This is a genomic window from Mesorhizobium sp. WSM4836 (assembly GCF_055811815.1).
Genome location: NZ_JBVVQF010000010.1, coordinates 123,245 through 177,153, shown reverse-complemented (window position 1 = coordinate 177,153; position 53,909 = coordinate 123,245). Strand labels below are relative to the sequence as shown.

General features: G+C 63.3%; 60 protein-coding genes and 2 pseudogenes (2 of these 62 running past the window's edge). 29 read left to right on the top strand and 33 right to left on the bottom strand.

Going from position 1 to position 53,909, the window contains the following annotated elements; genetic code table 11:
* The 4 genes in view from AC0L2P_RS14725 to AC0L2P_RS14710 are tightly spaced (at most 29 nt apart) and all read left to right on the top strand, a layout consistent with a single transcriptional unit that may run on beyond the window.
* Positions 1-89, top strand: the 3' end of a protein-coding gene (locus AC0L2P_RS14725) for a DUF4153 domain-containing protein (RefSeq protein ID WP_473502000.1). Its footprint begins 1,456 nt before the window's first position; the window shows 89 of its 1,545 coding nt (coding positions 1,457-1,545); its start codon lies off the left edge, out of view; its stop codon occupies positions 87-89.
* 4 nt (positions 90-93) lie between these two features.
* Positions 94-786, top strand: a complete 693-nt coding sequence (locus AC0L2P_RS14720) for a response regulator (protein WP_473501998.1) — start codon at positions 94-96, stop codon at positions 784-786.
* Complete coding sequence (locus tag AC0L2P_RS14715; RefSeq protein ID WP_473501996.1) at positions 749-2,359, top strand: ATP-binding protein; 1,611 nt, start codon at positions 749-751, stop codon at positions 2,357-2,359. Before AC0L2P_RS14720 ends, AC0L2P_RS14715 begins: the two co-directional genes overlap by 38 nt.
* Positions 2,360-2,388: 29 nt before the next feature.
* Positions 2,389-3,555, top strand: a complete 1,167-nt coding sequence (locus AC0L2P_RS14710; RefSeq protein WP_473501994.1) for an NAD(P)/FAD-dependent oxidoreductase — start codon at positions 2,389-2,391, stop codon at positions 3,553-3,555.
* Positions 3,556-3,577: 22 nt separating this feature from the next.
* On the opposite strand, the pseudogene AC0L2P_RS14705 reads toward AC0L2P_RS14710, so the two are convergent.
* Together AC0L2P_RS14705 and AC0L2P_RS14700 are read right to left on the bottom strand one after the other, a co-directional pair.
* A pseudogene (locus AC0L2P_RS14705) lies at positions 3,578-4,279 on the bottom strand (DUF72 domain-containing protein); the annotation flags it as partial.
* 127 nt (positions 4,280-4,406) lie between these two features.
* Positions 4,407-4,832, bottom strand: coding sequence for a GNAT family N-acetyltransferase (locus tag AC0L2P_RS14700; RefSeq protein ID WP_473501992.1), 426 nt, complete (start codon positions 4,830-4,832; stop codon positions 4,407-4,409).
* Between the two features lie 167 nt (positions 4,833-4,999).
* Here AC0L2P_RS14700 and leuD point away from each other — a divergent pair, with 167 nt between their 5' ends.
* The 5 genes from leuD (at position 5,000) to leuB (ending at position 9,097) form a co-directional block, all read left to right on the top strand.
* Positions 5,000-5,605, top strand: coding sequence for a 3-isopropylmalate dehydratase small subunit (gene leuD, locus AC0L2P_RS14695; RefSeq protein WP_473501991.1), 606 nt, complete (start codon positions 5,000-5,002; stop codon positions 5,603-5,605).
* Between the two features lie 56 nt (positions 5,606-5,661).
* Positions 5,662-6,573 carry a hypothetical protein gene (locus AC0L2P_RS14690; RefSeq protein WP_473501989.1) on the top strand — a complete coding sequence of 304 codons (912 nt, stop codon included), beginning with the start codon at positions 5,662-5,664 and terminating at the stop codon, positions 6,571-6,573.
* A 307-nt stretch (positions 6,574-6,880) separates the two neighbouring features.
* Complete coding sequence (locus AC0L2P_RS14685; protein WP_473501987.1) at positions 6,881-7,264, top strand: RidA family protein; 384 nt, start codon at positions 6,881-6,883, stop codon at positions 7,262-7,264.
* A 51-nt stretch (positions 7,265-7,315) separates the two neighbouring features.
* The gene (locus AC0L2P_RS14680; protein WP_473502033.1) at positions 7,316-7,666 is read left to right on the top strand and encodes a VOC family protein; all 351 of its coding nucleotides are present in this window, start codon (positions 7,316-7,318) and stop codon (positions 7,664-7,666) included.
* A 327-nt stretch (positions 7,667-7,993) separates the two neighbouring features.
* Positions 7,994-9,097 (top strand): 3-isopropylmalate dehydrogenase, encoded by a 1,104-nt coding sequence (gene leuB, locus AC0L2P_RS14675; protein WP_473501985.1) that lies wholly within the window; start codon positions 7,994-7,996, stop codon positions 9,095-9,097.
* A 58-nt stretch (positions 9,098-9,155) separates the two neighbouring features.
* Here leuB and AC0L2P_RS14670 read toward each other — a convergent pair whose 3' ends face one another.
* Both AC0L2P_RS14670 and AC0L2P_RS14665 read right to left on the bottom strand, forming a co-directional pair.
* A complete protein-coding gene (locus tag AC0L2P_RS14670) occupies positions 9,156-9,869 on the bottom strand; it encodes a DUF805 domain-containing protein (protein WP_473501984.1) in 714 nt (237 codons plus the stop codon).
* Positions 9,870-9,956: 87 nt separating this feature from the next.
* Positions 9,957-11,792 (bottom strand): DEAD/DEAH box helicase, encoded by a 1,836-nt coding sequence (locus AC0L2P_RS14665; protein WP_473501982.1) that lies wholly within the window; start codon positions 11,790-11,792, stop codon positions 9,957-9,959.
* A gap of 354 nt (positions 11,793-12,146) precedes the next feature.
* Between AC0L2P_RS14665 and AC0L2P_RS14660 the strand changes: the two genes are divergently transcribed.
* Both AC0L2P_RS14660 and AC0L2P_RS14655 read left to right on the top strand, forming a co-directional pair.
* Complete coding sequence (locus AC0L2P_RS14660) at positions 12,147-12,278, top strand: hypothetical protein (protein WP_473501980.1); 132 nt, start codon at positions 12,147-12,149, stop codon at positions 12,276-12,278.
* 105 nt (positions 12,279-12,383) lie between these two features.
* Entirely contained in the window at positions 12,384-13,418 is a 1,035-nt protein-coding gene (locus AC0L2P_RS14655; protein WP_473501978.1) for an aspartate-semialdehyde dehydrogenase, read from the top strand.
* Positions 13,419-13,636: 218 nt separating this feature from the next.
* On the opposite strand, the gene AC0L2P_RS14650 is transcribed toward AC0L2P_RS14655, so the two are convergent.
* Complete coding sequence (locus AC0L2P_RS14650; RefSeq protein WP_473501976.1) at positions 13,637-14,047, bottom strand: ACT domain-containing protein; 411 nt, start codon at positions 14,045-14,047, stop codon at positions 13,637-13,639.
* A gap of 259 nt (positions 14,048-14,306) precedes the next feature.
* Here AC0L2P_RS14650 and AC0L2P_RS14645 point away from each other — a divergent pair, with 259 nt between their 5' ends.
* The 4 genes from AC0L2P_RS14645 to AC0L2P_RS14630 all read left to right on the top strand — a co-directional run bounded on the left by AC0L2P_RS14645 (position 14,307) and on the right by AC0L2P_RS14630 (position 16,166).
* Entirely contained in the window at positions 14,307-14,654 is a 348-nt protein-coding gene (locus AC0L2P_RS14645) for an ArsR/SmtB family transcription factor (protein WP_473501974.1), read from the top strand.
* Between the two features lie 55 nt (positions 14,655-14,709).
* Entirely contained in the window at positions 14,710-15,201 is a 492-nt protein-coding gene (locus tag AC0L2P_RS14640; protein WP_473501973.1) for an SRPBCC domain-containing protein, read from the top strand.
* Positions 15,202-15,346: 145 nt separating this feature from the next.
* Positions 15,347-15,757 carry a DoxX family protein gene (locus AC0L2P_RS14635; RefSeq protein ID WP_473501971.1) on the top strand — a complete coding sequence of 137 codons (411 nt, stop codon included), beginning with the start codon at positions 15,347-15,349 and terminating at the stop codon, positions 15,755-15,757.
* Between the two features lie 145 nt (positions 15,758-15,902).
* A complete protein-coding gene (locus AC0L2P_RS14630; protein WP_352466510.1) occupies positions 15,903-16,166 on the top strand; it encodes a YMGG-like glycine zipper-containing protein in 264 nt (87 codons plus the stop codon).
* Positions 16,167-16,238: 72 nt separating this feature from the next.
* On the opposite strand, the gene rpsP is transcribed toward AC0L2P_RS14630, so the two are convergent.
* The 7 genes from rpsP to AC0L2P_RS14595 all read right to left on the bottom strand — a co-directional run bounded on the left by rpsP (position 16,239) and on the right by AC0L2P_RS14595 (position 23,253).
* Positions 16,239-16,640: a 30S ribosomal protein S16 gene (gene rpsP / locus AC0L2P_RS14625; protein ID WP_254817891.1), complete on the bottom strand. Its 402-nt coding sequence runs from the start codon at positions 16,638-16,640 to the stop codon at positions 16,239-16,241.
* A gap of 50 nt (positions 16,641-16,690) precedes the next feature.
* Positions 16,691-17,017 carry a chorismate mutase gene (locus tag AC0L2P_RS14620; protein ID WP_254817890.1) on the bottom strand — a complete coding sequence of 109 codons (327 nt, stop codon included), beginning with the start codon at positions 17,015-17,017 and terminating at the stop codon, positions 16,691-16,693.
* Positions 17,018-17,024: 7 nt separating this feature from the next.
* Positions 17,025-18,638 carry a signal recognition particle protein gene (ffh, locus tag AC0L2P_RS14615; RefSeq protein ID WP_473501969.1) on the bottom strand — a complete coding sequence of 538 codons (1,614 nt, stop codon included), beginning with the start codon at positions 18,636-18,638 and terminating at the stop codon, positions 17,025-17,027.
* Positions 18,639-19,048: 410 nt separating this feature from the next.
* A complete protein-coding gene (locus tag AC0L2P_RS14610; protein ID WP_473501968.1) occupies positions 19,049-20,011 on the bottom strand; it encodes a lysostaphin resistance A-like protein in 963 nt (320 codons plus the stop codon).
* Between the two features lie 143 nt (positions 20,012-20,154).
* Positions 20,155-20,757 (bottom strand): DUF1236 domain-containing protein, encoded by a 603-nt coding sequence (locus AC0L2P_RS14605; RefSeq protein WP_473501967.1) that lies wholly within the window; start codon positions 20,755-20,757, stop codon positions 20,155-20,157.
* A gap of 63 nt (positions 20,758-20,820) precedes the next feature.
* On the bottom strand, positions 20,821-21,915 hold the full coding sequence (locus tag AC0L2P_RS14600; protein WP_473501966.1) for a zinc-binding metallopeptidase family protein: 1,095 nt from the start codon (positions 21,913-21,915) through the stop codon (positions 20,821-20,823).
* A gap of 90 nt (positions 21,916-22,005) precedes the next feature.
* Positions 22,006-23,253: a flavin monoamine oxidase family protein gene (locus AC0L2P_RS14595; RefSeq protein WP_473501965.1), complete on the bottom strand. Its 1,248-nt coding sequence runs from the start codon at positions 23,251-23,253 to the stop codon at positions 22,006-22,008.
* 185 nt (positions 23,254-23,438) lie between these two features.
* Here AC0L2P_RS14595 and AC0L2P_RS14590 point away from each other — a divergent pair, with 185 nt between their 5' ends.
* Positions 23,439-24,239: a lytic murein transglycosylase gene (locus AC0L2P_RS14590; protein WP_473502032.1), complete on the top strand. Its 801-nt coding sequence runs from the start codon at positions 23,439-23,441 to the stop codon at positions 24,237-24,239.
* Between the two features lie 360 nt (positions 24,240-24,599).
* Here AC0L2P_RS14590 and AC0L2P_RS14585 read toward each other — a convergent pair whose 3' ends face one another.
* Positions 24,600-24,887: a GIY-YIG nuclease family protein gene (locus tag AC0L2P_RS14585; protein WP_473502031.1), complete on the bottom strand. Its 288-nt coding sequence runs from the start codon at positions 24,885-24,887 to the stop codon at positions 24,600-24,602.
* Positions 24,888-25,106: 219 nt separating this feature from the next.
* Entirely contained in the window at positions 25,107-26,330 is a 1,224-nt protein-coding gene (locus tag AC0L2P_RS14580; RefSeq protein WP_473501964.1) for an argininosuccinate synthase, read from the bottom strand.
* Positions 26,331-26,498: 168 nt separating this feature from the next.
* Here AC0L2P_RS14580 and AC0L2P_RS14575 point away from each other — a divergent pair, with 168 nt between their 5' ends.
* Positions 26,499-27,140, top strand: coding sequence for a LysE family translocator (locus tag AC0L2P_RS14575; RefSeq protein WP_473501962.1), 642 nt, complete (start codon positions 26,499-26,501; stop codon positions 27,138-27,140).
* Between the two features lie 78 nt (positions 27,141-27,218).
* Here the strand turns inward: AC0L2P_RS14575 and AC0L2P_RS14570 are convergent, their stop codons facing one another.
* The 3 genes from AC0L2P_RS14570 to AC0L2P_RS14560 all read right to left on the bottom strand — a co-directional run bounded on the left by AC0L2P_RS14570 (position 27,219) and on the right by AC0L2P_RS14560 (position 29,745).
* On the bottom strand, positions 27,219-27,671 hold the full coding sequence (locus AC0L2P_RS14570; RefSeq protein ID WP_473501961.1) for a hypothetical protein: 453 nt from the start codon (positions 27,669-27,671) through the stop codon (positions 27,219-27,221).
* Positions 27,668-28,900: a dual-specificity RNA methyltransferase RlmN gene (gene rlmN, locus AC0L2P_RS14565; RefSeq protein ID WP_473501960.1), complete on the bottom strand. Its 1,233-nt coding sequence runs from the start codon at positions 28,898-28,900 to the stop codon at positions 27,668-27,670. Before rlmN ends, AC0L2P_RS14570 begins: the two co-directional genes overlap by 4 nt.
* Positions 28,901-29,238: 338 nt before the next feature.
* Positions 29,239-29,745: an invasion associated locus B family protein gene (locus AC0L2P_RS14560; protein WP_023721899.1), complete on the bottom strand. Its 507-nt coding sequence runs from the start codon at positions 29,743-29,745 to the stop codon at positions 29,239-29,241.
* Between the two features lie 342 nt (positions 29,746-30,087).
* Here AC0L2P_RS14560 and AC0L2P_RS14555 point away from each other — a divergent pair, with 342 nt between their 5' ends.
* Positions 30,088-30,513, top strand: coding sequence for a hypothetical protein (locus tag AC0L2P_RS14555; RefSeq protein ID WP_473501959.1), 426 nt, complete (start codon positions 30,088-30,090; stop codon positions 30,511-30,513).
* Positions 30,514-30,558: 45 nt separating this feature from the next.
* Here the strand turns inward: AC0L2P_RS14555 and AC0L2P_RS14550 are convergent, their stop codons facing one another.
* The 4 genes from AC0L2P_RS14550 to AC0L2P_RS14535 all read right to left on the bottom strand — a co-directional run bounded on the left by AC0L2P_RS14550 (position 30,559) and on the right by AC0L2P_RS14535 (position 32,696).
* Positions 30,559-30,921: a YkvA family protein gene (locus AC0L2P_RS14550; protein WP_473501957.1), complete on the bottom strand. Its 363-nt coding sequence runs from the start codon at positions 30,919-30,921 to the stop codon at positions 30,559-30,561.
* A 93-nt stretch (positions 30,922-31,014) separates the two neighbouring features.
* Positions 31,015-31,311, bottom strand: a complete 297-nt coding sequence (locus tag AC0L2P_RS14545; RefSeq protein WP_352466497.1) for a 4a-hydroxytetrahydrobiopterin dehydratase — start codon at positions 31,309-31,311, stop codon at positions 31,015-31,017.
* 6 nt (positions 31,312-31,317) lie between these two features.
* Positions 31,318-31,914, bottom strand: a complete 597-nt coding sequence (gene thpR, locus AC0L2P_RS14540; RefSeq protein WP_473501956.1) for an RNA 2',3'-cyclic phosphodiesterase — start codon at positions 31,912-31,914, stop codon at positions 31,318-31,320.
* A 137-nt stretch (positions 31,915-32,051) separates the two neighbouring features.
* On the bottom strand, positions 32,052-32,696 hold the full coding sequence (locus AC0L2P_RS14535; RefSeq protein WP_473501955.1) for an arylesterase: 645 nt from the start codon (positions 32,694-32,696) through the stop codon (positions 32,052-32,054).
* Positions 32,697-32,795: 99 nt separating this feature from the next.
* Here AC0L2P_RS14535 and AC0L2P_RS14530 point away from each other — a divergent pair, with 99 nt between their 5' ends.
* The 4 genes from AC0L2P_RS14530 to AC0L2P_RS14515 all read left to right on the top strand — a co-directional run bounded on the left by AC0L2P_RS14530 (position 32,796) and on the right by AC0L2P_RS14515 (position 37,739).
* Complete coding sequence (locus tag AC0L2P_RS14530) at positions 32,796-33,506, top strand: ABC transporter ATP-binding protein (protein ID WP_473501954.1); 711 nt, start codon at positions 32,796-32,798, stop codon at positions 33,504-33,506.
* Positions 33,506-36,055 (top strand): ABC transporter permease, encoded by a 2,550-nt coding sequence (locus tag AC0L2P_RS14525; protein WP_473501953.1) that lies wholly within the window; start codon positions 33,506-33,508, stop codon positions 36,053-36,055. Before AC0L2P_RS14530 ends, AC0L2P_RS14525 begins: the two co-directional genes overlap by 1 nt.
* 221 nt (positions 36,056-36,276) lie before the next feature.
* Positions 36,277-37,056, top strand: a complete 780-nt coding sequence (locus AC0L2P_RS14520) for a Bax inhibitor-1/YccA family protein (RefSeq protein WP_473501951.1) — start codon at positions 36,277-36,279, stop codon at positions 37,054-37,056.
* Between the two features lie 113 nt (positions 37,057-37,169).
* The gene (locus AC0L2P_RS14515; protein WP_473501950.1) at positions 37,170-37,739 is read left to right on the top strand and encodes a GNAT family N-acetyltransferase; all 570 of its coding nucleotides are present in this window, start codon (positions 37,170-37,172) and stop codon (positions 37,737-37,739) included.
* 4 nt (positions 37,740-37,743) lie between these two features.
* Here AC0L2P_RS14515 and AC0L2P_RS14510 read toward each other — a convergent pair whose 3' ends face one another.
* Positions 37,744-38,130 (bottom strand): DUF2794 domain-containing protein, encoded by a 387-nt coding sequence (locus AC0L2P_RS14510; RefSeq protein WP_031212724.1) that lies wholly within the window; start codon positions 38,128-38,130, stop codon positions 37,744-37,746.
* Between the two features lie 487 nt (positions 38,131-38,617).
* Positions 38,618-39,367, bottom strand: coding sequence for a DUF1223 domain-containing protein (locus AC0L2P_RS14505; RefSeq protein WP_473501949.1), 750 nt, complete (start codon positions 39,365-39,367; stop codon positions 38,618-38,620).
* A gap of 175 nt (positions 39,368-39,542) precedes the next feature.
* Here AC0L2P_RS14505 and AC0L2P_RS14500 point away from each other — a divergent pair, with 175 nt between their 5' ends.
* Positions 39,543-40,214 carry a ceramidase domain-containing protein gene (locus tag AC0L2P_RS14500; RefSeq protein ID WP_473501947.1) on the top strand — a complete coding sequence of 224 codons (672 nt, stop codon included), beginning with the start codon at positions 39,543-39,545 and terminating at the stop codon, positions 40,212-40,214.
* Between the two features lie 68 nt (positions 40,215-40,282).
* On the opposite strand, the gene acnA is transcribed toward AC0L2P_RS14500, so the two are convergent.
* The gene (gene acnA / locus AC0L2P_RS14495; protein ID WP_473501945.1) at positions 40,283-42,973 is read right to left on the bottom strand and encodes an aconitate hydratase AcnA; all 2,691 of its coding nucleotides are present in this window, start codon (positions 42,971-42,973) and stop codon (positions 40,283-40,285) included.
* Between the two features lie 282 nt (positions 42,974-43,255).
* Between acnA and ccmA the strand changes: the two genes are divergently transcribed.
* The 4 genes from ccmA (at position 43,256) to AC0L2P_RS14475 (ending at position 45,597) form a co-directional block, all read left to right on the top strand.
* A complete protein-coding gene (gene ccmA, locus AC0L2P_RS14490) occupies positions 43,256-43,864 on the top strand; it encodes a heme ABC exporter ATP-binding protein CcmA (protein ID WP_473501944.1) in 609 nt (202 codons plus the stop codon).
* Positions 43,865-44,075: 211 nt separating this feature from the next.
* The gene (ccmB, locus tag AC0L2P_RS14485; RefSeq protein WP_473501943.1) at positions 44,076-44,741 is read left to right on the top strand and encodes a heme exporter protein CcmB; all 666 of its coding nucleotides are present in this window, start codon (positions 44,076-44,078) and stop codon (positions 44,739-44,741) included.
* Between the two features lie 116 nt (positions 44,742-44,857).
* A complete protein-coding gene (gene ccmD / locus AC0L2P_RS14480) occupies positions 44,858-45,025 on the top strand; it encodes a heme exporter protein CcmD (protein WP_473501942.1) in 168 nt (55 codons plus the stop codon).
* The gene (locus tag AC0L2P_RS14475) at positions 45,022-45,597 is read left to right on the top strand and encodes a DsbE family thiol:disulfide interchange protein (protein ID WP_473501941.1); all 576 of its coding nucleotides are present in this window, start codon (positions 45,022-45,024) and stop codon (positions 45,595-45,597) included. The genes ccmD and AC0L2P_RS14475 overlap by 4 nt, the downstream gene beginning before the upstream one ends.
* A gap of 34 nt (positions 45,598-45,631) precedes the next feature.
* Here the strand turns inward: AC0L2P_RS14475 and AC0L2P_RS14470 are convergent, their stop codons facing one another.
* Positions 45,632-45,799: a hypothetical protein gene (locus AC0L2P_RS14470; RefSeq protein WP_023721879.1), complete on the bottom strand. Its 168-nt coding sequence runs from the start codon at positions 45,797-45,799 to the stop codon at positions 45,632-45,634.
* A gap of 263 nt (positions 45,800-46,062) precedes the next feature.
* Here AC0L2P_RS14470 and AC0L2P_RS14465 point away from each other — a divergent pair, with 263 nt between their 5' ends.
* Both AC0L2P_RS14465 and AC0L2P_RS14460 read left to right on the top strand, forming a co-directional pair.
* The gene (locus AC0L2P_RS14465; RefSeq protein WP_473501940.1) at positions 46,063-46,980 is read left to right on the top strand and encodes an SMP-30/gluconolactonase/LRE family protein; all 918 of its coding nucleotides are present in this window, start codon (positions 46,063-46,065) and stop codon (positions 46,978-46,980) included.
* Between the two features lie 32 nt (positions 46,981-47,012).
* A complete protein-coding gene (locus tag AC0L2P_RS14460) occupies positions 47,013-47,222 on the top strand; it encodes a tautomerase family protein (RefSeq protein ID WP_473501939.1) in 210 nt (69 codons plus the stop codon).
* A gap of 263 nt (positions 47,223-47,485) precedes the next feature.
* Here the strand turns inward: AC0L2P_RS14460 and AC0L2P_RS14455 are convergent, their stop codons facing one another.
* The 8 genes and pseudogenes from AC0L2P_RS14455 to AC0L2P_RS14420 form a co-directional block, all read right to left on the bottom strand.
* A complete protein-coding gene (locus AC0L2P_RS14455; protein WP_473501938.1) occupies positions 47,486-48,019 on the bottom strand; it encodes an NADPH-dependent FMN reductase in 534 nt (177 codons plus the stop codon).
* Between the two features lie 13 nt (positions 48,020-48,032).
* The gene (locus AC0L2P_RS14450; RefSeq protein WP_473501936.1) at positions 48,033-48,653 is read right to left on the bottom strand and encodes a pyridoxamine 5'-phosphate oxidase family protein; all 621 of its coding nucleotides are present in this window, start codon (positions 48,651-48,653) and stop codon (positions 48,033-48,035) included.
* A 78-nt stretch (positions 48,654-48,731) separates the two neighbouring features.
* Positions 48,732-49,406 (bottom strand): septation protein A, encoded by a 675-nt coding sequence (locus AC0L2P_RS14445; protein WP_473502030.1) that lies wholly within the window; start codon positions 49,404-49,406, stop codon positions 48,732-48,734.
* A gap of 61 nt (positions 49,407-49,467) precedes the next feature.
* Positions 49,468-51,219 (bottom strand): signal recognition particle-docking protein FtsY, encoded by a 1,752-nt coding sequence (gene ftsY, locus AC0L2P_RS14440; protein WP_473501935.1) that lies wholly within the window; start codon positions 51,217-51,219, stop codon positions 49,468-49,470.
* 11 nt (positions 51,220-51,230) lie between these two features.
* Complete coding sequence (gene mtaB, locus AC0L2P_RS14435) at positions 51,231-52,532, bottom strand: tRNA (N(6)-L-threonylcarbamoyladenosine(37)-C(2))-methylthiotransferase MtaB (protein ID WP_473501933.1); 1,302 nt, start codon at positions 52,530-52,532, stop codon at positions 51,231-51,233.
* Positions 52,532-53,416: a diaminopimelate epimerase gene (gene dapF, locus AC0L2P_RS14430; RefSeq protein ID WP_473501932.1), complete on the bottom strand. Its 885-nt coding sequence runs from the start codon at positions 53,414-53,416 to the stop codon at positions 52,532-52,534. The genes mtaB and dapF overlap by 1 nt, the downstream gene beginning before the upstream one ends.
* 218 nt (positions 53,417-53,634) lie before the next feature.
* Entirely contained in the window at positions 53,635-53,796 is a 162-nt protein-coding gene (locus tag AC0L2P_RS14425) for a DUF1328 family protein (RefSeq protein WP_031195454.1), read from the bottom strand.
* A gap of 70 nt (positions 53,797-53,866) precedes the next feature.
* Positions 53,867-53,909, bottom strand: a pseudogene (locus AC0L2P_RS14420) (MBL fold metallo-hydrolase); it runs 964 nt beyond the window's last position.

Below are 53,909 nucleotides of genomic sequence, written 5' to 3'. Positions count from 1 at the left end.
TTCGCAATTGGCGGCTCGATCGCACCCTCGACAGGCGTGCCCCGTTCGTGGTTCCTCCGATGTCCGAACCCTTCTTGCCGGGCCGCTGATTTGATGCCGCACCACATACTGGTCGCCGACGACGATCCGCACATTCGCGAAATCATCTGCTTCGCGCTCGAAAAGGCCGGCATGAAAACGCTGGCGGTGCCGGACGGCGCGGCTGCCTTGCAGGCGATAGAGCGCCGTGCTCCCGATCTTGTCGTGCTCGATATCGGCATGCCGGAAATGGACGGGCTGGAAGTGTGCCGGCGGCTGCGCCACACATCCGACGTGCCGGTGCTGTTCCTGTCCGCGCTGGATGAAGAGATCGACCGCATCCTCGGCCTGGAAATGGGCGGCGACGATTATGTCACCAAGCCGTTCAGCCCGCGCGAGCTGGTCGCCCGCGTCAACGTTATTCTGCGCCGCGCCCGGCCCACGCCGGAACCGCCCGACGACCGGCAATTCTCGCATGGCAGACTGTTGATGGTTTCGGCAAGCCATACGGCCAGTTTCGACGGCAAGCCGCTGGCGCTGACCTCGATCGAATTCGCGATCCTGAAAGGGTTTCTGGCGCGGCCGGCGCATGTGCTCGGCCGCGACATGGTGATGGCCAATGCCTATGCCGCCAACATCCATGTCGCAGACCGCACCGTCGACAGCCATATCCGCAACATCCGCGCCAAGCTGGCGGCGGTCGGCTGCCTCGATGCAATCGAGACCGTGCATGGCGTCGGCTTCCGGCTGGGTAAATGCGGCGCGTGACCGCCCAAAAATGGTGGACATGAAATGGCGGCCACGGCTTGCCACGGTCGTCATTGCCATCCTGATCATGGTGATGGCGCTGCCGCTGGCCGGCCTGTTCTTCTTCCGGCTCTACGAGAACCAGCTGATCCGCCAGGCCGAAGCCGAGCTGATCGCACAAGGTGCCGCCCTTGCCGCGATCTATGCCCAAGAGGTCCGTGAGGCCGGCCTTGCCCCTGAAAAGCTCGGCACGCCCATGCCTCCGCCCAGCACAAGGGATCGGGCTTCTGCCTACCAGCCGATCGAACCGCGCCTCGATCTTGCGTCCGACAGGATCCTGCCGACCCGGCCCACGGCCACCGCAGGCAGCGTCGATCCTGCCTTCGCGGTGATCGGCGCGCGGCTGTCGGGCATTCTTGCCGAGACGCAGAAGACCACGCTTGCCGGTTTCCGGCTGCTCGATCCCAGGGGCGTGGTCATCGCCGGCCGTGAGGAGGCCGGCCTGTCGCTCGCGGCTATCGAAGAAGTTCGCGCAGCACTTGCCGGCCGCTACGCCAGCGCGCTCAGGCTGCGGGTTCCCGACCAGCCGTCGCCGCCGCTCTATTCGGTCAGCCGCGGCACCAAGGTTCGCGTCTTCGTCGCCATGCCGGTTGCCGTCTCCGGCAAGGTCGCCGGCGTGGTCTACCTGTCGCGGACGCCGAACAACATCGTCAAGCATCTCTATGGCGAGCGCGGCAAGGTGGCGCTGGCGGCAATCGCCATTCTAGGCGGCACGCTGCTGATCGGTCTGGTCTTCCTGCGCACAGTCAGCCGGCCGATCTATGCGCTGATGGAACGCACGAAACGCATTGCCGCCGGCGACCGCGCGGCGATCAGGCCGCTCGATCACCACGGCACGCGCGAAATGGCGGCGCTCTCCGCCGCCTTCCTCGACATGGCCGAAAAGCTCCACGCACGCTCCGACGGCATCCAGACCTTTGCCACCCATGTCTCGCACGAGCTCAAATCGCCGCTGACTGCGATCCAGGGTGCGGCCGAACTGTTACGCGATTCGGGCAGCGCGATGGACGAGACCGAGCGGTGGCGTTTCTCGGACAATATCGTCACCGACGCCGGGCGGCTCAATCTGCTGGTGCGCCGCCTGCTTGACCTGGCGCGCGCCGAAAATCTCGAGCCCAGCGGTGAAAGCACTTCGCTTGGTGATGCGCTGGCGCTTCTCCCGGCCGACGACAGGCTGGCGGTGCGCCTCGAGGCGGGCGCCGACATCCGCCTGCGCATATCGGCCGAAAACGCCGCGATCGTGCTGGCCAATCTCATCGACAATTCGGCGCGGCACGGCGCGACGCTGGTATCGATCACGGCAGCAAGCGCGGACGGCAAGGCCAGCATCGTGGTGGACGATGACGGCGCCGGCATTTCGCCCAGCAACCGAGGCCGCATCTTCGAGCCGTTCTTCACCACGCGCCGCGATTCCGGCGGCACCGGCATGGGCCTCGGCATCGTGCTGGCCCTCCTGAAAGCGCATGATGGCACGATCCGGCTGGTTGACTCGGCGAGCGGCACGCGCTTCGAGATCATCCTGCCGGCGGCGTGACTGGCGGTTCAGATCGGAAGGGCGAAAAGGTGCATTACGACATCGTCATCATCGGCGGAGCCATCGTCGGCTCCTCGGTCGCCTATTATCTGCGCGAGGAAGGATTTTCCGGCTCGATCGCGCTTGTCGAGCGCGACCCGCAATTTTCCCACGCCGCGACGACGCTGTCCTGCGCCTCCATTCGCCAGCAATTCTCGATCCCTGAAAACATCCGGCTGTCGCAGTTCACGCTGAGACTGTTTCGGCGGCTCGCGGAAGAGTTTGGCGCGGGCGCCGATATCGGCTTTCGCGAAGGCGGCTATCTCATCCTTGCCGGCGAAAACGGACTGCCGATTCTGCGGGCCAACCACGAGGCGCAGATGGCCGAGGGCGCCGACATCGTGCTCGAGGATGCCGAGACGCTCGTCCGCCGTTTTCCGTGGCTGTCGGCCGAGGGTATCTCTGCCGGGGCCTACGGCCGCAGTGGCGAGGGCTGGTTCGACGCGCATGCAATGCTGATGCTGTTCCGCAAGGCGCTGCGGACGAAGGATATCGACTTCATCACAGCGTCGGTTACCGCTATTGAGCGGCAGGGCGAGCGCGTCACCGGTGTGACCCTCGGTAATGGCGAGCGGCTCGAGGCTGGCGTCGTCGTCAATGCCGCCGGGCCGAATGCCGGCAAGGTGGCTGAAATGGCCAGGCTGGCGCTGCCGGTGGAGCCGCGCAAGCGCAATGTCTTTGTCTTCGAGGCGCGCGAGAAATATGACGACATGCCGCTGCTGGTCGACCCGAGCGGCATCTATGTCCGGCCGGAAGGCTCGGTCTACATCACCGGTGGCGCCGAGCCGGAAGAGGGCGAAGGACCAGCCGATCCCGCCGACTTCGATCCGGACTGGCCGCTGTTCGAAGAGGTGATCTGGCCGGTGCTGGCGACCCGCATTCCGGCCTTCGAGGCGATCAAGCCGACGCGCGCTTGGGTCGGCCACTACGACTACAACACGCTCGACCAGAACGCGGTGATCGGTCCGCATCCCGAGGTCGGCAATTTCTTCTTCGCTAACGGCTTTTCCGGCCACGGCCTGCAGCAGGCTCCGGCGGTCGGCAAGGCGCTGTCCGAACTGATCGTGCATGGCGCCTATCGCACGGTGGATTGCTCGGCATTCGGGTACAGCCGGGTTGCAGAGGGGCGGGCGTTTCGGGAGCTGAATGTGATTTAAGGATGGCGTTGACGGCAAGCGCGTCGCCGAGCGCATGGCCCCCAGCCGTGTTGTCGAAAACGCACCAGACCTCCGCGCCCGTTGCGCTCGCTGCATCCAGCCGCTGCCGAATCTCGGCCAAGATGTCGGAATCATAATCCGAAAAGTAAATGCGCGGTGCGCCGTGCAGGCGAAAATAGGCGAGGCCCCGCCATCCGGCCGGCATGACTGCGGCCGGGACGGGTGCAGGGTCGGCTGCGACGCGCGCCACACGAAAGCCGGCCAAAAGAGCATCGGCATCCGGTTCGAACCAACTGGCATGACGTGGTTCGCACGCTAATTTCAGGTCGGTGTGCTTTTGCAACAGATCGAAGAATTCATTGGCGATATGCGGGTCAAAGGGCAGGCTCGGCGGCAACTGCACCAGCAGCGCTGCAAGTTTGTGACCGAGGCCACCAGCCTGTTGCAGGAATGTTTCGACGAGGTCTCCGCAGCCGGCGAGCCGACGCTCGTGCGTCATCGCCTTGGGGACTTTCACGCAGAAGCGAAAATCGTCCGGCACCGAACCTGCCCAACGTTCGTAGGTTTCGCGGCGATGCGGCTTATAGAAAGACGAATTGATTTCAACGACGTCGAGACGAGCGGCATAGCGCTCGAGGTGCGAGCCGGAATCCGGAAAAAGATCCTTGTAACGCGACGGGACGCTCCATCCGGCGGTGCCTATGAAGCATCGATGTTCTTCCATCCTGGAGATGTGGACAGGTCGACGCGCGGGTCAAGGGAGACCGCGACCATGCACTGCTTATGTGGGGCTGAAACCAGTCCCCGCCCCTGCCTCCCGTGTGCTCGGTTGCCGCTTGGCCGGCAGAGAATCAGCGCTTGCGGCCGAACCAGAACGCGTCGGACACACGCTCCATGCCGATACGCTCATAGAAACCGACCGCGTCGGGCATGGAGATCAGGCTGATGGCGACGGAAGGCCCGAGTTGCCGCCGCGCTTCATCGAGAAGGCCCTTGCCGATGCCCAGCCCTTGCGCCGCTTTGCAAACGGCGAGCTCGGAAACGTAACAGACCCACGAGAAATCGGTGACACCGCGGGCAACGCCGACCAGCGGCTTGTCTTCTGTGTCGAGACGCGCGGTGAGCACCAAATTGGCTCCCGACAACATCGCTTTCAATCGGGTGTCGTTATCGACGGGGCGGTTGGCGCCGAGGCCGGATTCCACCAGCACGCGGCGGAACTCGGCGGTGCCGAGGCCCGGTTCGCTGGCGTAGAGGACCTTTGATCGCGTTGTCATGTCGATAAAAGTGCACCATGGGCCGGTGGTTTTGAAGCTGTTTTGTGCCGATCTTGTGTTTCGATCGACGACGGAAGTCCAGAAACAGCCGCCTTTTATTTGCCCGCGGCTTTGTGTAAACCGGGCGCCAGCAATCCCCCGCAACGAGAAGAAGACGGGCAAGACCCATGGAAAAATTCACCAAGCTCACCGGTGTCGCCGCGCCGATGCCGATCGTCAATGTCGACACCGACATGATCATCCCCAAGGATTATCTCAAGACGATCAAGCGCACCGGGCTCGGCACCGGCTTGTTCGCCGAAATGCGCTACAAGGACGACGGCTCGGAAAACCCGGATTTCGTGCTCAACAAGCCGGCCTACCGCAAGGCGCAGATCCTGGTCGCCGGCGACAATTTTGGCTGCGGCTCGAGCCGGGAACATGCACCGTGGGCGCTGCTCGATTTCGGCATCCGCTGCGTCATCTCGACCTCGTTTGCGGACATTTTCTACAACAACTGCTTCAAGAACGGCATCCTGCCGATCACCGTCAGCCCGGAAGACCTGGAGAAGCTGATGGACGATGCCTCGCGCGGTTCCAACGCGACGCTGTCGGTCGATCTCGAAGCCAACGAAATTCGCGGGCCGGACGGGGGCGTGGTCAAGTTCGACCTCGACGAGTTCAAGCGCCACTGTCTCTTGAACGGCCTCGACGATATCGGCCTGACCATGGAGAAGGCCGGCGCCATCGCTTTGTTCGAGAAGAAGAACGCCGCTGAGCGCCCCTGGGCATAGGCTCTAAAGCTGCGCCGATGGTCGGCCTCTATGCCAAGTGTCCGGGAAGGGATGTGATGACACGCTTGCTTGTTGCTGCTGCCTGCGGACTGCCGCTGATGCTGCTGCCCCCGGTGAGCGTCTATGCCCAGACGCAGACGCCCGCCACGGAAGCGCCGGCGACAGATCAAGGCGCCGGCGACACAGTCGCTGCCGACAATGACAAACAGGCGCCGATCCCGTTCGAGGGCGGCCAGCTGACCATCACCCAGGAGGAAGAGTACGGGGAACGGGTGCTCGCCTTCGACGGCAAGGAACTGGCGCGCAATTACGACGTCTTCTTCGACAAGATCGTCGAGGTCGGCGGCATCAAGGTGGCGCTGGTCGATGTCGGCGACGGCGGCAACCAATGCGGCCCGGCCAAGGTGATCGTGTGGAAGCCGGAAGGCGGCACGATCCAGACGACCACGGTCGAGCAGGATGAATGCGGCGCGCCGCCGGCCGCAACCTCCGACAGCACCATCTATTTCGTGCCCTATCTTTTGCCGGGTGATTCCAAGCCGGCGTTGCAATGGTCGCCGACGGACGGGCTGACGACGTCCGGTAATCTGACCTACATGCCGGAGCCGGGCACCGACTGGAAGGACGTCGATCCGTCGAAATACGACAACATCATCGACGCCTTCCACAATGAAGCGGTCTACAAATTAGCCGAGACGCTGCTTGGCAACGGCATGCCCGACATGGCGACAAGCCTGCTGGTCGGCGGCGGCACGGAGAAAACCGCGTCGGGTGCCTTCTTTGCCAGCGGCTGCGTGCCGCATGATTGCGGCGGCAATGACGGCTTCATGGCGGTCGACCCGGTCAACCACAAGCTCTATTTCGCGCGCCGCGGCGACAAGCCCGAACCGGACGCCTGGCCGGCGGTGAATAGCTGGCCGGCCGAGATCAGGGAAGCGCTGGACAAGGCGCTGGGATCGCCGAATTAGGGTTTTCGCACGGCGCGGTGACATCACGCCTTCCCCGCTGAATCAAACCATATCTGCCGCGATCCGTCCCACCCCCCTCTGCCCTGCCGGGCATCTCCCCCGCAAGGGGGGAGATTGGCAGCTTCGTCGTTCCGCCTACCTTGCGACGGTGATGATTGGCGAAACCGTCGCGACCGCCGATCTCCCTCCTTGCGGGGGAGATGCCCGGCAGGCCAGAGGGAGGTGCTGTCCCGCCGATATTAACTGCTTTGGCCCATGGCTCAGCCCGCCCTTCCGTTGCAAAATGGCGAGAGATTTCGGAGGACCCATGCGAAAACTGATTTCCACCGGCTCGCCCTTCGAGAAGACCGCCGGCTATTCGCGCGCCGTGGTGCAGGGCGACTGGTGTTTCGTGTCCGGAACGACCGGCTACGATTATGCGACCATGTCGATGCCGGAGAGCGTAGAGGCACAAACGCGCAACTGCCTGGCGACGATCGCCAAGGCGCTCGCGGATGGCGGTTTCGAAATGGCCGATGTGGTGCGGGCACATTACTACATTACCGATGCGGCTTTCGTGGATGTGGTCTTCCCGATCCTCGGCGAGACATTTGGCGAGATCAGGCCGGCAGCCACGATGATCGTGTGCCAGCTCAACAAGCCGGAGATGAAGATCGAGATCGAGGTGACGGCGCTGCGGCGCACAGCCTGATGCCTGTCACGGTTGCGACAACGACACGGTTGGAACGAGGATCGGCCCATGGTGAAGGTCAGACGCATCGTCGCAAACTTAGACACGCAGGATATCGCGGCAGCAAAACCCTTCTATCAGGATGTGCTCGGCCTCGATCTCCAGATGGATATGGGCTGGATCGCTACCTATGGCTCGCAAGAGACGATGTCCGTGCAGGTCAGTTTCATGGCCGAAGGGGGATCAGGAACGCCGGTGCCGGACATCTCTATTGAGGTCGACGACGTCGATGCCGCGCTTGAAAGCATGAGGACGGCCGGCTTTGCCATCGAATACGGTCCGGCGGACGAACCCTGGGGCGTGCGGCGCTTCTTCGTACGCGACCCGTTCGGCAGGCTGGTCAATATCCTTTCGCATTTGTGACGATATTCGCCGGGCGTGAGGCATGGATTCTGATGACATGTCGGCGGGACAGCGCCCCCCTCTGCCCTGCCGGGCATCTCCCCCACAAGGGTGGAGATTGGCAGTTTCGCCGTCTCGCCGGTCTTCAACCTTGGAAATTAGCGAAGGCCGAGATGACGGCCAATCTCCCCACCCGTGGGGGAGATGTCCGGCAGGACAAAGGGGGCGCGAAGGATCGCCGCACTGCGGCCACTGTTCGTATTGCCGCGTTCTTCCGTTCCTCCTTGCGCGCCGGCCGCTTGGCGTTTAGCAAGGCCGCGGCTCACGACACAATCAGGACGGTCCCCCATGGCTTCGAAAAATCTTCTCCTGCTTGCCGGCGACGGCATCGGCCCGGAGGCGATGGCCGAGGTGAAGAAGCTGATTTCCGCCATGAACGACAGGCTCGGCAGCGATTTCGTCACCGATGAGGGGCTGGTCGGCGGCTGCGCCTATGATGCGCATGGCGCGGCGATTTCCGATGCCGACATGGCCAAGGCAATGGCGGCGGACGCGGTGCTGTTCGGCGCCGTCGGCGGGCCGAAATGGGATGCCGTGCCTTACGAAGTGCGCCCGGAGGCGGGTCTGCTGCGGCTGCGCAAGGACATGGAACTGTTCGCCAATCTTCGACCCGCCATTTGCTATCCGGCCCTGGCGGCGTCCTCCTCGCTCAAGCAGGAGGTGGTCGAGGGTCTCGATATTCTCATCGTGCGCGAGCTCACCGGCGGCGTCTATTTCGGCGAGCCGAAGCAGATCATCGATCTCGGCAACGGCCAGAAGCGCGGCATCGACACCCAGGTCTACGATACGTTCGAGATCGAGCGCATTTCGGGCGTTGCCTTCGAATTGGCGCGCACGCGCCAGAACCATGTCACCTCGATGGAAAAGCGCAATGTGATGAAGTCGGGTGTGCTGTGGAACGAGGTCGTCACGCAAACCCACAAGGCGCGCTATGCCGACGTCAAGCTCGACCATATGCTGGCCGATGCCGGCGGCATGCAGCTGGTGCGCTGGCCGAAGCAGTTCGATGTCATCGTCACCGACAATCTGTTCGGCGACATGCTGTCCGACATCGCCGCCATGCTGACCGGCTCGATCGGCATGCTGCCGTCGGCGTCGCTCGGCGCGCCGGATGTTAAGACAAAAAAGCGCAAGGCGCTCTACGAGCCGGTGCACGGCTCGGCGCCCGACATCGCCGGCAAGGGCATCGCCAATCCGATCGCCATGATCGCCTCCTTCGCCATGTGCATGCGCTATTCCTTCGGCATGGTGTCGGAAGCCGACCGGCTGGAAGGCGCGATCGCCGCCGTGCTCGATCAAGGCTTGCGCACCAGGGATATTCATTCGCCGGGGATGACCGAGGTCGGCGCTGCTGAGATGGGCGAGGCGATCGTCGCCAAATTTTTGGGCTGAGCCTGTAGCGGTCGACACCCGCTGGGCGACGACCGCTGATGCCGCGGCACTCCCGCGGTTAGATTTGGACACCCGCCGGCACCGGACCCCATTGGTTTTCTCGCGACTGGGTCGGGATCAGCGCAAAGATCAGGATGATCAGGCCGCCGAAGGTCGGGATCAGGAAAAGCAGGAAAAGCCAGCCGGTCAGGCCGATATCGTGCAGGCGACGCACATTGAGCCCGAACCACGGCAGGGCTGTCGCCAGCAGGAAGAGGCCGGAGAGGCCGACCGTCACTGCCGGCAATTCACTGTTGTCGAGATTGCCCATGGCGTCGTCGATGAAGATGCCGAGTCCAATCGCCACGATCAGCGCGATCGTCCAGAACAGGCAATAGCCCCAATATTCCTTGCGGCGGGCACGGCCCGCGAAGTTGAAGTAATTCTCGGTCAGGCCCAGCCAGAAATAGTTCCACAGGCCAGCGGATTCGGCCGGACCGTGTTCAGCGGAACGGCCGAAATGTTGCGGCTGACCTGCCGCGGACGCATTGCCGGCCTGAGATGGCGCGGCGGTTGCAGTGGAGGCGTCGGCGGGCGCACTGGCAGGTTGGGCGCGGATCGCAAAAACATCGCGTGCCCGTCCGCCGGCCGGCTGGAATTCGACGGTCGTGCCTGCGGCAACCGATGCTTCGCGGCGCAAATCTTCGCGCGCCAAAGTGTAGCGGTTGCCCTCGGCTCCGGTGATGAAGCCGAAACCCTGGTCTTCGTCGTAATGAAGAACTTCGCCGCGCATGTCCTGCCCACCCCCATTGCCCTGCCCAGACTGTGCAAAGTTCAGGCAGACTGCAAGGGGCGTGCGGAAATGGAGAGTGCGGGCTATTTACCCCGGCCGCTTCTTCGATTTCTTGTGTTTCGGCGATCCGCTAGCCTCGAACTTCGCCTTGGCCGGTTTCCCGGCCCAGGGCTTTGCCTCGAATGCCGGGCGCTGGTCGGCCGGTGCGCGCTTCTCAAATTTGGGCGCGTTTTGATCGAAGGTGCGCTTGCCGCGGTGCGGCTTCTTGTCGGGCCGTGGTTCCTGGTAGCCGGCCCGCGACAGATCCGGCGTGCCGTCCAGCCGCTTGACCACAATGTTGCCCTGCAGCTTGCGGTCGGGGCCGATCGCGGCGAGGAAGCGCTCGGCCCAGTCCGCCGCGATCTGCACGAAGGTTTCTTCCGGCTGCATCTTGATGGCGCCGATCTGGCGCTTGGAAATGCCGCCTGTCCGGCACAGCATCGGGATCAGCCAGCGCGGCTCGGCATTCTGCCGGCGTCCGACCGACAGCGAGAACCAGACACTGTCGCCGAAATCGTCGCGGCGGCCAGGCTGCTCGTCCCGGCGCGCAAATTTTTCGCCCGACGGCGTGAACGGCACCACGTCCAGAAGATCCTCCGGCGCCGAGCGGCTGGAGCGGCACATCCGTACGAAGGCGGCGGCGACCTGTTCGGGTCCGTGCTGATCGAGAAGCGCCTGGACGAAGCCGCGCTCCTCATCCTTCATAGGCTCGCTAAAAACTGGGTCGGCAAGAATACGCTCGTCGTCGCGCCGTATCACGTCGTCGGCCGAGGGCGGGCTCGCCCAGGTCGCTGCAAGGCCGGCACTTTGCAGCAGCCGCTCGGTGCGCCTGCGGGCATTATTGGGCACGATCAGCGCGCTGACGCCCTTGCGTCCCGCCCGTCCTGTTCGCCCGCTTCGGTGCAGGAGCGTCTCCGGGTTGGTCGGCAAGTCGGCATGGATCACCAGCTCGAGATTGGGCAGGTCGATGCCGCGTGCCGCGACGTCAGTGGCGATGCAGACCTTGGCGCGGCCGTCGCGCATCGCCTGCAGCGCATGGCTGCGCTCGTTCTGGCTAAGCTCGCCCGACAGCGCCACGACGGAAAAGTTGCGGTTATTGAAGCGCGCCGTCAAATGGTTGACGGCGGCGCGCGTGTTGCAGAACACCAGCGCGTTCTTCGCCTCGTAAAAGCGCAGCACGTTGATGATGGCGTTTTCGCGGTCCGCCTGGGCGACGCCCAGCGCCCGGTATTCGATGTCGAGATGTTGTTTCTCCTCTCCACCAGCCGAGATACGCACGGCATCGCGCTGGTAGCCCTTGGCCAGAGTGGCGATGGAGCGCGGCACGGTGGCGGAAAACATCAGCGTGCGGCGCTCGGCGGGTGCCGCGTCGAGGATGAATTCCAGGTCCTCGCGAAAGCCGAGATCGAGCATCTCGTCGGCCTCGTCGAGCACGACTGCCTTGAGCGCCGACATGTCGAGCGAGTTGCGGGTGATGTGGTCGCGCAGGCGGCCGGGCGTGCCGACGACGATATGGGCACCACGCTCCAGCGCGCGCCGCTCGGTGCGCATGTCCATGCCGCCGACGCACGACGCTATCGCTGCCCCGGTCAGCTCATAGAGCCATTCCAGCTCGCGCGTCACCTGCAGGGCCAGCTCCCGCGTCGGCGCGACGGCCAGCGCCAGGGGTGCCGCCGCGTGGGAAAAGCGCTCCGCGCCATCGAGGAGGGTCGGCGCCAACGCCAGGCCGAAGGCGACGGTCTTGCCGGAGCCGGTCTGGGCCGAAACCAAGGCATCGGCCTGGCCAAGCTCGAGAACGGCCTGTTGCACCGGCGTCAGCTCGACATAACCGCGTTTTTCCAGCGCCTTTGCCAGCGCGGGAACAATAGCTTCGAAATTGGACATTTCGCTCTTTCGGAATTCAGGGTTCTGCGCTCATCATGGAGCACGAGCCGGTGCCGGCATCACGCCAGCCAAACGATCTTGGCCGTTCGTACTTCCTGCCGCTGTCATTGTACAGGGCAAGCGGCATCGCCTTTCCCTTCTCCCCTTGTTGTGGAGAAGGGTGGATTGGCGCGCAGTGCCAAGACGGTTGAGGGGTGTTGGACGGAATGCGGCGGTGCCAAGCTGGAACACCCCTCATCCGTCGCCTTCGGCGACACCTTCTTCCATAATAAAGGGCGAAGGAAAGACGCAGCGTTGCGCGATTGACTCTCCAGGCAAAGCGCGTAAAAGCCAGCACCGAACAGGACAGCTTCGATGCGCGGCCTTCCTATGGCGCTTTATGAACTCGACTTCCCCGGCCATGGCAGCATGGTTTCCGGCGAGGCGAAGCGCGCGTTCCTGCGTTCGACCAAAACCACGGCTAAAACGACCACCAAAACGGTCTGATTCCCTTGGCCTAACCACCCTCTCCCGGGTCCGGCCCGGGGCTGAAACCCGCATCGGCCGGCGGGTTTTCTCCAGAAACCGAGCGGAGAGGGACAGGAGATTTCGATGAGTTTCAAGGTTGCGATCGTCGGCGCCACGGGCAATGTGGGCCGGGAAATGCTCAACATACTGGAAGAGCGCGGCTTTCCGGTGAGCGAGGTGGTGGCGCTGGCCTCGCGGCGCAGTCAGGGCACGGAAGTGTCGTTCGGCGACCGCACGCTGAAGGTCAGGGCGCTCGACCAATATGATTTTTCCGACACCGACATCTGCATCATGTCGGCCGGCGGCAATGTCTCCAAGGAATGGTCGCCGAAGATCGGCAAGCATGGCTGCGTCGTCATCGATAATTCGTCGGCCTTCCGCTACGACCAGGACGTGCCGCTGATCGTCCCGGAAGTGAACCCGGATGCCATTTCGCTGTTCACGCGCAAGAACATCATTGCCAACCCGAACTGCTCGACGGCGCAGCTGGTCGTGGCGCTGAAGCCGCTGCATGACGCCGCCACCATCAAGCGCGTCGTCGTCGCCACCTACCAGTCGGTCTCCGGCGCCGGCAAGGAAGGCATGGACGAATTGTTCACGCAGACGCGCGCAGTGTTCGTCGCCGACCAGGTCGACGTCAAGAAGTTCACCAAGCGTATCGCCTTCAACGTCATCCCGCATATCGACGTCTTCCTCGACGACGGCTTCACCAAGGAAGAGTGGAAGATGGTGGCCGAGACCAAGAAAATGCTCGACCCCAAGATCAAGCTGACGGCGACCTGCGTGCGCGTGCCGGTGTTCATCGGCCATTCGGAAGCGGTCAACATCGAATTCGAAAAGCCGATCACCGCCGATGAAGCGCGTGAGATCCTGCGCGAGGCCCCGGGCTGCCAGGTTATCGACAAGCGCGAGGACGGCGGCTACATCACGCCGCTGGAATCGGCCGGCGAGGACGCCACCTTCATCTCGCGCATCCGCGAGGATTCGACCATCGACAACGGCCTGTCGATGTGGATCGTCTCCGACAATCTGCGCAAGGGCGCGGCACTCAACGCAGTTCAGATCGCGGAGCTGCTGGTCGAGCGCGGGCTGATCCAGCCGAAGAAGAAGGCGGCATAGTTTTCGCTCACGGCCGTATCGCCGCTACGCGGCTGGCCTCCGCGGGGGCGCCGGACGACCGGCGGCCCGCAGTCGCGGGCTCGGCCTTCGGCCGTTGGCGGCACTTGTCGATCAGCTGGCGACGCTGAAGCTGCCAATCTCCCCCCTTGTGGGGAGATCGGATGTCGCCACCGCTTTCGCCAATCGCCGGCGCCCCAGGGAGCGGGTTCGGCGAAGCATCATGCCTGGCGGCTGTCCTCTGCCAACTTCACCAATATCGCCATCGCCTCCTCGGCCCGCTCTGCCGGCACGAACAGATGATCGTGGTAGAAGGCCGAGACCGGGTTGACCCCCATGCCGGCCGCCGCCAGCCGCGTCGCGATGGCGACGAGGAAGCCGACCGCTTCCGGCGATGAATGGATGTCGAGCGTGATCATCCGGCAGCGGAACGTGCCTGTGAGGCCGACTGCCTTCGCCTGGTCTTCCGGCACGATCAGCGTCAGGCCTTCCCGCTCGCGGAAGGTCATGACCGGATCGAGACCGTCCGGGACGGCTGCCCCCGGCGCCTGTGTGGCGAAGACAAACACGCCGGGGAGTAGCTGCGGCGTCATCGACGTCAGCAATTTCCTGAGATCGGTTTCGCCGGTCATGGTGTCTTCTCACTCTCAAAGCTGCGGCAACTGCCACACCCTGTCATTAGGCCGGCTGGCATCGCGCCGGAAGCCCCCACTCCGACGACATGGGGATGTGGTTGGTTGTCGAATCTACCGGCAAGTGTTCCAGCATGGCGATCCTGCTTGCGGGCCGAGGGAGCGCTGCCGGCCTATTCGATCCCTGGACATGCCGCTTGACTCGGTCGTCGGCGCCTCGTATAGAACCAAAAGGTTACATAACTACTCGGTTCTATAAATGACGACCGATAGCCTCAGCCTAACCCTCGCGGCGCTTGCCGACCCAACGCGGCGTGCCATCCTGGCGCGTTTGTCGCTCGGCGAGGCCTCGGTGACGGAACTGGCCGAGCCGTTTGCCATGAGCTTTCCAGCGGTGTCGAAGCATCTCAAGGTGCTCGAGCGCGCTGGCCTCGTGGCGCGCGGCCGCGACGCACAGTTTCGGCCGCGCCGCCTGCGGCCGGAGCCATTGCGTGAGATCGACGAGTGGTTGGAGTCGTATCGGGCGCTGTGGGACGGTCGCTTCGACCGGCTTGAAACCTATCTGCAAGCCTTGCAGGCACGTGATCCGGGCCGAGATCGAAACTGAAGCCGGCTAACCACCATGCTGCCCATGTGCGGCAAGGCAATCCAGAGAGGGGAAAATGATAGATCAGACCATCGACATACCATCCGACGACCCGGTGATCGTCATCACCCGGACCTTCGATGCGCCGCGCACGCTGATGTTCAAGCTGTTCACCGATCCATACCATCTGGTGCGGTTTTGGGGACCGGAAGGGTCGAGCTATCCGGTCTGCGAAATGGATGTTCGGCCTGGCGGGCAGTGGCGTCTGACCATGCGCTTTGCCGACGGCAGCGAGTATCCGACCAATAGCGTCTATCTGGAGATCGCTCCACCGGAGCGGATCGTCTATCGCGACGCGCCGCTCGACCGCGGCCAATGGCAGGATACCCTGCCGCCGCCGAACATGGTCACGACCATCCTGTTCGAGGATGCCGGCGGCAAGACGCGTATCGTCGCCAACATCCGCGCCAACTCGGTCGCCGCCCGCGACATGGCGGTGAAGATGGGCTCCGGCCACATGGTCATGGCGAGCTACGCGCGGCTGGATGCCTATCTCAGAACGCTTTGAGCGAGAGCGCCGTTTGGCGCGGCGGGCTGAACCGCGCGTCTCGGTAGAAAGGATTCCGGAACGTGTCGGACCGTCGACTCGTGCCGCGTCCTTGGTTCGAGCATGAAAGACGGCCAGCGTTCGATAATTGTCAGGAGGAACGTCAATGAGCATTTCTCAACCCGCGCCGGTCTCGAACGGCGCCCTGTGGACCGGTCGCGCGCTCAGCGCCATCATCGTGCTGTTCATGATCTTCGACGGTGCCATCAAATTGCCACCGCTCGACATCGTCACCCAGACGATGGTGCCGCTCGGCTGGCCGGCGGATCCCAATGTCGCGCGCATGCTTGGCATTATCGGGCTGATTTCGACCGCACTCTACGCGCTGCCGCGCACCTCGGTGCTCGGCGCCATCCTGCTCACCGCCTACATGGGCGGCGCCATTGCCACAAAGGTGCGGGTAGATAGCCCGCTGTTCTGGCACACGCTGTTCGGCGTCTATCTCGGTGTTATGCTGTGGGGCGGGCTCTATCTGCGCGACGCACGAGTGCGCGCGCTGATCCCGTTCAGCCAATAGCAGCGACTTCGAAAGCCGTTCGATGGTGGCCACGCCGCCAGAGCGGGCGCGGTCCGCAGCCGATCTTCTTCTTTGGATCAAATCGCCTGGTTGCGAGTTAGGGGGTGCAGCGGCGAGGACGGCACCCTGTTGGAGAGGAACGACAATGAAAAAGGTGATGATCTTGATGGCCCTGCTGGTGCCGCTCGGTGCCTGTTCCCGTACTGAGCAAGGCGCGGCAGTTGGTGGCCTGGGCGGTGCGGCGGTCGGCGCTGCGGTGGCCGGCAACCCGACCCAGGGCGCGGTGATCGGCGGTGCGGCCGGCGCCTTGGCCGGTGCGCTGATCGGCCGTGCCAGCGAAAGCGGCCAATGCCGTTATCGCGATCGCAACGGTCGTGTCTACGTTGCGAGCTGCCCGGAAGGCTATTGATCGGCCCCCATCATATGGATGCAATAGCAAAACGGCGGGCAAGTCCCGCCGTTTCGTGGTTATGGAGATGATTTATTCGGCGCTGGCGGCTTCCGCCTCGGCCGGCGCGGCTGCAGCGGCGGCAACGGCCGCGGCGGCATCTTCCTGCGCCTTCTTCAGCAAGGCCGCGCGCTCTTGCGCCTTCTTGCCGGGCTCGGCCTTCTTCGGGTTGGACCGGGCTTCGCGCTTGGCTATACCGGCTTCATCGAGGAAGCGCAGCACGCGGTCGGTCGGCTGGGCGCCATGCGACAGCCAATGCTTGACGCGCTCGGCGTCGACCTTGACACGTTCGCCGTCCTTGGGCAGCAGCGGATTCCATGAGCCGAGCGACTCGATGAAACGACCGTCGCGCGGCGAACGCGCGTCGGCGACGACGACATGGTAATAGGGACGCTTCTTCGAGCCCGCACGGGCCAGTCGGATTTTCAGTGGCATTTCTTTTCTCCTAAAAGCTCTGATTTGGTTGATCGGTCGGTGGCTGGTCCTCAGCCGGTTTTCGTCACGCCGTTGGATGCGGCGATCTGCTCGTGATGGCGGATCACTTCGCGGACGACGAAGTTCAGGAATTTCTCCGCGAAATCCGGGTCGAGATGGGCGTCCTTCGCCAATTGGCGAAGACGGGCGATCTGCTCCTGCTCGCGCGCCGGGTCGGCAGGCGGCAGGCCATGTTCCGCCTTCAGCACGCCGACTGCTTTGGTGCAGCGGAAGCGCTCGGCCAGCATGTGGATCAGCGCAGCGTCGATATTGTCGATCGAGGCGCGATAATTGGCCAGCGCCGCACGCGCGTCCGCCATGTCCTTCTCTTCGTTCATGGCGCCCTCACTTCTTCTTGCCGAGGCCAGGCAGCCCGCCACCGCCCGGCAGGCCGGGAAGTTTCATGCCGCCCGGCAGCCCAGGCAGGCCACCGCCACCGGGAAGACCACCGGGCAGGCCCTTCATGCCGCCGAGCCCGGCCGCCCGCGCCTGCTTCTGCAAGGCTTCGAGCTGCTTGGGGTCCATCTTGGAGAGATCCGGCATGCCGCCGCCCATCACGCCGCCTCCGGGACCGCCTGGGCCGCCAGGCATCATGCCGCCGAGCCCCATCTTGGAGGCGAGGCCGCCCATCATGCCGCGCATCAGGCCGCCGCCTTTGCCCTTGCCGCCCATCGCCTTCATCATATCGGCCATGCCGCGATGCATCTTCAACAGCTTGTTGATTTCGGCCGCGTCGGTACCCGAGCCGGCGGCGATGCGCTTCTTGCGGGAGTGTTTTAGAATATCGGGGTTGGCGCGCTCGGCCTTGGTCATCGACGAGATGATGGCGAGCTGGCGGCCGAACATCTTGTCGTCGAGACCGGCGGCGGCCATCTGGTCCTTCATCTTGCCCATGCCGGGCATCATCCCCATGATGCCGCCCATGCCGCCCATTTTCGACATTTGCTGAAGCTGGCCGGCGAGGTCGTTCAGGTCGAACTTGCCCGACTGCATCTTCTTGGCCATCGCCGCCGCCTGTTCGGCGTCGATGTTCTCGGCCGCCTTTTCGACGAGGCTGACGATGTCGCCCATGCCGAGGATGCGGTCGGCGATGCGCTTGGGGTGGAATTCCTCCAACGCGTCCATTTTTTCGCCGGTGCCGATCAGCTTGATCGGCTTACCGGTGACGGCGCGCATCGAGAGCGCCGCACCACCGCGACCGTCGCCGTCCATGCGAGTCAGCACAAGGCCGGTGATGCCGACGCGCTCATCGAAGCTTTTTGCCAGATTGACGGCGTCCTGGCCGGTCAGCGAATCGGCGACCAGCAGGATCTCGTGCGGCGACGACATTTTCTTGATGTCGGCCATCTCGACCATCAGCGGCTCGTCGATATGGGTGCGGCCGGCAGTGTCGAGGATGACGACGTCATGGCCACCGAGCTTGGCCGCCTGCACGGCGCGGCGGGCGATATCGACCGGCGTCTGGCCGGCGACGATCGGCAATGTGGCGACCTTGACCTGCTCGCCGAGCTGGCGGAGCTGCTCTTGCGCGGCGGGACGCCGCGTGTCGAGCGAGGCCATCAAGACTTTCTTGTTTTGACGGTCGGTGAGGCGCCTGGCGATCTTGGCCGAGGTCGTCGTCTTGCCGGAACCCTGCAAGCCGACCATCATGATGACGACCGGAGCCGGTGCATTGAGGTCGATGGCGACGCCTTCGGCGCCGAGCATCTCGACCAGCTCGTCATGGACGATCTTGACGACCATCTGGCCGGGCTTGATCGACTTGACCACGGCGGCGCCGACGGCCTTCTCACGCACCTTGTCGGTGAAGGAACGCACCACTTCCAGCGCCACGTCGGCCTCGAGCAACGCTCGGCGCACCTCGCGCAGCGCCGCCGAGACATCAGCCTCCGACAAGGCGCCGCGACCGGTGAGGCCGTTCAGGATGGAACCAAGGCGCTCTTGCAGGGACTCAAACATTGGTCAACCCACCGCGCGACAGCGTCTTGGATTCATTTTGATTCCTGCCGGGCCGATGACCCTCCACGCCCCTTGTACGTTCCTGTAGCGATTCAAACATTCTTTTTCCTTTTCCCTGGCACCCGGATGATGCCCGAGAGGTAATGCGTTCGCGCCAACCGTCCAAGCAAAAGCCGGTCCGGGCAAAGCCCAAAGCCAAAAAGCACCCGGGGGCGCACAGCGCTGCCGGGTGTTGGCCTCCGGGATCGATTTACAGCACTTCACCTCAAAGAGGTTTCGGCGTCCCGGTCGGTTTGCTCGGAGGAATACTCGTCGCGGAATTCGCGGCGTGTAGACAGGAAATCGGCCGCAGAGTCAAGCTTTGGTCAAGCTTTGCGCCAAATATGCTCAGGACGACCAGGCAAGGCATATCAGCGCACGCTGCCCGCGCGGGCCATATCCGGCTCGACCTTCAGCGGTGAGCGCGGATGCAAAAGCAGCAGAACGGTCAACAGGCTGCTGACGATGCCGATTGCGGCGATGAGGACGGCGTCCAAAGTCGTCCAGCCGACGGCTTCGAGCGGCTTGGCGTTGAACAGGGCGAAGGAATTATAGCTTTGTTGGTGCGAAATCAGCAGGAAACCGGTCAGATTATTGCCGAGATGGGTGCCGAACCCGGCACCGAGATTGCCGGTTGCATAGACCAGAAGCGTCAGCAACAGCGCAAAGGCGGCGATCGAGGCCAGCACGCAGGCATTGATCGCGGCGCTCGAGCCTGGGCTCCAGTGCAGCGAGGTGAACAGCAATCCTGGCAGCAGCGCCCAGATGAATGGGCTCTGGAAACGGCTTGCCAGACCTCTTAGCAGGTAACCGCGAAACAGCATCTCCTCCGACGAGGTCTGCAGAAAAGTCAGGGCGGCGATCGGGATCAGGAACAAAAGCCACGACGACAGGCCGATTGCGCCGCGCACGATGTCCGGCTGCAAACCATAAAGCAGGATCTCGGAAAGCAGCGAGGTGACCAGCACCGCGGCCAGCCCTTTCAGGAACCCCGACCATGAAATGCGCCGGCTGACGCCGATCAGGGCCGTCAGCTTCTCGCGATGGATCCAGCGCATGGCAGCCCAAAGGCCGAGCCAGATTCCGGCAAATGAAGCCAGCGCCGCGAGGATGCCCGTGGGAGAGGCCATGAAATCCTGCACTACCCCTGGCGGGGCGGTGCCTGACGACGCTTGCCACACGGCAAAGGCATAGGTGCCGCCGAACAGCACGGCGGCAGTGGTTCCGAGCCAGAACAGGACGACGACCACCGTTCCAAGCACAAGGCGCGGCAAAGTGGTCTTCTCGTTGGCGGTGTGCCGGTACTGTTGGAAGGCGACTGGGTCGATCGTCACGCGGGCTCGCTGGCTGGTGATTCGGCTCGCAAGGTCTAGAACATCGGCCCCAATGTGGAAACCGGTATTGCAGCGGCAATACCGGTTTGTGGCCATGTCGGCAGTGCGGCCGCCCTTACAGGGCGACCGCCCTGTTTGTATCGTCAGCGCTCGACGTACATGATGCGCCGGGTGCCTGGATCGACCAGTGCCGGCTGGCCGTTCACATAGACGTAGCGGTAATCATAGTCGGGAATCTCGCGCAGCTCGACAGTGTCAGGCAACGTCGCGCCCGTCACCACCTCGCCCTCGAGATAGACCGGATCGAGCCGATGCGTACGGACATAGGTACGGATCTCGGCCGGCGGTCTGCGGATAGGCTCGATCGCCTCGCCGGCAACGATCGCTCCGGTATAGCTGCCGGAATATTCGACGCTATCGGAGGGCGGCGTCACGACGGCAATGTCGGCGCTGGCCGGACGCTGCGTCAGGACCATGCGACTGCCGCCGAAATCGGCCGTCACATAGTCGGAATAGACCCAGCCTTGGCCGTTGGCCTCGGCGATGGTGCACCATTTGCTGTTGGCGATGCAGCCGTCAAGCGTCGCCGACTGGCCGGCGGCGAGCACGCCAATCACCGGATATTGCGGGCCGGGGCCGGCGCGTACATTGAGATCGGTGATAGCCGAGACGGCGGTGTCGGCCAAAGCAGAGCCCGACATCGCTATGAGCGCTCCGGCCACCGCCGGAAACAATATGCGTTTCATGGTCTTCTCTCCGTTTCACAGTCCCTTGGGACGGAAAACGAAGCAAAGCCGCATGCGTTCCGGCTAAAAGGCTTCGGCCGGCTCACGATTTGTTCCAGTAGTTTTCGGCAGGTCGGTCAAAAGCTCGTGAACAAAAGCAAGTTTTTGCGCCGCCACGTCCGAGATGACGAAGGGATAGAGATCGGGCAGGCCCATGCAGCGGTTGATCGAGTTGGACGCCTCCGACAGCACCAGCCAGCGGTCGAGGACCCTTTCGAAGGGCTCCGGCCTGGCGGCGGGTTCTGATGGTGCCGGCTGCAGCTCGCCGCCGGTGTCGGCGCGCGGCAGCTCGTTGGCATCGACGGTCTCCAGCCGGCCGAGCGGGAAATTCAGGGCATGCACCATCTCCAGCGTGTCGGTGATATGCATGTGATGCGCCCATGTCTCGGCCCAATCCTCCCACGGGTGCGACGTCGCATAGGCCGAGATATGGCGCGGCTGCCAGTCGGGCGGCGCGCCATCGGCATAATAGGTTTTCAGCGCTTGTTCGTAGTCGGCGCGTTCGTCGCCGAACAAAGCGCGAAAACCGGCAAGCTTTTGCGGATCGTCGCGGATCAAGCGGTCCCAGTAATAATGGCCGAGCTCATGGCGGAAATGGCCGAGCAGCGTGCGGTAGTTCTCGCCCATCTCGACGCGTCGCCGCTCGCGCTCGGCCGAATCCGCCTCGGCAACGTTGAGTGTGATCCGGCCATTGTCATGGCCGGTCAGGATGCGCTCGCCACCAGGACCGCCGCCGATCGGATCGGCAAGAAAATCGAAAGCGAGGCCGATCTCGTCGCCAACGTCCTGCTTGGGTGCGACGGGCAGGCCGAAGGCGAGCAGCGAATAGACGGCGCGTTTCTTTGCCGCCTCGACACGGATCCAGCGGCGGCGATTGCCGTCGACCGACAGATCCGGGATGAGCTGGTTCAGCGCACAGGCGCGGCAGAAGGCGTGGCCGGGCTCCGCCATCCAGTTGCAGGCGCATTCGTCGGCATTGGTGCAGTGAAAGACATCGACGCCGGACAGCGCGAAGCGCGCGTTCTCGGGATCGTAGAGCACGAGGCTGGCGCAGTTTAGGCATTGCGCATTCTCGAAATAGAGACGGTGGCCGCAATGCGGGCAGTCGAAAAGCTTCATTGGCGTCTCAAATCTGTCGAAATGCGGAGGACGATACGAGCAGGAGAACGCCAAACGCCTGGCAGCTGCCCACGTTCCTGCCGGCCGATGCTATTTTGCCGCAAGCTGGGCGACGACCTCCTTGGCCACTGCCTCGCCCGATAGCCTGGCGCCGCCGCAGGTCTGCATCAGCGGACCGGCCAAATGCTCGCCGGCGAAGAAGATCTTTTCCGCCACCGGCTGCATCAGCGTGGCGCGCGCTTGCGAACGGCCGGGCCGCGCCGCCGCATAGGCGCCGCGCACGAACCGTTCTGCGCCCCAATTGGTCATCATCGCGCGTCCGACATGTTTTCGCACGTCGCCGCCAAAGATGCCGCAGAGCCGGTCGACGACGAAGTCGATGCCGGCAGCCTCGCCCGCTGCCGACATCTCCCAGGCGAAATCGCCGCCGACGAAACCGACCATCAAATCAAGATCGAAGGGAAAGCAGAGGAAGTAGATGTCGTGCCGGGCCAACCGCTCGATCAGCAAATCGTCGAACGGCTCCAGGCCGAGCCTGGTACCGGATATTTCCACCGGCAGCTTGGTCAGCATGCCCATCGGCAGGTCGAAGAAGGCGGCGAAATGCGCATCGGGCAGTGCTGGCGAGAACGCAATCTCCTCGAAGGCGAGCACTGCCGGCGAGGCGGTGACGATAACCGCCTTGGCGCAGATGGTACCGCGATCGGTGACGCAGGCTACGCCCGGCCCATCCCAGAGGATCTTGCGCACCGGCGTCGACAATTCCACCGGCACATCGGCACCGAAGCGGGCAACCAGCGTACCGAAGCCTTCCCTGGTGAAATAGTTCGGATCGAGATCGGCGGCGGCCTGAAAGTCGCGGATCGATATCTCGTCCTCGTCGGCGCCGAAATCCATCGGTCCGGCGAAGGTTGCGGCGGCGCGCGGCGCGTGTCCCCTGGCGAGCAACGCCGAAAGGCGGTCATCGTCGCCTTCCCTCACCTGATGTGCCGCCACCAGTTCGAACAGCCTTGCGTCGGCCACCTTCATCGCCGCCTCCTCGGCTTCGCTTGCCTTTCGCTCGCGGTAATAGAGATGATCGACATTCATGTCGTGGTGATGAAGCGTCCAGGCAGCGGCTTTCGCCTCGGGAAAATAGGGATTGCGATCCGCGGCATGCAGCCAGGCGCAGCCGATGTCGAACGGCACGCCGAAATGCTGGTCGCTGGTCCAGGCGCGGCCGCCAATGCGGTTCGTCGCTTCCAACAATTTGAAGGAAAAACCGGCAGCGCGCAGGGTCTTGGCAGCCGAAAGGCCGGCTGAACCGGCGCCGATGATTACGACATCAACGTCTTCCATGCTTATTCTGTCCCCGCCACAATAATTACTTGATCGTAGGCAAATTCCCGGGCGTCCGCCAGTGTGGTGGATTTGAGGTTCCTGCTGTATTGACTGCATCGACGCAGCGCCGGGGCAGTGACAAGCAGGTGTTTTGCAGGCAAGTTCGCAATTGGGAACGTGATTCAGGCAACCAGGAGAGCAGCATGGCATTTCTTGCCAAGGGGAAGATGTTTGTAGTGGCCACGGTGGTGGCGGTGCTTGCGCTGGCGACGGGCGCGCAGGCAGCGGGCAGTTGTGGCAAAAACGGCGCCGGCTTCGATGCCTGGAAGCCGGAGTTTGCCGCGGAGGCCAAGGCCGACGGTGTCGGCTCGAAGGGCCTAGCCGCTCTGGCTCGCGCAACCTACGCAACAAAGACGATCTCCGTCGACCGCGCCATCCATAAGGCTTTCAGCGGCTCGGTGGAAGCTTTCATGAAGCGCCGTGGCGCGTCCGCGATCATTGCCAGGGGCCGTGCGCTGAAGAAGGCGAACGCGGCGCTGTTCGACAAGATCGAACGGAATTACGGCGTATCGCCGGGCGTGTTGCTCGCCATCTGGGGCATGGAGACCGGCTTCGGTTCCGCCTTGGGCAACCAGAACACGGTCTCTGCGATTTTGACCCTTGCCTATGACTGCCGCCGCCCCGAGTTCTTTTACCCGCATGCTATTGCAGCCCTGAAGCTGGTTGACAGCGGAGCGTTGACCGCTTCGTCGGTCGGTGCCGCGCATGGCGAGATTGGCCACACGCAATTCCTACCCGGAAATGTTTTGAAGTATGGAGTCGGCAACAAGAATCTGCGTGACAAGGCCACTGCGCTGGCTTCCACCGCCAATTTCCTCAAGAGTCATGGTTGGCAGGCTGGTGCGAGCGCGCAGGCGAATATCGGTGCAATTGCCGGCTGGAACTCCGCGAGCGTCTATCAACAGGCGATCGCCCGCATCGCCACGGCGATCGACGCCGACTGATAGAAACCTCTAGAGCTTTGTTTTAACGCAATTCCGGACGGAAAACCGTTTCACACTTTTCCTGGAATTGCTCTATTCGACAGAAAGCCCCGGCCAAGCGCCGGGTTTCTATTTCACGTCGAGCGCGTAGGAGCAGCCGACGAGCACCTTGCCGGATGTGAATCAACGGTTGAGACATTGAGCGCGATGCGCGTGGAAAATGTCATGCCGTCGGCTTCCTCGCAAAGGCTTGGAGATTAGCTGAAACAACCCTCCACTTCGTCATCCCAGGGCGGAGCAAGGAGCGAAGCGACGCGGCGCAGACCCTGGGATCCATGCCGTTACCTGGACGGCAGTGCGCCTGCGGACCAGAAGCGAACGCTACCACTCGGTCCCGCGAAAAAGTTCGAACCACTCTGGATTGGTTTTCTCGATCAGCTCGATCTTCCATTGGCGCGGCCATCGCTTCAGCGACTTCTCGCGCTGGATGGCGTCGCCAATGTCGAAATGTTCCTCGTACCAGACCAGACGCTGCACGCCGTAACGGCTGGTGAAGCGCGAGCCTTGGCCGGTTTTGTGCTCCGGCATGCAGCGGCCGAAATCGTTGGTGACACCGATGTAGATCGTGCCGCGCTTCTGGCTTGCAGTCATGTAGGCGTAGCCGGTCATGGTTGAAGGGTAGCTGGCGCCGGTGCCGACGCAAGTGCAGTTCTGAACCGCTGCATGCTTCGGCGGATGTAACGGCATGGATCCTGGGGTCTGCGCCGCGTCGCTTCGCTCCTTGCTCCGCCCTGGGATGACGAAGGGATGGTGGGGATAGGCTAATCGCCAGCGTGGAGAGGGCGGATGCAAGTCAAAGAGCCAAATCCCTCGGTGCGGAGGAACAGGCTAGCCTTTACGACTACGCGCCGCCAGCGTGCGCAGCCTGAGCGCGTTGAGGCGGATGAAACCTTCGGCGTCCTTCTGATCGTAGGCGCCGCGGTCGTCCTCGAAGGTGACCAGCGCGTCGGAATAGAGCGATTTCCTCGACTTGCGGCCGATGACAATCACGTTGCCCTTGTAGAGCTTCAGCCGCACCGTGCCTTCGACGTCTTCCTGGCTCTTGTCGATCATCGCCTGCAGCATCAGCCGCTCGGGCGCGAACCAAAAGCCGTTATAGATGAGCTCGGCATAGCGCGGCATGAACTCGTCCTTGAGATGGGCGGCTCCGCGGTCGAGCGTGATCGATTCGATCGCCCGGTGGGCCGATATCAGGATGGTGCCGCCGGGGGTCTCGTAGACACCGCGCGACTTCATGCCAACGAAACGGTTCTCGACCAGGTCGAGCCGGCCGATGCCATTGTCACGGCCGAGATCGTTCAGCGCCGCCAGCATCGTTGCCGGCGACAGCTTCTTGCCGTTGAGCGCAACCGGATCGCCCTTCAGGAATTCGATCTCGATCTCGGTGACCTCATTCGGCGCATCCATCGGCGAGATGGTGCGCTGGTGGACGAATTCCGGCGGCTCGCTCCACGGGTCTTCCAGCACCTTGCCCTCGGAGGAGGAGTGCAGCAGGTTAGCGTCGACCGAGAAAGGCGCATCGCCCTTCTTGTCCTTCGGCACCGGGATCTGGTGCTGCTCGGCGAAATTGATGAGATCGGTGCGCGACTTGAACGACCAATCGCGCCAGGGCGCGATGACCTTGATGTCGGGGTTGAGCGCATAGGCCGACAGCTCGAAACGCACCTGGTCGTTGCCCTTGCCGGTGGCGCCATGGGCGATCGCATCGGCGCCGGTCTCCCTGGCGATCTCGACAAGGTGCTGCGAAATCAGCGGACGGGCGATCGAGGTGCCGAGCAGATAGGTGCCTTCATAGACGGCGTTAGCGCGGAACATCGGGAAAACGAAGTCGGATACGAATTCCTCGCGGACGTCCATGATGCGGATATCCTTGATACCCATCATCTCGGCCTTGCGCCTAGCCGGCTCCAGTTCACCACCCTGGCCTAGATCGGCGGTGAAGGTGACGACCTCGGCGCCGAGCTCGGTCTGCAGCCATTTCAGGATGATCGAGGTGTCAAGGCCGCCGGAATAGGCGAGCACGACTTTCTTGACGGCTTTTGCTTTCGACATGGTGAGGCGTTCCGCGACAGGGGTTGTTCGCGGGCGAGGTATCACGGCGTTTTAGGCCAGCGCAAGGGACGAACGATGCCTGGACCAGATGCTGTATCGCCCAGAGGCTGGCGAGAATACGGCTCTTGCGGTATGGCTGCGCCGTCTTCTGCCGCCACGAGACGAACCATGTCCTTCATCCCCGACACCACGACCCTTATCCAGTTCGCTATCGCCACGGTGATCCTGGCGATCACGCCTGGGCCTGATATGACGCTGTTCGTGTCGCGCACGCTGAGCCAGGGCCGCGCCACCGGCTTTGCCTCAATGGCCGGCGCATTGTGCGGCACGCTGATTCACACCACGCTGGTGGTGGTCGGCGTCTCGGCGCTGATCGTCGCCTCGCCGATGGCGTTCTTCGTGCTGAAGATTTTCGGCGCCGGCTATCTGGTCTTCCTGGCGTGGCAGGCAATCACAAAAGGGTCGGCGTTTTCGCCGGAGAAGAAGAGCGGGCCACAGATCTCGCTGTTCCGCAGCTGGGCGGCGGGGCTTGGGGTCAATCTGCTCAACCCGAAGATCATCCTGTTCTTCATGACCTTCCTGCCGCAATTCGTCTCCGCCCATGATCCCAACGCGCCGGGAAAGCTGTTCTTCCTCGGCGCGATGTTCGTCGTGCTGGCGATCCCGGTGACGGCGCCGATGGTGCTTGCGGCGGAAAAATTCTCGGCCGCGATGAAATCCAGCCCGCGCGTGACGCGCGTCGTCGACTATCTCTTTGCCGGAGTTTTTTCGGCCTTCGCGCTCAAGATCCTGACGGCCCAAGCGAAATAGGGCGCATTCCTGCTCGACCATGATCTTTTCCGAAAAACCCGGCCTCCACTTTTTGCAGCGCTGACCTTCGGTTCGGGATCATGGTCCAATCTGACGCCAGCTTCCGGCCGAGCGCCCGGCGCTCAGCCAATAGAAAATACCGCCGACCATGCCGCAGCCGATCACCGCCAGCATAACGCTGGTGTTGGTAACCTCGAAATTGGCATCGGCCGTCTGGTGGACGAAGCCAAGGAAGACCGCCGAGACCACAGCACCCGCCAGGGCATAGAACAGCCAGTCACGCCGGCCAAGAATCTCGGAGACAAGGATGGCGATAGCCGCCGGCATGAAAGCGAGATAGGCGACGAACAGAGCGACGAAGGGGATTGAAAACCACAGCGCCGCCTGCGCCGTCGGTTGCGTCTCGTCCGTCATCAGCCCGAGAGACGCCAGGAACACGATGTTAAGGAAGGCGCTTGCCGCCAGCGACGCAACGCCATAGCCGACAAGGATGACGGCGAACCGGATCAGATAGGCGACGACGCGATTCACGCCTCGCCATGCCCCGCGATCATCATCGCTTCCAGCGCCAGCCGGTCGACTTTGCGCATGCGCTCGGAGTCGGATTTGAGCTGGCCGCAGGCAGCGAGGATGTCGCGGCCGCGCGGCGTGCGGATCGGCGAGGCATAGCCGGCATTGTTGATGTAGTCGGCGAATTTCTCGATCGTCTCCCAGTCCGAGCACTGGTAGTTGGTGCCCGGCCACGGATTGAACGGGATCAGATTGATCTTGGCCGGAATGCCCTTGAGCAGCTTGATCAACGCCTTGGCGTCCTCGATGGAATCGTTGACGTCCTTCAGCATTACGTATTCGAAGGTGATGCGCTTGGCGTTGGACAGGCCGGGATAGGCACGGCAGGCGGCGATCAGTTCGTTCAGCGGATACTTCTTGTTGATCGGCACCAAAAGATCGCGCAGATCGTCATTGGTGGCGTGTAGCGAGATCGCCAGCATGACGCCGATCTCCTCGCCGGTGCGGAAAATCTCAGGCACGACGCCCGATGTCGACAGCGTGATACGCCTCTTCGACAGGGAAAGCCCGTCGCCGTCGGATGCAATCAGCAGCGCTTTCTTCACCGCCTCGAAATTGTACAGCGGTTCGCCCATGCCCATCATGACGACGTTGGACACCTTTCGGCCCTCGGCCGGCACGATGGCACCGTCAGGCGTATCGCGGTCGGGGAAATCGCCGAGCCGGTCGCGAGCGGTCAAAAGCTGGGCGAGGATTTCTTCCGCCGTCAGGTTGCGTACCAGTTTCTGGGTGCCGGTGTGGCAGAAGGAACAGGTCAGCGTACAGCCGACCTGTGATGAGATGCAGAGCGTGCCGCGGCCTTCTTCGGGAATGTAGACGGTCTCGATCTCGACAGGCCGGCCGGCGCCGCGCGGCGGAAAGCGGAACAGCCATTTGCGCGTGCCGTCGGAGGAAATCTGCTCCTCGACGATCTCGGGCCTGGCAATGGTGAAATGCTTGTCGAGCTCGGCGCGCAGATCCTTGGAGATGTTGAACATGCCGGCAAAATCGGAAACGCCGCGCACATAGATCCAATGCCAGAGCTGCTGGGCGCGCATTTTTGCCTGGCGCTCCGGCACGATGCCCGCGGCGACGAGGGCGGCCCCGAGTTCGGCGCGCGTCAAGCCGATCAGCGACGGGTTTTCAGGCGTCGTGCGGGTGCGCAACGCGTCACGCGCGCCTTCGGCGGTAAGATCGAATGAAAGGGTCATTGTTGCACTGATATAAGCGAGTTGCGGCCGAATACAGCATCGTGCCCGAAATGAAGCGCGGCGCATAGCACAGGTTAGCGGCGGAGTCATGCCGGGTGCGCCACGCAAGGGCGAGCTTCAGAAAGGGCTGCGTCCAATTTTGCGTTGGAGACAACCAATTGCGACCTCGGTGCTGCCATTCATCCGGCGGCGACGTCAGCGCCATTCCTGCAACGCCGGCAATTGGCGAAAACTTCTACGCGGCGCTCTTTCTCCCCGTCACTCTACGCGGAGAAATGCCCGGCAGGGCAATGAGGGGCGGCGTCAACACCTAAAAGGTTCGTTCTTCCGGCTCTAGCCTACTTGCACTTCGCGATCGAGGCCAGCGCCGCCGAGATGCCCTTCAGCGAGAAGACGTAGGTGGTGGTGTTGCCGCGGCCGGACTTGGCCGATACCTTCATGTCGGTGCCGGTCTTCATTGCGGCGATCAGCACCGGCTCCTCGGCGGCGTTCTCGACCCAGGCCGACTTGCCGCGCGTGAACATCGAGAAAGACTTCTTGTCGATGGTGACGGTGGCCTTGGAACCTTCCTGGAACGTATAGCCGGCGATGAATTGCGGCTCGTAGGACACTTGCTGCCCCGGCCGCTGGCTGACGAAGAAGAACATGTCGCCGTGATCGAGCGTCGGCGGCTGCTTGTCGGTTGGCACGGTCAGGACATAGCAGACCTTTCCGCCGCCCGACGCCTGATAACTGTAGGTGCCCCAGGCATTATGCTGGCCGATCTTGGTTGCCGACTGCGCCAGCGCGGGCGCCGTCAAGGCCACCAGGGCCAGGCTGGAAACTATAGCAATCAATCCGCGCATCGCTTTTCCCGTATTCCACTGGTGCGGCGGCAGGCCGGCTCGGCGTCCTGCCCGTCGCTTCATTTTGATTTAATCTGGGTTACCAAACGGTGAATTTCCCCTGAGAAAAGGATGTTCACGCCAGGAAACCGCCGCCCTCTTCGCGCTGCCGCTCGAAAAGCGGCTGGCGCAATGTCCCTGCCGCGACTTGGAGGCCACGAAAACGGCAAGAGTTTGACTTTTCAAACAGCTAGTTCTTGCGGCGATTCCCGCGGATTTCCCTGCAGGCGATACCATGTCTGTGTTCGCTTCCACGGCACTCGGCCAGGATGCCCTGCTTGGCGGCTTGCAGGAGATTTGGGCATGGCCATTTCCGAGACAGTCCTGATCCTGGCGGGCGGCGCAGTCGTCCTGGCGATCGTGTTCGGCATTCGTGTCGCCGTCCGCACGGCGGTCGGTGGTCCGGTGCCCCGGTCGGATGGCGGGGAGGCGGCGGGCGGATCGGGCGCGCCCGACGTGGCCGGGATCATTGCGCTGACACCTTTGATCTTCCTTGGCTTCCTGGTGGCGGCAGCCGTGCTCGAGGTGCTCGTTCCCACCCCGGTCATGGCCGGGCAGGCGCTCGCCCGCTCTCTGGCCGGTGCCGTACTCGCGGTGTGCGGCTTCGTGCTCATCTTGATGGCCGCGGGCCGCTTTCAGGCCGCTCGAACCAACATACCACCAACCCTCGAGAGGAAGTTCGGAGACGTCTATCGTGCCTACAAGGCGCGGGTTCGGCGGTGGGTTTGACGGCCGGAAGGTCGGTTCTCGCGCGATTTTTTTCGTCGCACCGGCTCAGCTCTTGTCGGCGATGGCCTGCTTGGCGGCGAGCCGGTGCGCCGGCGTGATGTGGGCGCTGACGGCGGTAATCGCGGCGGTCAGCACGGCGATGTCGTCGGTGAAACCTAGCCCAAGGATGAAATCGGGGATGACGTCCGTCGGCAGCACGAAATAGCCGAGCGCAGCCAGCAATGTGCCTTTGGCGCGCAACGGCGTTTTCTTGTCCATGGCGCAGTAATAGGCGGCGACCACCTCTTCCATGAACGGGATCTGCCGGGCGGCTTTCTTCGCCGTACGCCAGAACTTTTCGCGCACTTCGCTCTCATTGCCCGGCTTGCTGCCGAGGCCGAAGAAATCAAAACCGGATTTTTGCGCCATCAACCTCTCCCTTGCGGCTGTCGCGTGGCTTCACGCGTGACCGCGAGGCAAAATGTGGTGAAAGCCGAACGTCGCTGCAAGGTGCAGATGGACTCAGCCGCCGAAATAGCGGTTCATCTTTCTGGCCAGATCGAAATCCAACGCCGTCAGGCCGCCGGCGTCGTGCGTGTTGAGGGTCACGTTTACCGTCTTGTAGACGTTCGACCAGTCGGGATGGTGGTCCATCTTTTCCGCCGCCAGGGCGACGCGGGTCATGAAGGCAAAGGCTTCGGAGAAATTCTTGAAGGTGAAGCTACGGGTGATCGAGCCGCCATCCTTGGCCAGCGACCAGCCGTCGAGCCCGGCAAGTTCGGCGCTGATCGCCTCTTTTGCTAGTTTCTCTCTGGCCATGTCCGTCTACCGCATGATCCGCGAAGCGTCGGCGGCGCCGACCAAACGGCTGGCGACGCGGTTGTCAGTGCCCGAAAGGGGCCAGGCCTCCTCGACGACGTAAGGCCCGCCGCCGACCGAGTCGCGCGACGACATCAGCACGAAGCGGCCGATCCGGAACGGCAGCGTCGAAAAATTGCCGCGCGCCGACAGGTACTGGGCGACGTCGAGCGGGCTCGAATTGCGCAGGCGGGCCAGCGTCACATGCGGCATGAACTTGCGCGGGTCCGCCGGTATGCCGAGCCGCTGGCAGATGCGCTCGATCTCGGCCTGCAATGCGGAAAGATCGGGCGAAGCGGCGACCCCGGCCCACACCGCATGCGGCTTCTTCTGGCCGAAAGCGCCGACGCCGGACAGCGTCAGCGGGAAGGAGGCGCGGTGAACGCGGTCGAGCGCGTTGGCGATCTCGTCGGCGACATGGCCCTCGACATCGCCGATGAAGCGCAGCGTCAGATGATAGTTTTCGACGTCGATCCAGCGGGCTCCGGGCAGGCCGCCCCTGAGCAGGGACAGCGAAAGAGCGGCATCACGCGGTATTTCGAGGGCGGTAAAAAGACGCGGCATGGGAAGCCTCCTGTCCTCGAATCGAACTCTTGCCCTAGCGAATCATCGATATTCAAACGGGGCAAGGGGTTTGTTGGTCGCAAGCCTGCCTAAAAGTTTCCCCTTCGGAAAGTGTTTGCAGCGGCGAGCCCTCGCCTTCAGGAATTGCCCCGGACCACTTCAATGGCCTTCTCCACGCTAGGCAGGATACCCTCGACGATGCAGTCGACGCCTCGGGCGTTTGGATGAAGACCGTCCTCGAGCTGCAGGGCGGATTGACCGGCGATGCCCTCGAGAAAGAAAGGATAGAGCGGCGCGCCGTATTTTTCAGCCAGCCTCGGAAAGATTGCGTCGAACGCCTTCTGGTAGTCGGCGCCGAGATTGGGCGCCGCGCGTATTCCGGCAAGCAACACCGCGATCTTGCGCTGCTTCAGTGTTGCCAGCATGGCGTCCAGGTTCTTTTCCGCTATCGCGGGCGAAACGCCGCGTAGCATGTCGTTGGCGCCGAGCTCCAGGATGACCAGTTGCGTGCCGTCCGGCACCGACCACTCGAGCCGCGACAGGCCGCCGCTCGTCGTATCGCCGGAGACGCCGGCATTGGCAACCGTGACGTCGTAGCCTTTGGCGCGAAGCGCCGCCTGCAGCTTTTCGGTGAAGCCCTGACCTGGCCCGAGGCCATAACCCGCCATCAAGCTGTCGCCGAATCCGACAATGGTGAAGGGTTCGGCGCGCGCCGACGAAATGGCGCCGCAGATGGCGAGGAAAAGGGCGAAGGCTGTGGCAAAGGTGTGTTTGAAAGCCATCCGGCAGGCCCCATATGAGCAGGAACATTTTTCGGCGAAGGCCGGTTCCATCTTTGTCGAGCATCTAGCCTTCATTTTCCCATATAGGACGATTTGATTTTGGAAGAAGCCGTCATTTCGCTGAAAGATGTATCGCTGACGCTCGGCGAAGGTGCGTCCTCGGTGCATGTGCTGAAGGGCGTCAGCCTCGACGTGGCGGGCGGCGAAGCGACAGGCATCGTTGGACCTTCAGGTTCGGGAAAGTCCACATTGCTGATGGTTTTAGCCGGACTCGAACGGGTCGATTCGGGCTCGGTACGAATTGCCGGCGAGCTGCTGAACGGCAAAAGCGAAGACCAGATCGCATCGTTTCGGGGACGAAACATCGGCATCGTGTTCCAGTCTTTCCATCTCATCCCCAATATGACGGCGCTGGAAAACGTTGCCGTCCCGCTGGAGCTTGCCGGCCATGCCGATCCGTTCGGCGTGGCGGCACGCGAGCTGGCGGCGGTGGGCTTGAGCGATCGCGTCACCCATTACCCCGGCGAATTGTCTGGCGGCGAGCAGCAGCGCGTGGCGATCGCCCGGGCACTGGCGCCGTCGCCGCGCATCCTGATCGCCGACGAGCCGACCGGCAATCTCGACCAAGCGACGGGGCGGCACGTCGCCGACCTTCTGTTTGCCAAGGCGGCCGAACGCGCCATGACGCTGGTGCTGGTCACGCATGACCCGGTGCTCGCGGCGCGCTGCTCGCGCCAGGTGTCGATGCGGTCGGGGCTGATCGAGGACGCATCCAAGCCGGCCTCCAGGGCCGGCAGGGTGACCGCCTGATGCCGCTGTCGCAAACGCTGAGGCTCGCCTTCAAGTTTTCGCTGCGCGAAATGCGCGGTGGGCTGTCCGGCTTCCTGATCTTCCTTGCCTGCATTGCGCTCGGCGTCGCGGCAATCGGCGGCGTCAATTCGGTAGCCCGGGCGATTTCCGCCGGTGTTGCCGATCAGGGCCAGACGCTGCTCGGCGGCGATCTCCGCTTCCAGATCAATCAGCGCGATCCGACCAGAGCCGAACGCAGCTTCCTCGGCCGGCTGGGCACGGTTTCGCACAGCGCCAACATGCGCTCGATGGCCAGGCTCGAGGACGGCTCCGATCAGGCGCTGGTCGAGGCCAAGGCGGTCGACGGCGCCTATCCGCTCTATGGCGCGCTGGAGACCGAGCCGGTGCTGTCGAGAGAGGACTTGTTCGGCGAAAAATCCGGCATCTTCGGTGCCGCCGCCCCGGATCTTTTGTTCGAGCGGCTGAACCTTGGCATCGGCGACCGGCTGAAGCTCGGCAGCGCGACCTTCGAGCTGCGTGCCAGGCTGGTCAACGAGCCGGATGCGGTGTCGGATGGCTTCGGCTTTGCGCCGCGGCTGATGGTGTCGACCGAGGGGCTTGCCGCTTCCGGCCTGATCCAGCCGGGCAGCCTGGTCGAGAATGCCTATAAGGTCCGCCTGCCCGGCGGCACCACTGAGGCACAGATCAAGGCGATCCAGGAGCAGGCGGCAAAAGAGTTCCCGCAGGCCGGCTGGTCGATCCGCACGCGCAGCAACGCAGCTCCGGCGCTGTCCTCCAACATCGAACGGTTCTCGCAATTCCTGACGCTGGTCGGGTTGACGGCGCTGGTGGTCGGCGGCGTCGGCGTGGCCAATGCGGTGCGTGCCTATCTCGACGGCAAGCGCGGCGTCATCGCCACCTTCAAGAGCCTGGGAGCTTCGGGCGGGTTCGTCTTTGCCGTCTACCTGGTGCAGATCCTGATGATTGCCGCCCTCGGCATCACGTTGGGCCTTGTGCTTGGCGCGCTGATGCCGTTCGCGGCCAGCGCGGCACTGCAGTCGGTCATTCCGGTGCCGGCGGAAGGTGGGTTCTATCCCGGCGCGCTCGGCATGGCAGCACTGTTCGGACTGCTGGTGACGCTGGCTTTCGCCTTGCTGCCGCTCGGCCGTGCCCGCGACGTGCCGGCAACGGCGCTGTTTCGCGAAATGGGTTTTGAGGGCCGCGGTTTTCCCCGCCCGTTCTATATCGCCGCGGCATTGGGCATCGCGCTGCTGCTCGCGGTGCTGGCGATCCTGTTTTCCGGCGACCGCCATATTGCCTCGATCTTCGTCGGCGCCACGGTGTCGTCGTTCCTGGTGCTGCGCGTCGTCGGCTCGCTGGTGCAGTGGGCAGCGAAGAAAAGCCCGCGCGTGCGCTCGACCGCGCTCAGGCTCGCCATCGGCAACATCCATCGGCCTGGCGCCTTGACGCCATCCGTGGTGCTGTCGCTGGGACTCGGGCTGACGCTGCTGGTGACACTGGCGCTGATCGACGGCAATCTCAGGCGACAGATCTCGGGCAGCCTGCCGGAACGGGCGCCAAACTTCTTCTTCGTCGATATCCAGAGCGGCGACGTCGCTGGTTTCTCTGCGCTGATCGGCAAAGAGGCGCCGCAGGGGATGCTGATCAAGGTGCCGATGCTGCGTGGCCGGGTGATGGCGCTCAATGGCGTCGATGTCGACAAAGTCCAGGTTCCGGCCGAAGGTGCCTGGGTGCTGCGCGGCGATCGCGGCCTGACCTATGACGCAAAGCTGCCGGAGAATGCGACGCTGACCGAGGGCAGCTGGTGGCCCGAGAATTATGCCGGCGAGCCGCTGGTCTCGTTTTCCGCCGAGGAAGGCAAGGAGATCGGGCTGAAGCTCGGCGATACCATCACCGTCAACGTGCTCGGCCGCAACATTACGGCCAAGATCGCTAATTTCCGCCAGGTCGAATGGGAAACCATGGGCATCAATTTCGTCATGGTGTTCTCGCCCAACACCTTTGCCGGGGCGCCGCATGGCTGGTTGGCGACGCTGACCGAGACAAATGCGTCGGCAGCCGACGATGCGCGTCTTCTCAATGCCGTCACGCGTGCCTTTCCCGCGGTGACGACGGTCAGGGTCAAGGACGCGCTCGAAATCGTCAACCGGCTGGTCGCGCAGCTCGGCACGGCAATCAGGGCGGCAGCGGGCGTGGCGTTGATCGCCTCGGTGCTGGTGCTGGCCGGGGCGCTTGCCGCCGGCAACCGGGCCCGCATTCACGACGCGGTGGTGCTGAAGACGCTGGGAGCGACCAGGAGAACACTGATCGCGGCGTTTTCGCTGGAATACATGCTGATCGGCCTTGCCACCGCGATCTTCGCGCTGGCGGCGGGCGGTGTGGCGGCATGGTTCGTCGTCGCGCGCATCATGACGCTGCCATCGCACTTCATGCCCGAGGTGGCGGTGGCGACTATCGGCTTTTCACTGGTGGTCACGGTCGGGATCGGCCTTGCCGGCACGTGGCGGGTGCTGGGCCACAAGGCGGCGCCAGTGTTGCGGAATCTTTGAGCCAGAGCCGATTTCGATTAAATCTCGTTCATGTTTGGGGGCGGGAAGGCCAATAAAACCGGATCTCCGGCACTTCACGCAGCATTACGGTTGGTTACGGTCTTGTCCTTTCCGCCAAGAACCATCATATTTCGGCGCAGGCATGCTGGAGCCCCGCCAGCGGCGCCTGGGTTCAAATGGACCTGACACCGGACGGGGCAGAAGCAATATGAGGATTTTCCATGGCTGATCCCGTTCGCAATTATCAGACGCGCGCTGTGCCCGGCGCCGGCGTCGATGCTGCTATCGACCAGGGCCTGCGCGCCTACATGATCAAGGTCTACAATCTGATGGGGCTTGGCCTCCTCATCACCGGCCTTGCCGCGGTCGGCACAATCATGCTGGCCACCACCAGCGATCCCGCCTCGGCGGTCGCGACGTTGCCAAGCGGCGAAATGCTGACCTCGTTCGGCTACGCGATCTTCGGCTCGCCGCTGAAATGGCTGGTCATCTTTGCGCCGCTGGCAGCGGTGATGTTCCTGTCGTTCCGCGTCCAGTCGATGAGCGTTTCGGCCGCCCAGACGACGTTCTGGGTCTACGCCGGCCTCGTCGGCCTGTCGCTGTCATCGATCTTCCTGGTCTACACCACCGCCAGCATCTCGCAGACCTTCTTCGCCACCGCCGCCGCCTTTGGCGGGCTGTCGCTCTACGGCTACACGACCAAGCGCGATCTCTCGGCGTTCGGGTCGTTCCTGGTCATGGGGCTGGTCGGCCTGATCATCGCGATGGTGATCAACATCTTCCTGCAGTCGTCGGCGCTTTCCTTCGCCGTTTCGGCGATTGGCGTGCTGATCTTCGCGGGCCTCACCGCCTACGACACGCAGAACATCAAGGAGATGTATTTCGAGGGCGACGGAACTGATGTCGCCGGCCGCAAGGCGATCATGGGCGCACTGAGGCTCTATCTCGACTTCATCAACCTGTTCATGTTCCTGCTGCAGTTCATGGGCGACCGTCGCTAATACGGGCTCATCGTCTGACTGGAGAGTTTGGAAAGGGCGGCCCAACAGCCGCCCTTTTCTTGTGTGCCGGCTTTTGCTTTGATGTAAGGCAGATGGATTGACGTGCATAAATTATGAGCAGCATTGTCATACGCGCCGCAACACTGGCCGACCTTGACCGGATTATGGAAATCTATGCCTACGCGGTGACGAACGGCACGGCGAGCTACGAACTCGAGCCGCCTGATCGCACCGAGATGGCCGCGCGCTTCGACAGCCTAATGGCGGGAGGCTTTCCCTATCTGGTGGCGGAAAAGGACGGCGTCGTGCTCGGCTATGCCTATGCCGGGGCCTTCCGGCCGCGACCGGCGTACCGCTTCGTCGTCGAGGATTCCGTCTATGTAGCACCCGAGGCCAAAGGGCAAGGCGTCGGGCTGCTCTTGATGCGAGGGCTGATCGAGGCGGCCAAGGCGGCGGGATTTCGCCAGATCATCGCGGTGATCGGCGACGGCCGGCCCGACAGCGCCTCGGTACGGCTGCACCAGAAGCTCGGCTTTCGTCATTCCGGCCGCCTGGAAGGCTCCGGCTACAAGCACGGGCGTTGGCTCGACACGGTTTTCATGCAGCTGCCGATCAATGGCGGGGCGTCCATCCCGCCCGATCCGCAATCGCTGCCCGAGCGGAAGTTCCGCGAACAAAAATAAGAGGTTACGCTTCGACCAGCTTCAGCGTTCGGTCGAACACGCCAAGCACCCGGCCGAGCTCTTGCCCGCGCTTGAGGATGCGCCCGCCGGCGGCGATGACGGCGAACGCGCCTTGCCGGCGCGCCAGCTTCGGATCCTTGACGATCTGGAAAAGCGGCACTTCGCTGGTGCGGCGGAAGACGGAAAAAACGGCGCGGTCGGCGAGATGGTCGATGGCATAGTCGCGCCATTCATTGGCGGCAACCATGCGGCCGTAGAGCCTGAGGATCTGGTCCAGTTCGCGCCGGTCGAACCGCACCGGCTGGTCGAGGCGCTCGCGTCTTGCCTCGTGCAGCGGGATCAATATTGCGGATGCGTCCCCATCCTCCGTCCCGCTGCTGCGATCAGTCATGCCTGGATCCTCGCAATGAATCGTACGCCGACCAAAGTTGGCGCTTTCGCTGCCGAATTGCAAGGCCCGGCCGGGCAACGGCAGCACCGCGCGGTTTCTCCAGCGTCCAGTCACGTTTGCGAAACGCCTGTTGGAATTGGTGATGCTTCGCCACAATCCTGCCTTTTTTTATCCGTGCTCATGCCCCAATGTCCGACGAATTTACCGGCGTTGCCTGAGACGGTTCGGTCCGGCACCGGCTCGTAAACCCCAAGCCCCCCGCCCACGGGCCTGCGTCGGATCGAACCAACCTCGGTTTTTCCTTGGAAAGATCGGGTGCGACGATCCCAAACCTAAATGACCGGCGTCAGAAGCAAGCTGACGCCGGTTTTTTATTGGCCGGAGTCGTGGCGGTGCGATCCATCCGGACAGGCTATCGTCGGAGGCTTGAGAGTGGTTATCCCTTCTCTGCAAAAGCCTCACAAGGGGAGAAGGGAGAGCGCTCTATCTAAGGCTTGCGGATAAACGCTGCACCCAGGATGGGCCCGGGCATGCCGTCCTTGCCTACCGACTGTAGCAGCACGGCGCAGCCGCCCTTCTTGGCGATCTCGCTCATCGGCAGTTCGTAGCGCTGCGCCTTGCCGTGCCACATGCCGGCGGTCTGGATGCTGGAGACGGCGTTCCAGTAGGTCATGCTGCGACCGGTGTTTTCACCCTTGCCGATCCTTATCGTCTGCGGCGGGTTGAAATAGACGATGACGACGTGCGCGTCGGTGGGACCGGCCACGGCGTCGCCGGCATCGATCATGACGCGATCGCTGGTCCGGCTGATCTTGATGCCGACCCGCATGCCCTCGCCGACCCTCTCCATGCGGGCCAGCGCGCCGTCGACTTCCTTGCGGCTGGCGCCGTTGACATGGCTGCGGCCGTTGATGACGGCTTGCGGGGTGTAGACGGAACGGCTGCCGAAGGCACGCATATACTCATATTGCCGCTCGGTATTTTCCTTGCGGCTCAGCGTGTCCTGCCAGCCGAGGTAATCCCAATAATCGACATGATAGGCGAGCGCGACGATGTTCTCCTTGGCGGCGAGCTCGGCGAAGAATTCGTCGGCCGGGGGACAGGAATTACATCCCTGGCTGGTGAAGAGCTCGATAACGCCTAATGGCTTATCGGTTTGCTCGGCAAAGGCGCTTCCGGCAAACGCCGGGAGGGCCAGCGCAAGGGCCGCAAGCCGCAATGGTCTTCGAGATGGCATGGCCGTTCCAATCCCGCCGGTGACGCCGGCTTTGTTCTGGTTGTCGAAATATGTGGCAGAAGCGGCAGTCAACGGGAAGTCACGTTGCGGTGAAATTTTGCCGTTGCAACCGCTGGCAAGGGCGCAATAGGTGGACTTGCACTTCACGACGGAATCGATTCGGGCGGCAATCAGCATGTGGCAATCTCTCCTGGCGCCCGTCGATCTCTATTGCGAACGGACAGGGCCGGAATTCTGGGCCGAACCGCTCAATGCACTGAGCAATCTGGCTTTGCTTGCCGCCGGGCTATGGGGTATCTGGCAGGTGCGCAAGCGCGGCACCGGCACCTTCGCCGAAGTGCTGGCCTGGTGGGTGGTGGCGATCGGCATCGGCTCGTCGCTGTTCCACACCTTTGCCACAAGGGCGATGGTCGTGGCCGACGTGGTGCCCATTGCAGGGTTCACGCTGGCCTACACGCTGTTCAACCTGCGACGTTTTCTCGGCATGAAATGGGGCAAGGCGATCGCCATCTTCGTCGCCTTTTACGCCGTCGCCGGGTTGCTTACCTTTGCCGTGCCGGACTGGCTGCGCCAGGCGTCGAACGGGACGACCGGTTACCTGCCGCCCTTCCTGGCGCTCGCCTTCTTCGGCGCCTGGGTGGCGGCCAGCGGCAATCGCGCCGGCTGGTACAATCTGGCGGGTTCGGCGATCTTCGTCGTGTCGGTCATCTGCAGAATGATCGATCCGCTGGTTTGCGGCGGCTTTCCGCTCGGCACGCATTTCCTGTGGCACATATTCAACGGGCTGATGCTCGGTGTGCTGCTGGCGGCGACAGCGCGGTTTGGAAAGCCCAGAATAGGGCAGTAGGGCAGTAGGGCAGTAGGTGGCTTGTCCTTGCTTCCCCTACTGCCCTACTCCCTTATTGCCCTACTGCCTTAAGCCGCAAGATCGCGCAGCACGTATTGCAGGATGCCGCCATTCTTAAAATAGTCGAGCTCGTCCAGCGTATCGATGCGGCAGATGATGGGAACTTCTTTGACGCTGCCGTCGCCGTAGGTGATCCTGGCGATCATCTTCTCCCGCGGCTTGATGTTGCTCAGTCCATCGATCTCGACCAGTTCGTCGCCCTTGAGGTTGAGCGAGGCCCATGAGGTGCCTTCCTCGAAGACGAACGGGATGACGCCCATGCCGACCAAATTGGAGCGGTGGATGCGCTCGAAGGACTGGGCGATGACCGCGCGGACACCGAGCAGATTCGTGCCCTTGGCCGCCCAGTCCCGCGACGAGCCGTTGCCATATTCGACGCCGGCGAGGATGACCAGCGGTACGCCTTCCTTCTTGTAGCGCATCGCCGCCTCGTAGATCGATTCCTCTTCTTTCGACGGGTAGTGGATGGTGTAGCCGCCCTCGCGGCCGTTCTCGCCCAGCATATGGTTGCGGATGCGGATATTGGCGAAGGTGCCGCGCATCATCACCTCGTGGTTACCGCGGCGCGTGCCGTATTGGTTGAAGTCGGCGACGCCGACGCCGTGCTCGGTGAGGTACTTGCCGGCCGGCGAGGCCGCCTTGATCGAACCGGCCGGCGAAATGTGGTCGGTGGTGATCTTGTCGCCGAACAGGCCGAGCACACGCGCGCCCTTGATATCGCCGATCTTGCCGAAGCCTGACGTCATGCCGGCGAAATAGGGCGGGTTCTGCACATAGGTCGAATTGTCGTCCCAGGCATAGGTCTGGCCTTCCGGCGCCTTGACGTTCTGCCAGTACTCGTCGCCCTTGAAGACGTCGGCATATTTGCGGGCGAACAATTCGCGCGTGACGTTCTTCTCGATGAATTCCTGGATCTCGACCGAACTCGGCCAGATGTCCTTGAGATAGACCGGATTGCCGTTGTGATCCTCGCCGAGCGGCTCGGTGGTCAGATCCTTGGTCACGGTCCCGGCCAGCGCGTGGGCGACGACCAGCGGCGGCGAGGCGAGATAGTTCGCCTGCACGTCGGGCGAGACGCGGCCTTCGAAATTGCGGTTGCCGGACAAGACTGCGGCAGCAATCAAGCCCTTATCGTTGATGGTTTTGGAGATCGGCGCCGGCAGCGGGCCGGAATTGCCGATGCACGTGGTGCAGCCGAAGCCGACCAGGTTGAAGCCGATCTGGTCGAGCTCCTTCTGCAGGCCGGATTTCTCCAGATATTCGGCAACGACCTGGCTGCCTGGCGCCAGTGAGGTCTTGACCCACGGCTTCTGCTTGAGGCCGAGCCGGTTAGCGTTGCGCGCCAGCAGCCCGGCGCCGATCAGCACGCTCGGGTTCGAGGTGTTGGTGCAGGAGGTGATGGCGGCGATGACGACATCGCCATGGCCAAGATCGTAGTCCGTACCCTCGACGGCATAGCGCTTGTCGATTTCAGCGGCCTTCTTGTATTCGGTCTCCATGGCTTTGGCGAAGCCAGCCGGAATGTCTTCAAGTGCGACCCGGCCTTCCGGCCGCTTCGGGCCGGCCATCGACGGGACGACACTGCCGAGATCGAGCTCCAGCAGGTCGGTGAAGACCGGATCGGCCGAGCCGGCATCGCGCCACAAGCCTTGCGCCTTCGAATAAGCCTCGACCAGGGCGATGCGGCTTTCGTCGCGACCGGACATTGTGAGGTAGCGGATGGTTTCGCTGTCGACCGGGAAGAAGCCGCAGGTGGCGCCATATTCCGGCGCCATGTTGCCGATGGTGGCGCGGTCTGCCAGCGTCATGTTGGACAGGCCTGGTCCGAAGAATTCGACGAACTTGCCGACGACGCCCTTCTTGCGTAGCATCTGGGTGACGGTAAGCACAAGGTCGGTGGCGGTGACGCCTTCCCTCAGCCTGCCGGTGAGCCGGAAGCCGATGACTTCGGGCAGCAGCATGGAAACCGGCTGGCCGAGCATCGCGGCCTCCGCCTCGATGCCGCCGACGCCCCAGCCGAGCACGCCGAGGCCGTTGATCATGGTGGTGTGCGAATCGGTGCCGACGCAGGTGTCGGGATAGGCGGTGGTCTCGCCGTCTTCGCTGTTGGTCCACACCACTTGGCCGAGATACTCAAGATTGACCTGATGGCAGATACCGGTGCCGGGCGGCACGACGCGGAAATTGCGGAAGGCCTGCTGGCCCCATTTCAGGAATTTGTAGCGTTCTTCGTTGCGCTCATACTCAAGCTCGACATTGCGAGCGAATGCCAGCGGCGTACCGAATTCGTCGACGATGACCGAATGGTCGATGACCAAGTCGACCGGCACCAGCGGATTGATCCTTTGCGGGTCGCCGCCGAGTGAGGCCATGGCGTCGCGCATAGCGGCAAGGTCGACCACGGCCGGAACGCCGGTGAAATCCTGCATCAGCACGCGAGCCGGGCGATAGGCGATCTCGACGCCGGCCGTGCCCCTGTCGGTCAGCCAGCGGGCGACCGCCTGGATGCTCTCCCTGGTGACGGAACGGCCGTCCTCGTTGCGCAGCAGGTTCTCCAGCAGCACCTTCATCGAATAAGGCAATTGGGCAATGCCGGTGAGGCCGTTCTTTTCGGCCTCGACAAGGTCATAGTAGATGTACTCGGCGCCGCCGGCGGTCAGCGTGCGGCGGCAATTGAAGCTGTCGAGTGATTTGGACACGTGCGATCCCTAACTGTCGGTTGCCGGGAGGGAACGGACGCCAGTGGGCATGCAAATCACGCGCAAAGGTGCGGGTACGGCCATTTCCGCTGTCCGTTCCCAAGCGTCCGGGCCGTTCAAGGCGGCACGCGCGCTGGTTCGGCGCAAATTCGGTTCCCGTGCCGACCGCTGGCACGGATGATGCGGATATAGAGAATTTTCTGGAATAGTTCTAGACACGGAATTGCCATTTTTGCTGCGGCGCACCGAAGCCGCGCTCGAACTTTCGGCGAAGGGGAACGGATGCGGCTGATCGCCGAAAATCTGGGCGGCGAACGCGGCGGCGAGACGGTATTTTCCGGTATCGAATTCGCGCTTCGAGGAGGCCAGGCGCTGGTCGTCACCGGGCCGAACGGCGCCGGCAAATCGACGCTGCTCAGGATCATCGCCGGCCTGTTGCCGGTGGCGGCAGGCCGTTTGCGGTTCGAAGGTGGTGGCGAGGACTTTCCGTCGACTGCCTCGGCCTGTCACTATCTCGGCCACCTCAACGCGACGAAGACGGCGCTGAGCGTTAAGGAGAACCTGTGCTTCTGGCGCGATTTTTCGGGCGCGGGTTCCAGGGGTGTTGAAGAGGCGCTGGAGACCGTCGGGCTGGGCGGCATCGGGCATCTGCCATTCGGCTATCTCTCAACCGGGCAACGCCGGCGCGCGGCGATTGCAAAACTGCTGGTCAGCCACCGGCCATTGTGGCTGCTCGATGAGCCGACGGCAGGACTGGACAAGGCTTCGGAGGAGAGATTCGGCGGGATGATGCGCGGGCATCTCAATGGTGGGGGCATCGTGGTTGCGGCCACGCACTTGCCGCTGGGGATCGACGGGGCACAAGGGCTGGTGATGGGCGAGGCCGCTTGACGATGGTGCTCTACGGCGCCCCTCTCTGTCCTGCCGGACATCTCCCCCACTTGGGGGGAGATTGGCTGTCGCTTCGGCTTTCGCCAATCTCCACCGCTCAAGAAAAGGGGTGGTCAGCGAAACTGCCCATCTCCCCCGTTGTGGGGGAGATGTCCGGCAGGACAGAGGGGGGCGCGAAGGAACTCCCACCGCGACAAAGGACTGCACCATAATGTGGTCCCTCTTCCTCCGAGACATCCGCCTAAGCATTCGCGCCGGCGGTGGGGCGCTTACCGGCGTTATTTTCTTTCTCGCCGTTATCGCGACCATCCCCTTCGGCGTCGGTCCCGACCTGAAGCTGCTGGCCCGTATCGGCCCAGCGATTCTCTGGATATCAGCCTTGCTGGCCTGCCTGCTCGGCCTCGACCGGCTGTTCCAGGCCGACCGCGAGGACGGCTCGCTCGATCTTCTGGTGCTTGGCAACGACCGGCATATGCTGGCCATGACCGTGCTGACCAAATGCCTGGCGCATTGGACGGGAAGCGTGCTGCCGCTGGTCATCGCCGCTCCCCTGCTCGGCCTGTTCATGAACATGGAGCCCATCGGCATCGGCGCCACGGCGCTGACGCTTCTGGTCGGCACGCCGGCGATCACCTTCATCGGTGCTGCCGGTGCTGCGGTGGCGGTGGCGCTGCCGCGTGGCGGGCTGCTGATCTCGGTGCTGGTGCTGCCGCTGACCATTCCCGTGCTGATCTTCGGCGTGTCGGCAAGCTATGGCGCGGTGGCGGACCCCGATCCCTTCCTGCAGCCCTTCCTCATTCTTGCCGCGCTGACCTTGTTTCTTGCCGTGCTCGGGCCGGTGGCGGCGGCGCTGGCGCTGCGGCACGGAACGGATTGAAGCGTCGGCTTCTGCGGCGCGGCGAACAATTGCGGAGCCGATGGCGCGGCGTTAAGAGAAGACATGTTGGAACGATGCGAGACGGACCGCTTGGAAAGCGCCGCGGAGCGAGAAGCATGAGCGTGCACGCGCTTTATGTCACCGCCGCCTATGCGATCACGGCCGTAGTTTTGGCCGGGCTGATCGGCTGGATTCTGCTCGACCAGCGCGGCCGCAAGCGAGAGCTTGCCGAGTTGGAGGCGTCCGGCGTGCGCCGGCGCTCCGATAAGGCAGCAAAATCATGAGCACGGAAACGCAAACACCGGCGCGCCGCCGCCTGATGGTGCTGGTACCGCTGCTGATCTTTCTCGGGCTGGCGGGATTGTTCCTGGCGCAGCTCTTGTCCGGGCGCGACGTTTCGGAAGTGCCCTCGGCGCTGATCGGCCTGCCAGCGCCGCAGACCAACCTGCCGGCGCTCGAGGGCACCAATTTGCCGGGCCTCGATTCAAAACAGTTCGCCGGCAAGGTGACGCTGGTCAACGTCTTCGCGTCCTGGTGTGCGCCATGCCGCGAAGAGCACCCGGTGCTGCTAGCGCTGTCGCAGGACAAGCGCTTCGTCATGGCCGCGCTGAACTACAAGGACCAGCGGGAAAACGCCCGTCGGTTCCTTGGCGATCTCGGCAATCCGTTCCAGGCGATCGGCGTCGACCAGGCCGGGCGCACGGCGATCGATTGGGGTGTCTATGGCGTGCCGGAGACCTTCGTCATCGGCAAGGATGGCAAGATCGCCTACAAGCATGTCGGGCCGCTGACGCCGGACTCGGCGCGGACGCTGCTGTTGCCCGAAATCGAGAAGGCGCTGGCCGTGCCGGGCTGATGGCCCGCAGTTTCGTGATGGGTCGACCGAAGAGTCAGCCATAGATCTGCTTGTGGACCTGGTAGAGCATTTCTGAGCGATCGGCGCGCATGTCGGCGAGGTCGCGGCTGCTAAAACTGTCGATTTCGGCAACGAGGCGGTTGTAATGCCGGCGCTTGGCAATGCTGGCGCGAGCGCGGCTCATGAGGCTGTCGATGATCATAGCGAGTTTCCTTTTGCGCCGCATTTCGCGGCCAGTTGTTCCTCCCTTGATCGATACAGAGCATGACATAGTTATGGTGCGTTGCAAAAATAAGATGTTGCAATGCACCATTGCGCGGGGCGCATAGCCGGTTGACGGGACGTGACCTGCCGTCCGGGCCAGCACTCGCTTCCATAATGCTTCTGACGCATCATCGATCTTGCCTTATTGATCGCAGGCTGTCTTGATCGCGCCTCGCCAAGCGACTGCTACCGGGAGGAACCATGGCCAGCGAATTCTACGAAGTTCTCGATCCGCGCTTTTCGCGGCTGTTCAACGGCAATGCACAGGTCGACAGGTTGTTTACCGGCTGCCGATGGGCGGAAGGACCGGCTTGGTTCGCGGCCGGGCGCTATCTGGTCTGGTCCGACATCCCGAATAATCGCATGCTGCGCTACGACGAGACCGACGGCAGCGTCGGCGTGTTCCGCCAGCCGTCCGGCAATTCCAATGGCAACACCGTCGACCGGCAGGGCCGACTGGTCACCTGCGAGCATTCGGGCCGTCGCGTCAGCCGCACCGAGTATGACGGGTCGATCACCACCATTGCCGCCAAATGGCGCGGCAAGCGGCTCAACTCGCCAAACGATGCGGTGGTGAAGTCCGACGGCTCGATATGGTTCACCGACCCGACCTATGGCATCGACACCGACTATGAGGGCGACAAGGCCGAGAGCGAGATCGGCGCCTGCCATGTCTACCGGGTCGATCCCGGCACCGGCGATGTCGAGGCCGTCATCACCGACATGGTCAGGCCCAACGGACTCGCCTTCTCGCTCGACGAGAGCAAGCTCTACGTCGCCGATACCGGCCGCACGCATGGTGCGCAAAACCCGGCGCACATCCGGGTGTTCAATGTCGGCCAGGGCGGCAAGACGGTCTCAGGCGAAAAGGTCTTTGCCGACTGCACCGCCGGCCTGTTTGACGGTTTCAGGCTGGATGCGGACGGCCGCATCTGGACCAGCGCCGCCGACGGCATCCACTGCTACGATCCAGACGGGACGCTGATCGGCAAGGTCAAGGTACCGGAAGTCGTCGCCAATTGCGTGTTCGGCGGCAACAAGCTGAACTGCCTCTATATCGCCGGCACCACGTCGCTCTACATGGTCCGGCTCATGGTCAACGGCGTCAAAACCTATTGAGCGGCCGCCAGGAATATCCAAGGGAGGGAACCATGCCATTCGTGAGTATCCGCCTGGTCAAGGAGGTGATTGCCGATGACCCGGCGGGCAAAAAGGCCGCGATCGCCGCCCAGGTGACGGCGGCCATCACCGGCGCCACCGGCCTGACCAGCAACGATGTCTGGGTGGTCTTCGAAGAGGTCGCTGCACGCGACTGGTTCGTCGGCGAGACCGATGTCGAGACGCGGAGAGGGAAGGGATAGTTCCAGAGTAGGCGCCATCGGTGAAGCTGCCAATCTCCCCCCTTGCGGTGGAGATGCCTGGCAAGGCAGCGGGGGTGCTGTCCCTCCGCCTTGCCAGCCAATTATAGCATGCCCTCAGGCGGTTCCGGTTGGGAATGGCTGAAGTCGAACGTTGGGGATCCTTCGCACCCCCCTCTGTCCTGCCGGACATCTCCCCCGCAAGGGGGGAGATTGGACGTCACTTCGGCTTTCGCCAGATACCAAGGCTATACGGCCCCGACTGCTCATCGAGCGCCAATGAACTCGGCGAAATCCGAAACGGCGCCGCGCATCGCCAGCCGGTTTTCCGGTTCCGCCAGGATATCCTCCACCTCCGGCGGCTTCTTGCCGAGTAGCGCGATTTCGAGCGCTGCTTCCTCATAGAGCGCGAAAGACATTGTCCGCATGATCTCGATCAACGCGGCGCGGGCAAACAGCGAGCGCGGCGAGGCGTGGACCAGCATGGCCGGTTTGCTGACGGCTGCATCGCGCGACACCAGCCAGTCGAGTGCGTTCTTCAACCCGCCCGGCACGCCATGGGCATATTCCGGGCATGAGACGATGACGCCGTCGGCGCCCGTGACCGCGTCGATCAACCGGGATGCTTCAGGCGGCGTCCGTTCGCCCTCGTCGTCCGGATTGAAGATCGGCAATCGGCCGAGTCCGTCATAGACGGTGACACCGCAGCCGGGCGGTGCGTTTTGCGCCAGGGCCGCAATCAAGGCCGAATTGGTGGAGGCGGCCCGCAGGCTGCCGGAGATGGCGAGGATGTTCAGCAAAGTCTAAAGAGATCTACCACATCGTGTGTTTGTATTCGTCGTCCAGCCAGCGATCGGTCGCCTCGGCCGTATCGGCGAGCGCCAACTGGTCGCGCAGAATCTGGCCGAGCGTCGGCAGCGTCGCGCGGTCGTACCAGGTCTCCGGCTTCCACAGGTCGGAGCGCATGAAGGCCTTGGCGCAATGCATGTAGGCGGCCTTTACCGACACCACGACGACGCTTTGCGGCTGCTTGCCGTCGACGGCGAGGCGCTCGCGCAAGCCGGCATCGACGGTGATGCGGGCATCGCCATTGACGCGCAGCGTCTCGTTCATGCCCGGAATGAGGAACAGCAGTCCGATCGACGGGTTGAGAAGGATGTTCTCCAGCGTGTCCAGCCGGTTGTTGCCGGGGCGATCGGGGATGGCGATGGTCCTCTCGTCGAGCACGGCGGCGAAACCCGGCCTGTCGCCTTTCGGCGTCACGTCGGCATTGCCGGCGCCGTCGGAGGAGCCGATCAGCACGAACGGGCTCTTGCCGATGAAGGAGCGGCAGTGGCCGTCCAGCGCCCGCAACTCCTTGCGGATCGAACCGTCGGTCGGACGCGGCGTCTTGTAGATCGTCCTCAGCTCGTCGCGCGTGGTGATGAACTCCATCCCCGTCTCCTCGGTTCGGTCCGAATGGACACCCTATCGACCTAGGGAAAGCGCTCCGCGCTTTTCCTGGGAATTGCTCTATTTGCCGGCCTTTTCCGCCTTCTCGGTCTTGTCCTCAAGCGAATGGCGCAGGATCAGCGGCATCTGGCTGAAGGTGAACAGAAGCGTGATCGGCATGATGCCCCAGACCTTGAAGGTAACCCAGGCATCGGTGGAAAAATTCCGCCAGACAACTTCGTTGACAAGGGCCAGGAACAGGAAGAACAGGCCCCAGCGGAAGGTGAGCTTGCGCCAGCCCTCGGCATCGAGATTGAAGGCCGAATCGAAGACATAGCCGAGCAGCGATTTGCCGAAGAACAGGCCGCCGAGCAGCACGCCGCCGAACAGCGTGTTGACGATGGTCGGCTTCATCTTGATGAAGATATCGTCCTGCAGATAGAGCGTCAGCGCGCCGAAGACGAAGACGACGACGCCCGACACCATCGGCATGATCGGCAGCGTGCGGGTGAGCAGCCAGGACGCGATCAGCGCGATCGCGGTCGCGGCCATGAACAGACCAGTGGCGACGAAGATCGGCCCGCCGAATTCGGCAAGGGCAGGAAATCTCTGCGTCAGCCACTCGCCGCGCGCATTGGCGAAGAAGAACACCATCAGCGGGCCGAGCTCCAGCACCAGCTTGAGCAGCGGATTGACGCCTTCCTTCTTCTGCTTTTGCGGGTCGGACGGGTCGCGTTCGAGAATGGGCGGGTTCATGGTTTCCTTCTTGCGCATGATCTTGTCCAAAAAGCCTGCAACTTTTTGAGGGTCATGCTTTTTAGGCCACTCCAGCGATCGCCCTGGCGAATTCGCTTGCCGAGAAAGGTTCGAGGTCGTCGACCTGTTCGCCGACGCCGATGAAATAGACCGGCAATTTGTGCTTTGCCGCGATCGCCACCAGAATACCGCCACGCGCGGTGCCGTCCAGCTTGGTCATCACCAGGCCGTTGACGCCGGCGACATTGCGGAAGATCTCGACCTGGTTGAGCGCATTCTGGCCGGTGGTGGCGTCGACCGTCTGCAGCACGGTGTGCGGCGCTTCCGGGTCGAGCTTGCCCAGCACGCGCACGATCTTTTCCAGTTCCGCCATCAGCTCGGTCTTGTTCTGCAGCCGGCCGGCGGTGTCGATGATCAGCACGTCGGAGCCGGCTTCCCTGGCCCGCTCGAAGGCGTCGTAGGCGAGGCCGGCGGCATCGGCGCCAAGTTTCGAGGCAATGACCGGCGATTTCGTCCGCTCGCCCCAGATCTTCAACTGCTCGATCGCGGCTGCGCGGAAAGTGTCGCCGGCGGCGAGCATGACCGAGAGGCCGCCGTCGGTCAGCTTTGCCGCCAGCTTGCCGATGGTCGTGGTCTTGCCAGTGCCGTTGACGCCGACGACCAGGATGACGTGCGGCTTATGGCTGAGGTCGAGTTCCAGCGGCATGGCGACGTGGGTCAGCACCTTCTCCACTTCGGCCGCCATGATGACGCGGACTTCGGTGTCGGAGACGTCCTTGCCGTAGCGGCTGGCGGAGAGCGCGTCGGTTACGCGCAACGCCGTCTCCATGCCGAGATCGGCGCGGATCAGCACATCCTCCAGGTCCTGCAGCGTGTCGTCGTCGAGCTTGCGCTTGGTGAAGACGCCGGCGATGTTGCCCGACAACTCCCGGGAAGAGCGGGCAAGCCCGTCTCGCATGCGCTGGAACCACGAGCGCCTCGGCGCCGGTTCGGGCGCCTTCTGCGGCTCGGCTTTCTGCTCGACCTTCTTGGTTACGGTGACTTTGCCGGGGGCGGGTTGCGGGACGGGCTCGCGCTTTACCTCCTCCTCGATGGGAGGGTGGGGCGCTGGTATGGCTTCAGTTTCGGGCGCGATCTCGGCGAGCGGCGGCTTCGTCTCCACGGGCGCCGGCTGGCGGATCGGCGGCGGGATTTCGGCCGGTGGCGCAGACTCTGCCGCCAAATCTTCCGGGGGCTTGCGCTGCCCCTCACCCTTACCCTCTCCCCGTGAAGGACGGGGAGAGGGGGGCGTTAGCGTTGCAGCTTCTTCTTCGCCGGCTCCAAAAGGAGGCTCGGCCTGCCGATCAGCCCCCTTCTCCCCGTCCCCATACGGGGAGAAGGTGCCGGCAGGCGGATGAGGGGCAGCGCCAGCTTCCGTGGACGGAGGCTCGGGCTGAGCGATCTTCGGCTGCTCCGGCTCTGGCTCAGGAATCTCCACTGACGCCGGCTTCTCGGCAGGCGCCTCCGGCTCCTCGACCGGAGCAGGCTCGGGCTGGGTTTCAGGCTCCGGTGGGATGATCGGAGACGACTCGGTCTCTTCGACAGGCGCTGGCTGCGGCGCAGGTGGTGCTTCCGTCTCGACCGGTGGCTGAGGGGCAGCTTCGGCCTCAGGCTCTTCGCGTTTCAAAAACTTCGGGACGGCCTGCTCGGCGGCCGGCTTCAGCGCTTCCAGTTCATCCCATTTGATCGGTGGCAGCGGTGCGGCCTCGTCGGGCCGCTCCTCGACGACTTCCTTCTTGCCGAACGAAAATATCTTCTTGAAAAACCCAGCCATGTCTTGCGCTCTCAGGCGGCGCGGGCGGCAAGTGGCGCGGCGATCAGTCGGATACCGTCATGGCCGGCGATGTCAGCCTCGACGATGTCGCCCGGAGCGCCGGCAGAGACCGCGGCAAGCGTAAAGCCTTCGGTGCGGCCGAGCCCGTCGCGCTCGACCAGGATCGACTGGCGTGTGCCGGCGAGCGAGGCAAGATGACGGCGATAGGCAGCCTCGCCGGCGGCGCGCAGCCGAGCCGCGCGCTGCTTGACCATGTCGCGGCGAAGCTGCGGCATACGCGCGGCGGGCGTGCCCTGGCGCGGCGAAAACGGGAAGACGTGGAGATGCGTCAGGCCGCATTCCTCGACCATCTCCAGCGAGTTTTCGAACATTGCGTCCGTCTCGGTCGGGAAGCCGGCGATGATGTCGGCGCCGAAAACGATGCCGGGGCGCAGTTTGCGCACATCCTCGCAAAAGCGGATCGACTGGTCGCGGCTGTGGCGGCGCTTCATCCGCTTCAGGATCATGTCATCACCCGATTGCAGCGACAGATGCAGATGCGGCATCAGCCTGGGCTCGGTGGCGATGGCGTCCAGCAGATCGTCGTCGGCCTCGATCGAATCGATGGAGGAAAGCCGCAGGCGTTTCACGTGCGGCACCTGCTTCAGGATGGTCTTGACCAATTTGCCGAGCTTCGGTGCGCCAGGCAGATCGGCGCCGAAACTGGTCATGTCGACGCCGGTCAGCACGATCTCGGCATAACCATTGCCGGTAAGCCGCTTGACCTGCTCGACCACGGCGCCCATCGGTACCGAGCGCGAATTGCCGCGACCATAAGGAATGATGCAGAAGGTGCAGCGGTGATCGCAGCCGTTCTGCACCTGGACGAAAGCGCGTGCCCGGCCCTCGATGGCGTCGACCATGTGGGCGGCCGTTTCGCGCACCGAAAAAATATCGTTGACGCGCGCCTTTTCGGTATCGTTGACGCCGAAATCCGGCAGCGCGCGATAGGAATGCGCGTTCAGCTTTTCCTCATTGCCGAGGACGAGATCGACCTCGTCCATGGCGACGTAATCCTGCGGGCCGGTCTGGGCGGCGCAGCCGGTGACGATGATGCGGGCGGCCGGGTTTTCACGGCGGGCCTTTCTGATCGACTGCTTGGCCTGGCGCACCGCCTCGCTGGTGACGGCGCATGTGTTGAAGATGATAGCGCCGCCTTCGAGCCTGCCGAGGCCCGCACTTTCGGCTTCACGCCGCATCACCTCGGATTCATATGTGTTCAGCCGGCAGCCGAAGGTGACGACCTCGATACCCTTGTTGCCACGAGGAGCCATCAGGCGGCGCTTTCAGTGTCGCGCGCCCACGCCCCGGTCGACGGATCGAAGCTGCCGGAAAATTCCCATTCGGCGGCACCGGTCAGGATGACGTGGTCGTCGTCGCGCCACAAAACATGCAGCGCGCCGCCGCCGGGCGTCATCAGCGTGACGCTGCGGCCGGTGCGCCGGGTGCGGGCCGCGGCGACCACAGCGGCGCAAGCGGCCGAGCCGCAGGCCTTGGTGAGGCCGGCGCCGCGCTCCCAGGTGCGGATGACCATGGTCTCCGGCGAAGTCACCTGCGCGATGGTGATGTTGGCGCGCTCGGGGAAGATCGGGTGGTTTTCGAGCAGCGGGCCGAAGCGCTCGAGCTCGTAGGACCAGACGTCGCGGTCGACCCAGAAGATGGCATGCGGATTGCCCATCGAGACGACCGATGGCGAATGCAGTACCGGGGCATCGATCGGGCCGATCTGCAGCTCGATCATGCGGGTGTCGCGAAACTCCTCGGCCAGCGGGATATCCTGCCAGCCAAAGCGCGGCGTGCCCATGTCGACCGAGATCATTCCGTCGGCATGTTCCTCGGCATTGAGGATGCCGGCGACTGTTTCAAAAGCAAATGTCTTCTGGCCGGTCTCGGCGGCGAGCGCCTGGACGACACAGCGCATACCGTTGCCGCAGGCTTGCGCGCTGGTTCCATCGGAATTCAAGATGTCGATGAAAAAGGCGGTGCCCGGCGTCCTGGCGTCGTGGATCGCCATGATCTGGTCGAAGCTTGTCGCCGCATCGGCATTAAGCGCGATAGCTGCCGCAGGCGTCACGCGAGCGGCACGACCGCGCATATCGGCAACGATGATCTCGTTGCCGACGCCGTTCATCTTGGCGAAAGGGGCCGTGCTTGCCATCGATCGAAAGGTCTCTTGCCGGTTTGGCGCCTATATGGCGGATAGCGGCAGAAATTACCAGCGCGGCTTAAGCTGTGTCGATATTCAGGTGATGCCGGCCTGCGAATGGCAGTTACCTGCGCTTCCGGTGCTCACGTACTCAAAAGTACGCTCCGCTCCGGTTCTCGGAACCCATCATTCTCGGCTCGGCCTAACCTGAATCTCGACACACCTTAGTTTCAGGTCACCGCGAAGACGCCAAGCACGATCAGCAGGAAGATGATCAGCACGATGCCGATGAGGATGCGCGCGCCGGTGGCGGCGGCTCCGGCCAGTGCCGGCATGCCGAGCAGGCTCGCCGCGGCCGCGATAATCAAAAGAATGATGATCCACCTGATCATGAGAGATACCTCGCAGCCGACAGGTTTGAACACCTACAAACGTCTATGTGAAGCCTTTGGTTCCGCCGGCCTAACCCGTCGGCACGTCCCAGACTTCGCCCGGCCGTAAGGCG

Bases quoted from the DNA above. Each gene is read 5' to 3' on its own strand.
- AC0L2P_RS14720 (WP_473501998.1), top strand. From the start codon at position 94: ATGCCGCACCACATACTGGTCGCCGACGACGATCCGCACATTCGCGAA.
- AC0L2P_RS14715 (WP_473501996.1), top strand. From the start codon at position 749: ATGGCGTCGGCTTCCGGCTGGGTAAATGCGGCGCGTGACCGCCCAAAA.
- AC0L2P_RS14700 (WP_473501992.1), bottom strand. From the start codon at position 4,832: ATGACAACGCGATCAAAGGTCCTCTACGCCAGCGAACCGGGCCTCGGC.
- leuD (WP_473501991.1), top strand. From the start codon at position 5,000: ATGGAAAAATTCACCAAGCTCACCGGTGTCGCCGCGCCGATGCCGATC.
- AC0L2P_RS14690 (WP_473501989.1), top strand. From the start codon at position 5,662: ATGACACGCTTGCTTGTTGCTGCTGCCTGCGGACTGCCGCTGATGCTG.
- AC0L2P_RS14685 (WP_473501987.1), top strand. From the start codon at position 6,881: ATGCGAAAACTGATTTCCACCGGCTCGCCCTTCGAGAAGACCGCCGGC.
- leuB (WP_473501985.1), top strand. From the start codon at position 7,994: ATGGCTTCGAAAAATCTTCTCCTGCTTGCCGGCGACGGCATCGGCCCG.
- AC0L2P_RS14670 (WP_473501984.1), bottom strand. From the start codon at position 9,869: ATGCGCGGCGAAGTTCTTCATTACGACGAAGACCAGGGTTTCGGCTTC.
- AC0L2P_RS14665 (WP_473501982.1), bottom strand. From the start codon at position 11,792: ATGTCCAATTTCGAAGCTATTGTTCCCGCGCTGGCAAAGGCGCTGGAA.
- AC0L2P_RS14660 (WP_473501980.1), top strand. From the start codon at position 12,147: ATGCGCGGCCTTCCTATGGCGCTTTATGAACTCGACTTCCCCGGCCAT.
- AC0L2P_RS14655 (WP_473501978.1), top strand. From the start codon at position 12,384: ATGAGTTTCAAGGTTGCGATCGTCGGCGCCACGGGCAATGTGGGCCGG.
- AC0L2P_RS14650 (WP_473501976.1), bottom strand. From the start codon at position 14,047: ATGACCGGCGAAACCGATCTCAGGAAATTGCTGACGTCGATGACGCCG.
- AC0L2P_RS14645 (WP_473501974.1), top strand. From the start codon at position 14,307: ATGACGACCGATAGCCTCAGCCTAACCCTCGCGGCGCTTGCCGACCCA.
- AC0L2P_RS14640 (WP_473501973.1), top strand. From the start codon at position 14,710: ATGATAGATCAGACCATCGACATACCATCCGACGACCCGGTGATCGTC.
- AC0L2P_RS14635 (WP_473501971.1), top strand. From the start codon at position 15,347: ATGAGCATTTCTCAACCCGCGCCGGTCTCGAACGGCGCCCTGTGGACC.
- AC0L2P_RS14630 (WP_352466510.1), top strand. From the start codon at position 15,903: ATGAAAAAGGTGATGATCTTGATGGCCCTGCTGGTGCCGCTCGGTGCC.
- rpsP (WP_254817891.1), bottom strand. From the start codon at position 16,640: ATGCCACTGAAAATCCGACTGGCCCGTGCGGGCTCGAAGAAGCGTCCC.
- AC0L2P_RS14620 (WP_254817890.1), bottom strand. From the start codon at position 17,017: ATGAACGAAGAGAAGGACATGGCGGACGCGCGTGCGGCGCTGGCCAAT.
- ffh (WP_473501969.1), bottom strand. From the start codon at position 18,638: ATGTTTGAGTCCCTGCAAGAGCGCCTTGGTTCCATCCTGAACGGCCTC.
- AC0L2P_RS14605 (WP_473501967.1), bottom strand. From the start codon at position 20,757: ATGAAACGCATATTGTTTCCGGCGGTGGCCGGAGCGCTCATAGCGATG.
- AC0L2P_RS14600 (WP_473501966.1), bottom strand. From the start codon at position 21,915: ATGAAGCTTTTCGACTGCCCGCATTGCGGCCACCGTCTCTATTTCGAG.
- AC0L2P_RS14595 (WP_473501965.1), bottom strand. From the start codon at position 23,253: ATGGAAGACGTTGATGTCGTAATCATCGGCGCCGGTTCAGCCGGCCTT.
- AC0L2P_RS14590 (WP_473502032.1), top strand. From the start codon at position 23,439: ATGGCATTTCTTGCCAAGGGGAAGATGTTTGTAGTGGCCACGGTGGTG.
- AC0L2P_RS14585 (WP_473502031.1), bottom strand. From the start codon at position 24,887: ATGACCGGCTACGCCTACATGACTGCAAGCCAGAAGCGCGGCACGATC.
- AC0L2P_RS14580 (WP_473501964.1), bottom strand. From the start codon at position 26,330: ATGTCGAAAGCAAAAGCCGTCAAGAAAGTCGTGCTCGCCTATTCCGGC.
- AC0L2P_RS14575 (WP_473501962.1), top strand. From the start codon at position 26,499: ATGTCCTTCATCCCCGACACCACGACCCTTATCCAGTTCGCTATCGCC.
- rlmN (WP_473501960.1), bottom strand. From the start codon at position 28,900: ATGACCCTTTCATTCGATCTTACCGCCGAAGGCGCGCGTGACGCGTTG.
- AC0L2P_RS14560 (WP_023721899.1), bottom strand. From the start codon at position 29,745: ATGCGCGGATTGATTGCTATAGTTTCCAGCCTGGCCCTGGTGGCCTTG.
- AC0L2P_RS14555 (WP_473501959.1), top strand. From the start codon at position 30,088: ATGGCCATTTCCGAGACAGTCCTGATCCTGGCGGGCGGCGCAGTCGTC.
- AC0L2P_RS14550 (WP_473501957.1), bottom strand. From the start codon at position 30,921: ATGGCGCAAAAATCCGGTTTTGATTTCTTCGGCCTCGGCAGCAAGCCG.
- AC0L2P_RS14545 (WP_352466497.1), bottom strand. From the start codon at position 31,311: ATGGCCAGAGAGAAACTAGCAAAAGAGGCGATCAGCGCCGAACTTGCC.
- thpR (WP_473501956.1), bottom strand. From the start codon at position 31,914: ATGCCGCGTCTTTTTACCGCCCTCGAAATACCGCGTGATGCCGCTCTT.
- AC0L2P_RS14535 (WP_473501955.1), bottom strand. From the start codon at position 32,696: ATGGCTTTCAAACACACCTTTGCCACAGCCTTCGCCCTTTTCCTCGCC.
- AC0L2P_RS14525 (WP_473501953.1), top strand. From the start codon at position 33,506: ATGCCGCTGTCGCAAACGCTGAGGCTCGCCTTCAAGTTTTCGCTGCGC.
- AC0L2P_RS14520 (WP_473501951.1), top strand. From the start codon at position 36,277: ATGGCTGATCCCGTTCGCAATTATCAGACGCGCGCTGTGCCCGGCGCC.
- AC0L2P_RS14515 (WP_473501950.1), top strand. From the start codon at position 37,170: ATGAGCAGCATTGTCATACGCGCCGCAACACTGGCCGACCTTGACCGG.
- AC0L2P_RS14510 (WP_031212724.1), bottom strand. From the start codon at position 38,130: ATGACTGATCGCAGCAGCGGGACGGAGGATGGGGACGCATCCGCAATA.
- AC0L2P_RS14505 (WP_473501949.1), bottom strand. From the start codon at position 39,367: ATGCCATCTCGAAGACCATTGCGGCTTGCGGCCCTTGCGCTGGCCCTC.
- AC0L2P_RS14500 (WP_473501947.1), top strand. From the start codon at position 39,543: ATGTGGCAATCTCTCCTGGCGCCCGTCGATCTCTATTGCGAACGGACA.
- ccmA (WP_473501944.1), top strand. From the start codon at position 43,256: ATGCGGCTGATCGCCGAAAATCTGGGCGGCGAACGCGGCGGCGAGACG.
- ccmB (WP_473501943.1), top strand. From the start codon at position 44,076: ATGTGGTCCCTCTTCCTCCGAGACATCCGCCTAAGCATTCGCGCCGGC.
- ccmD (WP_473501942.1), top strand. From the start codon at position 44,858: ATGAGCGTGCACGCGCTTTATGTCACCGCCGCCTATGCGATCACGGCC.
- AC0L2P_RS14475 (WP_473501941.1), top strand. From the start codon at position 45,022: ATGAGCACGGAAACGCAAACACCGGCGCGCCGCCGCCTGATGGTGCTG.
- AC0L2P_RS14470 (WP_023721879.1), bottom strand. From the start codon at position 45,799: ATGATCATCGACAGCCTCATGAGCCGCGCTCGCGCCAGCATTGCCAAG.
- AC0L2P_RS14465 (WP_473501940.1), top strand. From the start codon at position 46,063: ATGGCCAGCGAATTCTACGAAGTTCTCGATCCGCGCTTTTCGCGGCTG.
- AC0L2P_RS14460 (WP_473501939.1), top strand. From the start codon at position 47,013: ATGCCATTCGTGAGTATCCGCCTGGTCAAGGAGGTGATTGCCGATGAC.
- AC0L2P_RS14450 (WP_473501936.1), bottom strand. From the start codon at position 48,653: ATGGAGTTCATCACCACGCGCGACGAGCTGAGGACGATCTACAAGACG.
- AC0L2P_RS14445 (WP_473502030.1), bottom strand. From the start codon at position 49,406: ATGAACCCGCCCATTCTCGAACGCGACCCGTCCGACCCGCAAAAGCAG.
- ftsY (WP_473501935.1), bottom strand. From the start codon at position 51,219: ATGGCTGGGTTTTTCAAGAAGATATTTTCGTTCGGCAAGAAGGAAGTC.
- mtaB (WP_473501933.1), bottom strand. From the start codon at position 52,532: ATGGCTCCTCGTGGCAACAAGGGTATCGAGGTCGTCACCTTCGGCTGC.
- dapF (WP_473501932.1), bottom strand. From the start codon at position 53,416: ATGGCAAGCACGGCCCCTTTCGCCAAGATGAACGGCGTCGGCAACGAG.
- AC0L2P_RS14425 (WP_031195454.1), bottom strand. From the start codon at position 53,796: ATGATCAGGTGGATCATCATTCTTTTGATTATCGCGGCCGCGGCGAGC.